The 56,525-nt window shown below is 73.9% G+C and carries 49 protein-coding genes and 1 pseudogene (1 of these 50 running past the window's edge); 19 read left to right on the forward strand and 31 right to left on the reverse strand.

Annotated features, from left to right (window positions below):
• Positions 1-91 precede the first annotated feature (91 nt).
• The 4 genes from AB0F68_RS30020 to AB0F68_RS30035 all read right to left on the reverse strand — a co-directional run bounded on the left by AB0F68_RS30020 (position 92) and on the right by AB0F68_RS30035 (position 5,854).
• On the reverse strand, positions 92-2,539 hold the full coding sequence (locus AB0F68_RS30020; RefSeq protein WP_357344303.1) for a glycoside hydrolase family 2 protein: 2,448 nt from the start codon (positions 2,537-2,539) through the stop codon (positions 92-94).
• Positions 2,536-3,378: a carbohydrate ABC transporter permease gene (locus AB0F68_RS30025; protein WP_357344418.1), complete on the reverse strand. Its 843-nt coding sequence runs from the start codon at positions 3,376-3,378 to the stop codon at positions 2,536-2,538. Before AB0F68_RS30025 ends, AB0F68_RS30020 begins: the two co-directional genes overlap by 4 nt.
• 97 nt (positions 3,379-3,475) lie before the next feature.
• Complete coding sequence (locus tag AB0F68_RS30030) at positions 3,476-4,489, reverse strand: sugar ABC transporter permease (protein WP_357344305.1); 1,014 nt, start codon at positions 4,487-4,489, stop codon at positions 3,476-3,478.
• 81 nt (positions 4,490-4,570) lie between these two features.
• Positions 4,571-5,854: an extracellular solute-binding protein gene (locus AB0F68_RS30035; protein WP_357344307.1), complete on the reverse strand. Its 1,284-nt coding sequence runs from the start codon at positions 5,852-5,854 to the stop codon at positions 4,571-4,573.
• 358 nt (positions 5,855-6,212) lie between these two features.
• On the opposite strand from AB0F68_RS30035, the gene AB0F68_RS30040 reads away from it, so the two are divergent.
• On the forward strand, positions 6,213-7,232 hold the full coding sequence (locus tag AB0F68_RS30040; protein WP_357344309.1) for a LacI family DNA-binding transcriptional regulator: 1,020 nt from the start codon (positions 6,213-6,215) through the stop codon (positions 7,230-7,232).
• Between the two features lie 31 nt (positions 7,233-7,263).
• Here AB0F68_RS30040 and AB0F68_RS30045 read toward each other — a convergent pair whose 3' ends face one another.
• Positions 7,264-9,687, reverse strand: coding sequence for an EAL domain-containing protein (locus AB0F68_RS30045; protein WP_357344311.1), 2,424 nt, complete (start codon positions 9,685-9,687; stop codon positions 7,264-7,266).
• A gap of 242 nt (positions 9,688-9,929) precedes the next feature.
• Here AB0F68_RS30045 and AB0F68_RS30050 point away from each other — a divergent pair, with 242 nt between their 5' ends.
• Positions 9,930-10,307, forward strand: coding sequence for a PH domain-containing protein (locus AB0F68_RS30050; RefSeq protein ID WP_357344313.1), 378 nt, complete (start codon positions 9,930-9,932; stop codon positions 10,305-10,307).
• Between the two features lie 4 nt (positions 10,308-10,311).
• Here AB0F68_RS30050 and AB0F68_RS30055 read toward each other — a convergent pair whose 3' ends face one another.
• Positions 10,312-11,238 (reverse strand): 2-hydroxyacid dehydrogenase, encoded by a 927-nt coding sequence (locus AB0F68_RS30055; protein ID WP_357344315.1) that lies wholly within the window; start codon positions 11,236-11,238, stop codon positions 10,312-10,314.
• A gap of 142 nt (positions 11,239-11,380) precedes the next feature.
• Between AB0F68_RS30055 and AB0F68_RS30060 the strand changes: the two genes are divergently transcribed.
• The 3 genes from AB0F68_RS30060 to AB0F68_RS30070 are packed head-to-tail and all read left to right on the forward strand — an operon-like array spanning position 11,381 to position 16,085.
• Positions 11,381-13,186: a SpoIIE family protein phosphatase gene (locus AB0F68_RS30060; RefSeq protein ID WP_357344317.1), complete on the forward strand. Its 1,806-nt coding sequence runs from the start codon at positions 11,381-11,383 to the stop codon at positions 13,184-13,186.
• Positions 13,187-13,243: 57 nt separating this feature from the next.
• Complete coding sequence (locus tag AB0F68_RS30065; RefSeq protein WP_357344318.1) at positions 13,244-14,419, forward strand: PQQ-dependent sugar dehydrogenase; 1,176 nt, start codon at positions 13,244-13,246, stop codon at positions 14,417-14,419.
• 55 nt (positions 14,420-14,474) lie between these two features.
• Complete coding sequence (locus AB0F68_RS30070) at positions 14,475-16,085, forward strand: metallophosphoesterase (protein ID WP_357344321.1); 1,611 nt, start codon at positions 14,475-14,477, stop codon at positions 16,083-16,085.
• A gap of 3 nt (positions 16,086-16,088) precedes the next feature.
• Here the strand turns inward: AB0F68_RS30070 and AB0F68_RS30075 are convergent, their stop codons facing one another.
• The 6 genes from AB0F68_RS30075 to ligA form a co-directional block, all read right to left on the reverse strand.
• Positions 16,089-18,446 carry a pyruvate dehydrogenase gene (locus AB0F68_RS30075; RefSeq protein ID WP_357344323.1) on the reverse strand — a complete coding sequence of 786 codons (2,358 nt, stop codon included), beginning with the start codon at positions 18,444-18,446 and terminating at the stop codon, positions 16,089-16,091.
• Positions 18,447-18,568: 122 nt separating this feature from the next.
• Positions 18,569-20,068, reverse strand: a complete 1,500-nt coding sequence (gene gatB, locus AB0F68_RS30080; protein WP_357344325.1) for an Asp-tRNA(Asn)/Glu-tRNA(Gln) amidotransferase subunit GatB — start codon at positions 20,066-20,068, stop codon at positions 18,569-18,571.
• A 13-nt stretch (positions 20,069-20,081) separates the two neighbouring features.
• Positions 20,082-21,557, reverse strand: coding sequence for an Asp-tRNA(Asn)/Glu-tRNA(Gln) amidotransferase subunit GatA (gene gatA, locus AB0F68_RS30085; RefSeq protein ID WP_357344327.1), 1,476 nt, complete (start codon positions 21,555-21,557; stop codon positions 20,082-20,084).
• Positions 21,554-21,859, reverse strand: coding sequence for an Asp-tRNA(Asn)/Glu-tRNA(Gln) amidotransferase subunit GatC (gatC, locus tag AB0F68_RS30090; RefSeq protein ID WP_091268917.1), 306 nt, complete (start codon positions 21,857-21,859; stop codon positions 21,554-21,556). Before gatC ends, gatA begins: the two co-directional genes overlap by 4 nt.
• A 152-nt stretch (positions 21,860-22,011) precedes the next feature.
• Positions 22,012-24,717, reverse strand: a complete 2,706-nt coding sequence (locus AB0F68_RS30095; protein WP_357344329.1) for a bifunctional diguanylate cyclase/phosphodiesterase — start codon at positions 24,715-24,717, stop codon at positions 22,012-22,014.
• A 150-nt stretch (positions 24,718-24,867) separates the two neighbouring features.
• On the reverse strand, positions 24,868-27,003 hold the full coding sequence (gene ligA / locus AB0F68_RS30100) for an NAD-dependent DNA ligase LigA (protein ID WP_357344331.1): 2,136 nt from the start codon (positions 27,001-27,003) through the stop codon (positions 24,868-24,870).
• A 275-nt stretch (positions 27,004-27,278) separates the two neighbouring features.
• On the opposite strand from ligA, the gene AB0F68_RS30105 reads away from it, so the two are divergent.
• Positions 27,279-27,911, forward strand: coding sequence for a type II toxin-antitoxin system PemK/MazF family toxin (locus AB0F68_RS30105; RefSeq protein ID WP_357344333.1), 633 nt, complete (start codon positions 27,279-27,281; stop codon positions 27,909-27,911).
• A 20-nt stretch (positions 27,912-27,931) separates the two neighbouring features.
• Here the strand turns inward: AB0F68_RS30105 and AB0F68_RS30110 are convergent, their stop codons facing one another.
• From AB0F68_RS30110 to AB0F68_RS30155, 10 genes are all read right to left on the reverse strand, one after another.
• Positions 27,932-28,945, reverse strand: coding sequence for an ADP-ribosylglycohydrolase family protein (locus AB0F68_RS30110; RefSeq protein ID WP_357344335.1), 1,014 nt, complete (start codon positions 28,943-28,945; stop codon positions 27,932-27,934).
• A 30-nt stretch (positions 28,946-28,975) separates the two neighbouring features.
• The gene (locus AB0F68_RS30115) at positions 28,976-29,344 is read right to left on the reverse strand and encodes a VOC family protein (protein WP_357344337.1); all 369 of its coding nucleotides are present in this window, start codon (positions 29,342-29,344) and stop codon (positions 28,976-28,978) included.
• Between the two features lie 5 nt (positions 29,345-29,349).
• On the reverse strand, positions 29,350-30,810 hold the full coding sequence (locus tag AB0F68_RS30120; RefSeq protein ID WP_357344339.1) for a transposase: 1,461 nt from the start codon (positions 30,808-30,810) through the stop codon (positions 29,350-29,352).
• Between the two features lie 208 nt (positions 30,811-31,018).
• Positions 31,019-32,026: a methionine synthase gene (locus AB0F68_RS30125; RefSeq protein ID WP_357344341.1), complete on the reverse strand. Its 1,008-nt coding sequence runs from the start codon at positions 32,024-32,026 to the stop codon at positions 31,019-31,021.
• Positions 32,027-32,078: 52 nt separating this feature from the next.
• Complete coding sequence (mnmA, locus tag AB0F68_RS30130; RefSeq protein ID WP_357344343.1) at positions 32,079-33,152, reverse strand: tRNA 2-thiouridine(34) synthase MnmA; 1,074 nt, start codon at positions 33,150-33,152, stop codon at positions 32,079-32,081.
• A gap of 37 nt (positions 33,153-33,189) precedes the next feature.
• Entirely contained in the window at positions 33,190-34,365 is a 1,176-nt protein-coding gene (locus tag AB0F68_RS30135; RefSeq protein WP_357344345.1) for a cysteine desulfurase family protein, read from the reverse strand.
• Between the two features lie 429 nt (positions 34,366-34,794).
• Positions 34,795-35,754 carry an electron transfer flavoprotein subunit alpha/FixB family protein gene (locus AB0F68_RS30140; protein WP_357344347.1) on the reverse strand — a complete coding sequence of 320 codons (960 nt, stop codon included), beginning with the start codon at positions 35,752-35,754 and terminating at the stop codon, positions 34,795-34,797.
• Between the two features lie 11 nt (positions 35,755-35,765).
• Positions 35,766-36,545: an electron transfer flavoprotein subunit beta/FixA family protein gene (locus AB0F68_RS30145; RefSeq protein WP_357344349.1), complete on the reverse strand. Its 780-nt coding sequence runs from the start codon at positions 36,543-36,545 to the stop codon at positions 35,766-35,768.
• A gap of 389 nt (positions 36,546-36,934) precedes the next feature.
• Positions 36,935-37,339, reverse strand: coding sequence for a hypothetical protein (locus AB0F68_RS30150; protein ID WP_357344351.1), 405 nt, complete (start codon positions 37,337-37,339; stop codon positions 36,935-36,937).
• 2 nt (positions 37,340-37,341) lie between these two features.
• A complete protein-coding gene (locus tag AB0F68_RS30155) occupies positions 37,342-38,139 on the reverse strand; it encodes a GNAT family N-acetyltransferase (protein WP_357344353.1) in 798 nt (265 codons plus the stop codon).
• A gap of 151 nt (positions 38,140-38,290) precedes the next feature.
• On the opposite strand from AB0F68_RS30155, the gene AB0F68_RS30160 reads away from it, so the two are divergent.
• From AB0F68_RS30160 to AB0F68_RS30175, 4 genes are read left to right on the forward strand one after another with little or no spacing between them, the layout of a single operon-like run.
• Positions 38,291-39,661: a transposase gene (locus tag AB0F68_RS30160; protein WP_357344354.1), complete on the forward strand. Its 1,371-nt coding sequence runs from the start codon at positions 38,291-38,293 to the stop codon at positions 39,659-39,661.
• An 8-nt stretch (positions 39,662-39,669) separates the two neighbouring features.
• Positions 39,670-40,056 (forward strand): DUF202 domain-containing protein, encoded by a 387-nt coding sequence (locus AB0F68_RS30165; protein WP_357344356.1) that lies wholly within the window; start codon positions 39,670-39,672, stop codon positions 40,054-40,056.
• Positions 40,053-40,352: a DUF202 domain-containing protein gene (locus AB0F68_RS30170; RefSeq protein ID WP_357344359.1), complete on the forward strand. Its 300-nt coding sequence runs from the start codon at positions 40,053-40,055 to the stop codon at positions 40,350-40,352. Before AB0F68_RS30165 ends, AB0F68_RS30170 begins: the two co-directional genes overlap by 4 nt.
• Before the next feature lie 28 nt (positions 40,353-40,380).
• Positions 40,381-40,788, forward strand: coding sequence for a PLDc N-terminal domain-containing protein (locus tag AB0F68_RS30175; protein WP_357344361.1), 408 nt, complete (start codon positions 40,381-40,383; stop codon positions 40,786-40,788).
• A gap of 25 nt (positions 40,789-40,813) precedes the next feature.
• On the opposite strand, the pseudogene AB0F68_RS30180 reads toward AB0F68_RS30175, so the two are convergent.
• The 3 genes and pseudogenes from AB0F68_RS30180 to AB0F68_RS30190 all read right to left on the reverse strand — a co-directional run.
• Positions 40,814-41,080 (reverse strand): annotated as a pseudogene (locus tag AB0F68_RS30180) (ABC transporter permease); the annotation flags it as partial.
• Positions 41,081-41,133: 53 nt separating this feature from the next.
• Positions 41,134-42,756 carry an acetolactate synthase gene (locus AB0F68_RS30185; RefSeq protein WP_357344363.1) on the reverse strand — a complete coding sequence of 541 codons (1,623 nt, stop codon included), beginning with the start codon at positions 42,754-42,756 and terminating at the stop codon, positions 41,134-41,136.
• A 106-nt stretch (positions 42,757-42,862) separates the two neighbouring features.
• Positions 42,863-43,636, reverse strand: coding sequence for an enoyl-CoA hydratase-related protein (locus tag AB0F68_RS30190; RefSeq protein WP_357344365.1), 774 nt, complete (start codon positions 43,634-43,636; stop codon positions 42,863-42,865).
• A 148-nt stretch (positions 43,637-43,784) separates the two neighbouring features.
• Between AB0F68_RS30190 and AB0F68_RS30195 the strand changes: the two genes are divergently transcribed.
• Positions 43,785-44,309 carry a DUF6232 family protein gene (locus AB0F68_RS30195; RefSeq protein ID WP_357344367.1) on the forward strand — a complete coding sequence of 175 codons (525 nt, stop codon included), beginning with the start codon at positions 43,785-43,787 and terminating at the stop codon, positions 44,307-44,309.
• Here AB0F68_RS30195 and AB0F68_RS30200 read toward each other — a convergent pair.
• Both AB0F68_RS30200 and AB0F68_RS30205 read right to left on the reverse strand, forming a co-directional pair.
• Positions 44,255-44,671, reverse strand: coding sequence for a nuclear transport factor 2 family protein (locus AB0F68_RS30200; protein WP_357344369.1), 417 nt, complete (start codon positions 44,669-44,671; stop codon positions 44,255-44,257). The two genes, AB0F68_RS30195 and AB0F68_RS30200, sit on opposite strands and share 55 nt — an antisense overlap.
• Before the next feature lie 24 nt (positions 44,672-44,695).
• Positions 44,696-45,865, reverse strand: coding sequence for a transposase (locus tag AB0F68_RS30205; protein WP_357344371.1), 1,170 nt, complete (start codon positions 45,863-45,865; stop codon positions 44,696-44,698).
• Between the two features lie 23 nt (positions 45,866-45,888).
• Between AB0F68_RS30205 and tnpA the strand changes: the two genes are divergently transcribed.
• The 3 genes from tnpA to AB0F68_RS30220 all read left to right on the forward strand — a co-directional run bounded on the left by tnpA (position 45,889) and on the right by AB0F68_RS30220 (position 47,812).
• On the forward strand, positions 45,889-46,305 hold the full coding sequence (gene tnpA / locus AB0F68_RS30210; protein ID WP_357344373.1) for an IS200/IS605 family transposase: 417 nt from the start codon (positions 45,889-45,891) through the stop codon (positions 46,303-46,305).
• A gap of 251 nt (positions 46,306-46,556) precedes the next feature.
• The gene (locus tag AB0F68_RS30215) at positions 46,557-47,039 is read left to right on the forward strand and encodes a DUF6232 family protein (protein WP_357344375.1); all 483 of its coding nucleotides are present in this window, start codon (positions 46,557-46,559) and stop codon (positions 47,037-47,039) included.
• A gap of 44 nt (positions 47,040-47,083) precedes the next feature.
• Entirely contained in the window at positions 47,084-47,812 is a 729-nt protein-coding gene (locus AB0F68_RS30220) for a hypothetical protein (protein ID WP_357344377.1), read from the forward strand.
• Positions 47,813-47,817: 5 nt separating this feature from the next.
• On the opposite strand, the gene AB0F68_RS30225 is transcribed toward AB0F68_RS30220, so the two are convergent.
• Complete coding sequence (locus AB0F68_RS30225) at positions 47,818-48,270, reverse strand: rhodanese-like domain-containing protein (protein ID WP_357344379.1); 453 nt, start codon at positions 48,268-48,270, stop codon at positions 47,818-47,820.
• Positions 48,271-48,341: 71 nt separating this feature from the next.
• Between AB0F68_RS30225 and AB0F68_RS30230 the strand changes: the two genes are divergently transcribed.
• The gene (locus AB0F68_RS30230) at positions 48,342-49,328 is read left to right on the forward strand and encodes a helix-turn-helix domain-containing protein (RefSeq protein ID WP_357344381.1); all 987 of its coding nucleotides are present in this window, start codon (positions 48,342-48,344) and stop codon (positions 49,326-49,328) included.
• Here the strand turns inward: AB0F68_RS30230 and AB0F68_RS30235 are convergent.
• Together AB0F68_RS30235 and AB0F68_RS30240 are read right to left on the reverse strand one after the other, a co-directional pair.
• Complete coding sequence (locus tag AB0F68_RS30235; protein ID WP_357344383.1) at positions 49,312-50,211, reverse strand: ribokinase; 900 nt, start codon at positions 50,209-50,211, stop codon at positions 49,312-49,314. The two genes, AB0F68_RS30230 and AB0F68_RS30235, sit on opposite strands and share 17 nt — an antisense overlap.
• 20 nt (positions 50,212-50,231) lie before the next feature.
• Positions 50,232-51,128 (reverse strand): ABC transporter ATP-binding protein, encoded by an 897-nt coding sequence (locus tag AB0F68_RS30240; RefSeq protein ID WP_357344420.1) that lies wholly within the window; start codon positions 51,126-51,128, stop codon positions 50,232-50,234.
• Between the two features lie 75 nt (positions 51,129-51,203).
• Here AB0F68_RS30240 and AB0F68_RS30245 point away from each other — a divergent pair, with 75 nt between their 5' ends.
• Both AB0F68_RS30245 and AB0F68_RS30250 read left to right on the forward strand, forming a co-directional pair.
• Positions 51,204-52,208, forward strand: a complete 1,005-nt coding sequence (locus AB0F68_RS30245) for an ATP-binding cassette domain-containing protein (protein WP_357344385.1) — start codon at positions 51,204-51,206, stop codon at positions 52,206-52,208.
• The gene (locus tag AB0F68_RS30250; RefSeq protein WP_357344387.1) at positions 52,205-53,215 is read left to right on the forward strand and encodes an ABC transporter permease subunit; all 1,011 of its coding nucleotides are present in this window, start codon (positions 52,205-52,207) and stop codon (positions 53,213-53,215) included. The genes AB0F68_RS30245 and AB0F68_RS30250 overlap by 4 nt, the downstream gene beginning before the upstream one ends.
• Positions 53,216-53,328: 113 nt before the next feature.
• On the opposite strand, the gene AB0F68_RS30255 is transcribed toward AB0F68_RS30250, so the two are convergent.
• Entirely contained in the window at positions 53,329-54,504 is a 1,176-nt protein-coding gene (locus AB0F68_RS30255) for an ROK family transcriptional regulator (RefSeq protein WP_357344389.1), read from the reverse strand.
• A gap of 119 nt (positions 54,505-54,623) precedes the next feature.
• Between AB0F68_RS30255 and AB0F68_RS30260 the strand changes: the two genes are divergently transcribed.
• Entirely contained in the window at positions 54,624-56,075 is a 1,452-nt protein-coding gene (locus AB0F68_RS30260; RefSeq protein ID WP_357344391.1) for a glycoside hydrolase family 3 N-terminal domain-containing protein, read from the forward strand.
• Positions 56,076-56,111: 36 nt separating this feature from the next.
• A protein-coding gene (locus AB0F68_RS30265) for a PP2C family protein-serine/threonine phosphatase (protein WP_357344393.1) crosses the window boundary here: on the forward strand, positions 56,112-56,525 show its 5' portion. The gene runs 783 nt beyond the window's last position; 414 of the gene's 1,197 nt are visible here — the first part of the coding sequence; its start codon is at positions 56,112-56,114; its stop codon lies off the right edge, out of view.

The following is a 56,525-nucleotide window of genomic DNA, read 5'->3' on the forward strand; positions in this document are numbered from 1 at the left end:
GACCGCCACGATCTGGCACAACTGGACCACCAGCCAACCCGTCATGCGCTCGCTCACCGCGTACGACCACTGACCCCTTGGAATAGATCGTCTAGGTCACGAGGTCGTTGACGCAGCGGAGGACCGGGCGAGCCGTCAGCGCCGCCGGGTCGAGCGGGGCGTCCGCCGTGACGGTGAACGTGGTCGACTCGCCCGGCAACAGGGTGATCAGGGCCTGGTCGACCTGCGCTGACGGGTGCAGCCGGTCCGGGAAGAGGGTCAGGTCGCGCAGCACCGTCCGCGCGGTCACGCGGACCCGCTGGGCGTCGCCCACCGGCTCGACCGTCGCATCCAGCTCCGCCGCCGGCCACTCGACCTCCCGGTCGGTGGCGAAGAACCACAGCGCCCGCTCCGCGGTCTCCCCGGCCTCCGCGACCAGCAGCTCCCGCCGGGCCTCGTCCGGCCGCGCCAGCTCCGCCGGCAGCGCCAGCACCACCGAGGAGTACGCGGGAACGTCGACGTCCACCGAGGTCTTCGCCCTCGGCTCCCCGCCGAGCGTGAGCCGGGTGACCGTGGCCGCCGCCTGCCACGCCTCGCCGGTCTCGTTGACCACCACCAGCGCGAGCCCGCCGTCCCGCGGCTGCACGGTGAGCAGCCGGTCGGGGTACGCCCGGCGCAGCGCGTACCAGAGGGGCTTGCGCCGGCCGTCGCCGTCGACGGCCGCCCAGGAGGTGACCGGCCAGCAGTCGTTGAGCTGCCAGACGATGATGCCCATGCAGACCGGCCGGTGCGAGCGGAAGTGCTCGACGCCGAGCTGGATGGCCCGGGCCTGGTTGAGCTGGGTGAGGTAGTGCCAGTCGTCGAAGTCGGCGGGCGGCGGCAGGTGGGCGTCCAGCCCGCGCTGGAGCTTCCGGTCCCCGTCGATCGCCTTCTGGTGGTGCGCCATTCCGGGCGAGTCGTGGGCGAGCGGCTCGTCGGAGAGGGCCCGGCGCAGCGTCGCGTACGCCGGGGGCGCCTGGTAGCCGAACTCGGCGACGAAGCGGGGCACGTACTCCCGGTACTTCGTGTAGTCGTCGGTGTTCCACACGTCCCAGATGTGCATGGTGCCGTGCGCCGGGTCGTTCGGGTGCACGTCCTCGCTGCCGGACCAGGGGCTGCCCGGCCAGTACGGTCGGGTCGGGTCCAGCTCGGCGACGATCGCGGGCAGCAGCTCCAGGTAGTAGCCGCGCCCCCAGGTGCGGCCCGCGAGGGCCTCCTGCCAGTCCCAGTCGTGCCAGCCCCAGATGTTCTCGTTGTTGCCGGTCCAGAGCACCAGCGAGGGGTGAGCGGCGAGCCGGGTGACCTGCTCCCGCGCCTCCGCCTCGACCTCGGTGCGGAACGGCTCCTCCTCCGGGTATGCGGCGCAGGCGAAGAGGAAGTCCTGCTGCACGAGCAGCCCGAGTTCGTCGGCCAGCTCGTAGAAGTCCGCCGACTCGTAGCGGCCGCCGCCCCAGACCCGCAGCAGGTTGACGTTCGCCCCGACCGCCTGCCCGAAGCGCTCGGCGAGGCGGGCCCGGGTGACCCGGTTCGGGAAGGCGTCGTCGGGGATCCAGTTGACCCCCTTGACGAAAATCGGCACCCCGTTGACGTGCAGGGTGAACGCGGAGCCGTGCGCGTCGGGGGCGGTGTCCAGGTGGACCGAGCGGAAGCCGATCCGGCGGGACCAGTCGTCCAGCACCCGGCCGTCCGGGGCGCGGAGGGTCACGTCGAGATCGTGCAGGGGCCGGTCGCCGTACCCGACGGGCCACCAGAGCGCCGGGTCGCGCACGGTGAGGGTCGCCACGGCGTGGCGCTCCCCGGCCGGAACGGTGACCTCGACGGCGGCGCCGGCCACGGTGGCGTGCACGGTGAGCGCCTCGTCGCCCGCCCGCTCGACCTCGACGTGCAGCTCCACCCGGCCGGTGTCGCCCTCGACCGTGACCAGCGGCCGGACGGTCGCCAGCCGGGCGGTGGACCAGGCGTGCAGCCCGATCTCCTGCCAGATGCCGGCGGTGACCACGGTCGGCCCCCAGTCCCAGCCGAAGTTGCAGGCGGTCTTGCGGATGAAGTGGAACGGCTCCGGGTAGGCGTTCGGCCGGTCGACGAGCCGGTCCCGCTGCGCCTCCGCGTAGCGGTAGGGCGAGTCGAAGCGCACGGTGAGCGTGTTGGCACCCGGCCGGAGCAGCGGGCCGGCGGCGAACCGGTAGCCGCGGTGCTGGTTCTCGGTGCGGCCGACCTCGGTGCCGTTGAGGGTGACCGTGGCGACCGTGTCCAGGCCGGCGCAGACCAGGTCGACGCGCTCGTCGTCGCCGGGCCGCCAGTCGAAGGTGGTCTCGTAGACCCAGTCGGTCCGGCCGATCCAGCCCAGCCGGTACTCGTTGTCGTCGAGGTACGGATCGGGGATGAGGCCGGCCGCCAGCAGGTCGGTGTGCACGCAGCCGGGCACGGTCGCCGGCACCGCCTGCCCGGCGACCTCCGGCGGCACCTGCGGACCGGGCACCGCCCGCAGCGTCCAACCCTCGTGCAGCGTCTGACGGCTCACGACTTCACCGCGCCTTCCATGATTCCGCGGACGATCTGACGTCCACCGATGAACAGCATGACGAGCAGGGGCACGGTGGCGATGAACGCCCCGGCCAGCACCCGCCGGTAGATTACGTAGTTGCCGCTGGCCAGGTCGGAGACCGCGACCATCGAGGTCGGGAAGTCGGTGCCGCTCAGCGTGATGAGCGGCCACTGGAAATCGTTCCAGGTGGCCACGAAGGTGAGCAACCCGAGCACGGCCAGGGCCGGGCGGATCGCCGGCAGCACGATGTTGGCGTACACCCGCATGGTGGTGGCGCCGTCCATCCGGGCCGACTCGACCAGCTCGTCGGGGACGGTGTTGACGATGAACTGCCGCATGTAGAACACGCCGAACGCGGTGACCAGCCCGGGGGCGATCACCGCCAGCAGGGTGCCGTTCCAGCCGAGCTTGCCCATCACGATGTAGAGCGCCACGATGCCGAGCTGGTTGGGCACGGTCAGGGTGAGCACCACGAAGAGCATCAGCGCCTTGCTGCCCTTGAAGCGCAGCTTGGCGAAGGCGAAGCCGGCCAGCGAGCAGAAGAACAGCACCGAGGCGGTCACCACGGTGGCGACGATGACGCTGTTGACGAGCGAGGCGGCGAAGTAGACGTCCTGGAGCGAGAAGACCTCGTCGACGTTGGTCATGAACATCCCGCCCGGGACGATCGCCGGCGGCAGCTTCGCGAGGGCCTCGTCGCCGCTGGTCGCGATGACGAACATCCAGTAGAGCGGGAACGCGGCGAACAGCATGGTCAGCGCGAGGAACAGGTACGTCCAGAGCCCCGCCTGGGTCTCCTGCGGGGCCCGCGCCATCAGCCGCGGCTTGCGGCGCGCGGGTCGTGCCACGGCGGTCACTGTGGTCTCCTTCCGTTCGCGGCTGCGGTACTCCGCTTCGCTGCGTTCCCCGCGCTCACCGACGCCCTCCGGACAGTCGGTTCGTCACCACGTAGTTGACGCCGGCGACGATCAGGATGATCAGGAAGAGGGCCCAGGACATGGCCGCGGCGTAGCCGAGGTTGAGGTCCTTCCAGCCGACCTTGTAGATGAGCTGGGCGATGGTCTGCCACTCGCCGTTCGGCCCGCCGGTGGCGGCCTGGGCGTTCGGGTCGAAGAGCATCGGCTCGGTGAAGAGCTGGAGACCACCGATGGTGGAGAGGATGACGGTGAAGAGCACCACCGGCTGGATCATCGGCACCGTGATCCGCCAGAGCTGCTTCCACGGTCCGGCGCCGTCGATCGCCGCCGCCTCGTAGACGTCGCGCGGGATGGACTGCATCGCGGCCAGGTAGAGCAGTGCGTTGTAGCCGATCCACTTCCAGTTGACCATCGTGGCGATGGCGATCCAGGAGTGCAGCTTGTCGGCCCGCCAGTCGATCGGATCGTCCGGGCCGCCGAGCCCGAACAGGCCGAGCACCCAGTTGGCCATGCCGAAGTCGCGGGAGAAGAAGACGCTGAACACCATGGTCGAGGCGACGATCGGGGTGACGTACGGCAGCAGCACGCCCACCCGCCACCAGGTCTGTCCCCGCAGCTTCCGGTTGAGCAGCGCGGCGACCACCAGCGCGAGCAGCAACTGGGGCACCGAGGAGAGCAGGAAGATGCCGAAGGTGTTGTAGAGGGCGTTCCAGAAGTCCTCGTCGCCGAAGAGCCGGCTGAAGTTCTCGAAGCCCGCCCAGTAGGGCAGCGTCGGGTCGTCGAGCCGGTAGTTGCGCAGCGAGACCACGGCGTTGAACAGCAGCGGGAAGAGCCCGAACACGACGAAGAGCAGGAAGAACGGCGCGATCATGAGGTATGGCATGTAGCGCATGTCGAAGCGGTACAGGCGGTTGCGCCAGGTCAGCCGCCGGTCGTCGCCCCCGGAGCGGCCACGCTCCGGCGCGGCTCGGCGGCTCGACCGTGCGGGGGCGGCACGGGTGGTGGACATCGGATCACTCCAGGGCCGAGGTGGGTGAGGAGGTCAGGCGGTGACGGGGCGGCTGCGGCCCGCCCCGCCACCGGTGTCCGGTCAGGACTTGGCGGCCTTGTCGGCCTCCTTGACCGCCTCGCTCCAGGCGGCGTCCGGCTTCAGGCTCTTGTTCTCGACCCGCCGGATCACGTTCTCCACGGCGACCCGGGTGGGGCCGTTCTTCTTGCCCAGGTACTGCGGGGTGAGGCCCTGCGCCATCTTCGGGAAGATCTGCCCGACCGGGGCATTGTTGAAGAACGGGTTCTCGAAGTCGGCGATCGCCGGGTCGGCGTAGAGCGCCGGCTGCGAGGGCAGGTTGCCGACCTTCTTGAAGATCTCGATCTGCTGCTCCGGCGCGACCAGCCACTCCAGCAGCTTGTACGCCTCGTCGACGTGCTTGCCCTGCTTGGGGATGGTCAGGAACGAGCCGCCCCAGTTGCCGCCGCCACCGGGCACCGCGGCGATGTCCCACTTGCCCTGGGTGCCGGGGGCGGTGTCCTTGATGTGGCCGAGCATCCACGCCGGGCAGGCGAGCACGGCGAAGGCGCCGCTGGTGAAGCCCTTGTCCCAGTCGGCCTGGAAGCTGACCAGGTTGGCCGACAGCCCGGCCTGGACGGCCTTGACGGTGTAGTCGAAGGCGACCTTCGGGCCGCCGTCCATCTGGAGCTGCTCCTGATCGGTGTAGAAACCGACCTGCTGCTGGCCGAGGATCGGGTTGAACAGGTTGGTGCCTGCGTCGATGAACTTCTTGTTGGTCTTGGCGGTGTACTGCTGGCCGACCTCGATGAACTTGTCCCAGTTGGGCCAGAGGGCGGAGACCTGGTCGCGCTCGGTGGGCAGGCCGGCGGCCTTGAACAGGTCGGTCCGGTAGCACATGGCCAGGCCGCCGACGTCGGTGCCGAGGCCGATCTGGGTCTTGCCGTCGGCGGAGAGCGACTGCTTCCACTTCCAGGGCAGGTACTTGCTCTCGTACGAGCCGGCGCCCTTGTCCAGCAGGTTGACGAACTTGTCGGACTGGCTGCGGAACTGGACCATGAAGCCCTCGTCGATCGCCGCGATGTCCGGCGCGCCGTTGCCGGCGACGAGCTTCTTCTGCAGGTCCTCGTGCTGGGCGTTGTACTCGCCGGAGTTCAGCTGGATCTTGATGTTCGGGTGCTCGGCCTCGTACTTCGCCTTGAGGTCCTGGAGGCCGAAGTCGCCCCAGAAGTTGATCTTCAGTGTGACCTGCCCGTCGGCCGCGTCGGAACCGCCGGTGGTGCTCTTGCCGCTGCAGGCGGCGACCATGACCAGGCTGACGGCACCCACGGTCGCCGCCCGGGCCCAGTGCGTCCAGGACCGTTTCATGCCATCCTCCGCGCCAAAATGGGAACGCTCCCGATATCGAGAGACGTTGACTGAACCGGATAAGTGAGCACCACCGTACGGTGACCCCTCTGGAGTGTCAACGGCCGATTAACAGCGAGCCCGCCTCGCCAGCAACACGTCACTCTGGGAGCGCGTTCATGCGTGGTGGAGCGCTCTCCGGCGCACAAAAGTAAGGCCAGGGCTGTCGGGGACGGGCGAGTTCGAGCCGTACGCTTAACCGCGCAAGCGAAGGCTGCGTCGATCGCGCCGCGGCCCGGTTGCAGTAGCGTGACAGCCGCCGGTCACCCCCGGCGGTCGAACAGGCCCGCGAGGGCCGGACGAGTGGAGGAGCGCGCCGGTGAAGCGGCCGACCATCGCCGATGTCGCCCGACGGGCCGGGGTCTCCAAGGGCGCGGTGTCGTACGCGCTGAACGGGCAGCCCGGGGTGTCCGAGGCGACCCGCCGGCGGATCCTGGCGATCGCCGCCGAGATCGGGTTCAGCCCGAGCAGCGCCGCCCGGGCGCTCTCCGGCGCCACGGCCAAGGCGGTCGGCCTGGCCCTGTGCCGGCCCGCCCGGATACTGGGCATCGAGCCCTTCTTCATGGAGCTGATCAGCGGCGTGGAGGCGGAACTGTCCGCCCGCTCGTACGCGCTGACCCTCCAGGTGGTGGCCGACCAGGAGGCGGAGATCGCGGTCTACCGCCGCTGGTGGGCCGAGCGCCGGGTCGACGGGGTGTTCGTCTGCGACCTGCGCACCGACGACCGCCGGGTGCCGGCGCTGGAGGAGTTGCAACTGCCGGCCGTGGTGATCGGCGGTCCCGGCCACACCGGCAGCCTGACCAGCGTCTGGTCCGACGACGCGGCGGCCCTGGTCGAGACGGTGGAGTACCTGGTGGCGCTCGGACACCGGCGGATCGCCCGGGTCGGCGGGCTCCCCTCGCTGCTGCACACCGAGATCCGCACCGACGCGTTCACCGAGGTGTGCGGCCGGCTCGGGCTGGACGAGGCCACCACGGTCTGGTCCGACTACACCGGCGAGGAGGGGGCGCGGGCCACCCGCCGGCTGCTCAGCTCGGCCGGCCGGCCCACCGCGGTGATCTACGACAACGACGTGATGGCGATCGCCGGGCTCTCCGTGGCCCAGGAGATGGGGCTGGCCGTGCCCGGCGACCTGTCGATCGTGGCCTGGGACGACTCCGCGCTCTGCCAGCTCGTGCACCCGCCGCTGACCGCCCTGGGCCGGGACATCCCCGCGTACGGGGCGCACGCCGCGCGGCAGCTCCTGGCCGTGATCGCGGGCGAGCCGGTGACCGGCCTCCAGGACGAGACCGCCCGGCTCACCCCACGCGGCAGCACGGCCCCGCCGCGGAGCCGGTGAACCGGTTCAGCTATTCCACTGAACGACCAGGTCAGCGGGGTGTCGAGGGAAACTCCTCGAACCACGCCTCCACCCGCTCGGCGGGGGCCGGGCGGGCCAGCGCGAAGCCCTGCCCGTAGCGGCAGCCGGCCCGGCGCGCCCCGGCCACCTGGGCGTCGGACTCCAGCCCCTCGACCACCACCTCCAGGCCGAGCCGGTCGCCCAGGTTGGCCACCACGTCGATCAGCGGGCGCTGCCCGTCAGGGCCCGGCCCGACCAGGTGCGGGCCCACCTTGAGCAGGTCGATCGGGAGCCGGCGGAGCTGGGCGAGCGAGGCGTGCTCGGCGCGGAAGTCGTCCAGCGCGGTGCGGACGCCGAGCGAGCGGAGGCCGGCGAGCCGGGCCACCACGGTGGACAGCTCGGCGGCCACCGCCGGCTCGGCCACCTCCACCACCAGGCGCTCCGGCGGCACGTCGTACGCGGCCAGGGCGGTGGCCGTGCGGGTCACGAAGTCGGGCGCGGCCAGCTCCCGGGGCGTGACGTTGACCGCCATCCACAGCTCCCGGCCCCCCTCCGACCAGTCGGCGAGCTGCCGGCAGGCCCGGTCCAGCACCCACCGCCCGACCTCGCCGAGCAGGTCGAGGTCGGCCGCCACGGGCAGCAGTTCGTCGGGCAGCACGGTGCCCAGCACGGGGCTGCGCCAGCGCAACAGCGCCTCGGTGCCGACCGGCACGCGGTCGGCCAGCGCCAGCACCGGCTGGTAGACCAGGTCCAGCTCGCCCCGGGAGAGCGCGCCCGGCAGCTCCCGCTCCAGGTCCAACCGGCGGACCAGCTGTTCCTCCAGGTAGGCGTCGTACCACTCGACCCGGTCCCGGCCCAGCTGCACCGCGCGCCGCCGGGCCAGGTCGGCCTGGCGCAGCACGTCCTCCGGCACGCCGCCGGTGGTCTCGGCCAGCCCGACACTGGTCCGGATCCTCGTCGCCCCGCCGGCCCGCGGGTACGGCGGCTCGGCGAGCGCCGCCAGCAGCCGGGTGCCCAGCGCGTACGCGAGCACCGGCCCCAGATCGGTGAGCACGGCGAACTCGCTGTCGGTGAGCCGGGCGACCAGATCGTGCGGACCAGAGCCGGACCGGAGCCGGTGGACGACCTCGGCCAGCACCGGCCCGTCCAGCACCGCCGTCTCGTCGGCCCCGTGCAGGTCGACGACGAGCAGCGCCCCGCCGGTGCGCCGGGCGAGGGCGTCGACCAGTTCGGCCCGGTCGGCCGGCGGGCCGTCGGCGGGCGGGCGGCCGTCGCCGGCCAGGTGCCGCGACCGCGCCTCGCCGGCGGCCAGTCGCTCGGCCCGGCGCCGCTGGTCGGCGGCGGCGAGCACCTCCCGGACCACGATCGGCGGGATGACGGACAGCCCCAGGGCGATCGCCGGGGCGGTGAACTGCCCCACCGTCCACAGGTGGTGACCGGCAGCCAGCGCCGCGATGCCGGCCGGCGCGGTGAGCCCGGGCCAGGCGGCGGGCGCCGCGGCGGTGCCGGGGTTCTCCCGGGCCGCGGTACGCCGGGCGCCGGCCGCGGTGACCAGCGCGCCGACCAGCAGCGGCAGCGCGACGGCCAGCACGGCCCGGTCCGGCGCGGCGTAGGCGAGCAGCACCACGAGCAGGGCCAGCCCGCCCAGCGTGGCGGCCGCGCCGGCGTGGCAGCGGGCCGCGCCCGGCCGGCGGCTCCGCTCGGCGAGCGCGGCCACCGACAGGACGGCCAGCGCCAGGGCGCCGCCGACGCTGGCGGCGAGCGCGGCCGACGGCACCGGGCCGGTCGGCAGCAGCACCCAGCCGGCGAAGACCAGGCTGACGCCGAGGCCGACCATGTCGACGCCGCGGCGCAGCCGTTCCCGGCCGGTGAGCCGGGAGCGGCCGGGCAGCCGGAGCAGCGCGACGGCGTACAGCGGGGCGGTGATCGCCAGGCCGGCCAGCGCGACCGGCAGTCGGTGCCCGGCGTCACTCAGCGGCAGCACCGCGACGGTGAGACCGGCGGCCAGCACTGCGGCGTCGAGGATCCCGGCGACCCGGCGGGACAGTGCCACCCGTCGGGCGCGCCGCCCGGTCGGCAGGGCGACGGCCGGCTCGAACGGGCCGGCCCGCTCCGGCGGCGGGGTTCCGCGGGACCGCTGCCCGGCCGGCGTGGCGGCGACGGGCGCGGGCCCGGCAGTGGCCGGCGCGGGCGCAGCGGGCTGGGCAGCGGCCGGCGCGGGCAGGGCGGGCGGGGCAGCGGCCGGGGCGGGCGCGGCGGGCGGGGCACCGGCCAGCCGGGCGAGTCGGACGCAGGCCAGGGCGGAGCCACCGGCCACGGCGAGCGACACGGCGGCCGGGCCGGGGATCAGGCCGGCGGCGCCGGCGAGGACGAACAGCGCGCCGGCGAGCGACACGACGAGGTCGGGGAGCGGCGGCCGGCGGCGGGGACCGGCGGAGGGCTGGGTGACGGGCACGGCGGTCGCCTTCGTGAGGGGGCACGGGGCGGTGCGGTTGCGTTACGACGTGCGGGGTCAGCGGTGCGGGTCGGGGTGTCGGGCGCGACCGGCGCCGGACGGGGACCGGCGCGACCACGCCCATAAACGATCCCGGACAGCCAGGGTTACGCGACACAGCACGTGACGCCGATCACACCTGCTGGATCCGCAGCGGGCCGCCCGCCGGGATCCCGGCCGGCCCCGGGTGGGATCATCGGGGGGTGAGCCGCGCCGACACCGTCCGTTTCCGCTACAGCCAGGCGATCCTGGTCGCCGCGATCGTCGCGTTCATCGGCGCGCTGCCGCTGGCCACCGCGCGCTGGTGGCTGCTCTGGGTGCTGCTGATCCCGCTCGCGCTCGGCGTCTGGGCGTGGCGGGCCGGCACCGACGCGGACGCCCGCGAGCTGCGGCTGCGGGCCCTCGTCGGGCAGCGGCGGGTGCCCTGGACGCGGGTCGCCGAACTTGCCACCGACGCGCGCGGCCGGGCGGTCGCCCGGCTCGACGACGGCGAGACGCTGGTGCTTCCCGCGGTCCGCGCCGCCGACCTGCCCCGGCTGGTCTCCGCCACCGGGCAGGAGCTGCCCGAGTCCGCCGGCTAAACCGTCAGTAGCCGTCGACCACCCGGTTCGTCAGCGGCTCCCCGGCCGTGAACCGGCGCAACTGCTCCCCCACCAGCCGGTACGCCCGCGGCAGCAGGCCGCGGACCGAGCCGGCGACGTGCGGGGTGAGCAGCACGTTCGGCAGCTCCCACAGGGGATGGTCGGCGGGCAGCGGCTCCGGGTCGGTCACGTCCAGCGCGGCCCGCAGCCGCCCCGACGCCAGCTCGGCGACCAGCGCCGAGGTCCGGGCCACCGGGCCCCGGGCGGCGTTGACCAGCAGCGCGCCGTCCGGCATCGCGGCGAGGAACTTCTCGTCGACCAACCCCCGGGTCTGCTCGGTCAACGGCACCAGCAGCACCACCACGTCCGCCTCGGGCAGCAGGGCGGGCAGCTCGTCCACCCCGTGCACCTCCTCGGCCGGGCGCGGCGTCCGGGCGACCAGGGTGAAGCTCACCTCGAACGGGGCCAGCCGGGCCCGGACGGCCGCGCCGATCGAGCCGGCGCCGACGATCAACACCCGCTTGCCGGCCAGCTCGTCGGTCGGAGCCACCTCGTCGTACGCCCACTCGCGGCGGCCCTGGGCGCGGGCCAGCGGGCCGAAGCCGCGCAGCGCGGAGAGGATGGCGGCGACCACCCACTCGGCGGTGGCCGAGTCGTGCACTCCCCGGGCGTCGCAGAGCGTCACGCCGTCGGGGATCCGCCCCACCCAGGCGTCCGCCCCGGCGGAGAGGAGCTGCACCACCTGAAGGTCGGGCAGCTCGGCCAGGAGCGCGCCGGCGTCCGGGCCGGCCAGGAAGGGCGGCACCCAGAACCGCACGCCGGACGGGGACGAGGGCAGCTCGGCCGGGTCCGCCAGCAGCTCCACGGTGACGCCCGCGGGCAGCTCGCCGAGGAGGCGCCGGCCGGCCGGGTGCGGAATCCATACCTTCACGACCGCCGACATTAGTCGCCCCGGACGGCGCCGGCGGGCGGGGCCGTGACGACCACCGCTGCCGGGATTGACGAGCGGCCCGGGGAGGTATAACCGAGGGCGGAACGTCGGCCGGCGTTCCCGACTCCCGAGACAGGTGGCGATGAGCGAGGACACTCCCGGGCGCCCGGCCGTGCCGATTCCGGCGCTGGTCGACCCCGAGCGGCTGCGGTCCCTCGCGGAGACCCGGCTCGGCGCGGCGCCGGACGAGGCGTTCGACCGGTTCGCGCGGCTGGTCAGCGACCTGCTCGACGTGCCGGTCGCGCTGGTCTCGCTGGTCACCGCCGAGCGCCAGTTCTTCCCCGGCGCGGCCGGGCTGCCCGAGCCCTGGGCCGGCCGGCGGGAGACCCCGCTGAGCCACTCGTTCTGCCAGCACGTGGTCGACGTCGAGGTGCCGATGGTGCTGCCCGACGCCCGGCTCTACCCCCGGGTGCGGCGGAACCTGGCCATCGAGGACCTCGGGGTGGTCGCGTACGCCGGGATGCCGCTGACCGATCTGGACGGCCGGGTGCTCGGCTCGCTCTGCGCCATCGACAGCAAGCCCCGGGCCTGGACGGCCGAGCAGCTGCGTACCCTCGCCGACCTGGCCGCCGCCTGCTCCTCCGAGCTGCGGCTGCGGATCGCGGTGCAGAGCGCCGAGCAGGCCCGCCGCCGCGCCGAGGAGGCGCACGACCGGCTCGCCATGCTGGCCGGGATGAGCGAGACGCTGGGCGGCACGCTCGACGTGGCCACGGCGATCGACCGGCTCGGGCAGGCCATGGTCCCGCTGCTGGCCGACTGGTGCCTGATCACCCTGGTCGACCCGGCGGGCCGGCCGCGGACGGTCGCCGGGACGCACCGGGACCCGGAGCGAAAGTCCGACGTCGCCCGGTTCGCCGAGGTGCTGGCCACCGGGCTCGGCCCGGACTCGGTCATCCGCTCGGTGCTGCGCAGCGGCCGGCCGGTCATGCGCGGCGCGGCGAGCCTGGACGACGTGGCGCGCGGCACCACCAGCCCGGAGCTCGTGCCACTGGCCGCCTTGCTGGGCTTCGGCTCGCACCTCAGCGTGCCGATCACCGCCGCCGGGGACCGGATCATCGGCACCGTCACGCTGGTCAACGGCCCCGTCCGGCGTGGATTCGACGAGAGCGACCTGCGGACGCTGCGGGACCTCGGCCGCCGCGCCGGCCAGGCGGTCGGCAACAGCCGGCTCTACAGCGAGCAGCGGCACGTCGCCGAGGTGCTCCAGCAGAGCATGCTGCCCAGCCTGCCGGAGGTGCCCGGGGTGGAACTGGCCGCCCGCTACCTGCCGGCGGCCGACCGGGTGGAGGTCGGCGGCGACTGGTACGACGCCTTCGTTCAGCCCGACGGCGACCTGGTCGCCGCGATCGGCGACGTCGCCGGGCACGACATCGAGGCGGCGGCGACCATGGGCCAGCTGCGCAACCTCGTCCGCGGCGACGCGTACGGGCGGGACGACCCGGTCGACGAGCTGATGACCCACCTCGACCGGGCGATCCAGGGGCTTCCCGTCCCGACCGTCGCCTCCGCCGTGCTGGCCCGGGTCCGCCCGGCCGCACCCGGGCTCCGGCTCTCCTGGTGCAACGCGGGGCACCCGCCGCCGCTGCTGATCCCCGCCGAGGGGCCGGTGCAGGTGCTGGACGGGACCCGGGGCGCCCTCCTCGGCCTGGCCCGCACGCCCCGCCGCACGCGCCGGGAGCTGACCCTCGCCGCGGGCGACACCCTGCTGCTGCACACCGACGGGCTGATCGAGCGCCGCGACCGGCCGATCGACGAGGGGCAGGCCGAGCTGATCGAGCAGCTCGCCGGCACCGCTCCGCTCCCCCTCGCGGCCCTCTGCGACCGGCTGCTCGCCGCGGCCCCCCGGCGGGAGGACGACATCGCCCTGCTCGCCCTGCGCGCCCGGTGAGCCGGGAGGCGGTTCGTCGGGCCCGGTTCGCCACCCCGCCCGGCTAGGCTGGGCCAGGTGAGGCCGCATCCCCCGTACCCCCGCGCCGGCCGCCTCCGGGCGGCGCTGGCGGCGTCCTGCGCGACGCTGCTGCTGGGCACCGCCGGCTGCGCCTTCGGCGACCCGGATCCCGACCCGGCCGGCGAGCCGCCCAACCTCCCGTCGCCGTCCACCTCGGCCAGCCCGGGGGGCGCCGGCCAGCAGGTGGTCGCCACGGTGCTGGCCAAGGGGCTGGCGGTGCCGTGGGGCATCGCCTTCCTGCCCGACGGCGGCGCGCTGGTCACCGAACGGGACAGCGGGCGGATCCTCCAGGTCGGCCCGGAGTCCGGACCGGAGGGGATGACCGTCCGGGTGGTACAGACCGTGCCGGACGTGGCGGCCTCCGGCGAGGGCGGCCTGCTCGGCATCGCGGTCTCCCCGGCGTACGCCCGGGACCGCACGGTCTTCGTCTACTACACGAGCGCCGAGGACAACCGGATCGCGCGGGTGGAGCTGGGCCGGCCGCCGACCCCGATCCTCACCGGCATCCCCAAGGCCGGCAACCACAACGGCGGCGGGCTGGCCTTCGGCCCGGACGGCTTCCTCTACGCCAGCACCGGCGACGCCGGGCGCACCGCCAACGCGCAGGACCCGAAGAGCCTCGGCGGCAAGGTCCTGCGGATCACCCGGGACGGCCGGCCCGCGCCGGGCAACCCCACCGCCGGCTCCCCGGTCTGGTCGACCGGGCACCGCAACGTGCAGGGCTTCGCCTGGACGCCGAACAAGCGGATGTACGCCGTGGAGTTCGGCCAGAACACCTGGGACGAGATCAACCAGATCAACAAGGGCGGCAACTACGGCTGGCCGCAGGTGGAGGGGCGCGGCGACGACAAGCGCTACGTCAACCCGATCGTGCAGTGGCGCACCGGCGACGCCTCCTGCTCCGGCCTGGCCGCGGTGGAGCGGCTGCTGGTCACCGCCTGCCTGCGCGGGCAGCGGCTCTGGCTGGTCGAACTGGCCGGCAACGGCACCGTCCTCGGTCAGCCCCGCGAGCTGCTCACCGGCCGGTACGGCCGGCTGCGGGCCGCCGCGGTGGCGCCGGACGGGTCGGTCTGGGTGAGCACCTCCAACCGGGACGGGCGGGGCAAACCGGCCGGCGACGACGACCGCATCCTGCGGCTGGTCTTCGCCGACGGCGGCGCCGGACGCAGCTGATTCCGCTTCCGCCGGGTTTGCCAAGATCCTTCTACGGGCAGGTCAGAATCTCAGCATGGACGGCCAGGAGAACGAGCAGCACAGCACCGGGGACGTGACGGCTCCGGAGGACGGGCGTGCCCGCCGCCGGTGGCGCCCCGGCACGGCGCTGCGCCGGCTCGGCGTGGTGCTGGCCCTGCTCGTGGTCACCCTCGCCGGCATGGTGGCCGGCACGTACGCGGGCGGGCACGTGGGCACCGACATCGGGCCGTTCCGCGCGCAGCTCAACCTCAGCCCGTCGCTGAGCGGCGGCACCACCGTCGACATCCCGCCGCTGGGCGCGCTGCTGCTGGACAGCCACGACGGGCCGGCGTACCTGACCGTCGAGCTCGGCGCGCTGGACCAGCGGCGTACCGAGGCGCTGATCGACGACCCGGCGAGCATCAGCCGGGCAAGCCAGTCGGCGGTTGAGGACGTGCGGGCCGGCGTGATGCGGCTCGGCCTGAAGACCCTCGCCTCGTCGGTGCTGGCCACCCTGCTCCTGGCCGGGCTGGTCTTCCGCGACATGCGCCGCACCGCGTGGGCCGGCGGGCTGGCGCTGGTGGTCACCGCCGGCAGCCTCGGCCTGGCCGCCGCCACCATCCGCCCGCAGGCCATCGAGGAGCCGCGCTACGAGGGGCTGCTGGTCAACGCCCCGGCGATCGTCGGCGACGCGCGGCGGATCGCCAACGACTACACCAAGTACGCCGAGCAGCTGCAACGGCTGGTCGGCAACGTCAGCAAGCTCTACACCACGGTCTCCGCGCTGCCGGTGGTCCAGCCGTCGCCCGGCACCACCCGGGTGCTGCACGTCTCCGACATGCACCTCAACCCGACCGGCTGGCAGCTGATCCGCACCGTGGTGGAGCAGTTCAACATCGACGTGGTGATCGACACCGGCGACATCACCGACTGGGGCAGCGAGCCGGAGGCGTCCTTCGTCGGCTCGATCGGCCTGCTCAAGAAGCCGTACGTCTACATCCGCGGCAACCACGACTCGGCGAAGACGGCCGCCGCGGTGGCCGCGCAGCCCAACGCCATCGTGCTGAACAACTCCACCACGACGGTCTCCGGGCTGACCATCGCCGGCATCGGCGACCCCCGGTTCACCCCGGACAAGGAGACCTCGCCGGCCGGCAGCGGGCTCACCAGGGTCGTCGCCGACCAGGTGATCGGCGCCGGTGAGCAGCTCGCCGCCACGGTCAAGAGCTCGCCGAAGCCGGTGAACATCGCGCTGGTGCACGACCCGGCCTCGGCCGGCTCGCTCTCCGGCACCTGCCCGCTGGTGCTGGCCGGGCACACCCACGCCCGGCAGGTGTCGAAGCTGCCGCAGGTGCCGGACAAGCAGCCGACCCAGCTCATGGTGGAGGGCTCCACGGGCGGCGCCGGGCTGCGCGGCCTGGAGGGCGAGAAGCCCACCCCGCTGTCGATGTCGGTGCTCTACTTCGACCAGCAGAAGCTGCTCCAGGCCTACGACGACATCACCGTGGGCGGGACCGGGCAGTCGCAGGTCAACCTGGAACGGCACGTGATCCAGGACCCGAAGAAGGGCGACCAGGTGCCGGTCACCCCGACCCCGACCCGGGGCGGGCCCGTGTCGCCCGCCCCGACCGGCAGCCCGACCGCGACGCCGAGCCCCACCGGCTGACGCTCAGCGCAGCGAGAGCGCGGCCAGCGCGGCGTTGACGATGCTGCCGGGCAGCAGGTCGTGCAGCTCGTACAGCTCCCCGACGCTGCCGGACTGGCCGAACTCGTCCACCCCGAGCGGCACGGCCGGGGCGCCGAGCGCCGAGCCGAGCCAGGCCATCGCGTGCGAGGCGGCGTCGTGCACGGTGACCACCGGCACCCGGTCGGCGAAGGCCGACCGCAGCGCCCCGGGCACGCTCGGCACGGTCGCCGTCCGCACACCCTGGCGCAGGGTCCGCTGCCAGGCCCGGTAGAGCCGGTCCAGGCTCGTCACATCGACCACGTGCGCCGCGACGCCCTCCTCGGCCAGCTCGGCGGCGGCCGCGAGGACCTCCGGCAGCACCGCGCCGGAGGCGGCGAGCTGCACGACCGGGGCGTCCGCGAGATGGGGGTACGCCTCGTGCGCGTCGACCAGCCGGTACGCCCCGGCCACCACCTGCCGGCGCAGCACCGCGTCGCCGATCCGGGCCCGGGCCGCCTCGAACGGCGCCTGGTCGATCGGCCGCGTGCTGAGCCGGAAGTAGTACGCCCCGTCCTCGGCCGGCGCGGCGGTGGCGGCCGGCGCCGCTCCCCCGGCGATCTGGCCGAGCGCGTCGCAGAGCAGCCAGTCGAGGCTGCCGGCGTACGCGGGTTCGCAGAAGGTGACCCCGGGCAGCTCCAGGCCGACCGAGGCGGTGATCGTCGACTGGTGGGCGCCACCCTCGGGGGCGAGGGTGATGCCGGACGGGGTGCCGGCGACCACGAACCGGGAGCCCGAGTAGGTGCCGTAGAGGAAGGCGTCCAGGCCGCGCAGCACGAACGGGTCGTAGACCGTGCCGACGGGCAGCAGCGGCTGCCCGGACAGGTCCCACGACAGGCCGAGCTGGCCGAGCAGCAGGAACAGGTTCATCTCGGAGATGCCCAGCTCGATGTGCTGCCCGGCGGGGGTCTCCGTCCAGCGCAGCATCCGGTCCTCGGTCCAGGAGCGCTGCTCGGTCGGGGCGAACACGCCGGTCTTGTTGATGAACCCGGCCAGGTTGGTGGAGGTGGCCACGTCCGGCGCGGTGGTGACCAGGTAGGGCGCGATGTTCGGGTCGCGGGCCAGGTCGACCAGCACCCGGCCGAAGACCTCCTGGGTGGAGACGGGCTTGTTCACCCGTACCTTGGTGGTCTCCGGGACGGTGACCCCCAGCGCCCGCTCGCGCGGCGCGCGGGACAGCGCCTCCCGGCGCTCGCCGGCCCGGATGCCGGCCGGGGAGGCCGGGTCGAGGCGGTCCCACTCGGTGTCGCGGGTCAGGCCGTGCGCGGCGCGCAGCGCGTCGACCTGCTCGGTGGTGAGCAGCGCCGAGTGGTTGCGCGGGTTGCCGGCGATCGGCAGCCCCCACCCCTTGACGGTGTAGGCGAAGACCACGCTGGGCCGGTCGGTGACCGCGTCGCACTGGGCGTACGCGTCGAGCATCGCCTGCAGGTCGTGCCCGCCCAGGTCGGTGACGAGCGGGCCCAGCTCGTCGTCGGGGATGTCGGCCACGAAGGCGGCCACCTCGGCCGGGGCGCCGTCCAGGAACTGCTTGCGCAGCGCCGGCCCGGCCAGCCCGAACAGCGACTGGTACTGCTCGTTCGGCATCAGGTCGATCCAGTCGCGCAGCGCCGCCCCGCCCGGCCGCTCGTACGCCTCGGCGAGCCTGCGGCCGTACTTGACCTCGACCACGTGCCAGCCGGCGGCCTCGAACTGCCCCCGCCACTGGTTGATCCGCACCCCGGGGACGACCCGGTCCAGCGACTGGCGGTTGAAGTCGACCAGCCACATGACGTTGCCCAGCCCGGTGGTGGCCGGGTCGGCGACGGCCTCCCAGATGTTTCCCTCGTCCAGTTCGGCGTCGCCGATGAGGGCGATGAACCGGGAGTGCGGCCGCTCGCCGAAGTGCGCGTCGACGTAGCGGCGGGTGACCGCGGCGAACAGCGGCGCGGCGGCGCCCAGGCCCACCGAGCCGGTGGAGAAGTCCACCCCGTCCGGGTCCTTGGTCCGGGACGGGTACGACTGCAACCCGCCGCGCGCCCGCAGCTTCGGCAGGTAGGACCGGTCCAGGTTGCCGAGCAGGTACTGGACGGCGTGGAAGACCGGCGAGGCGTGCGGCTTGACCGCGACCCGGTCCTCGGCGTCCAGGTGGGCGAACCAGAGCGCGGTCATCGCGGTGACCAGCGAGGCGCTGGACGCCTGGTGGCCGCCGACCTTCACGCCGTCGCCGGTGTCCCGGTCGTGGTTGGCCGCGTCCACGATGCGGGTGGCGAGCCAGAGCACCCGCCGCTGGATCTCGTCGAGGACGTCGAGGTCGTGCTGGTTCACGGTGACTCCATCCGGGCGTCGCCGTTGACGCCCACGCGCGGGGGGGGGGTGCGGGGTAGCCGCGTACTCGGAAGAGACCGGGGGCCGCCGCCGGGTCACGACGGCGGCCCCCGGGACGGGACTCAGCCCTGGACGCCGAGGCGCGCCAGGATCAGTTCGCGGACGGTCTTGGCGTCCGCCTGGCCGCGGGTGGTCTTCATGACCGCGCCGACCAGCGCGCCGGCCGCCGCGACCTTGCCGCTGCGGATCTTGTCGGCGACGTCCGCGTTGGCGGCGATCGCCTCGTCCACGGCGGCGGTGAGCGCGCCGGTGTCGGAGACGACCTCCAGGTTGCGGTTGGTCATGATCTCGGTCGGCGAGCCCTCGCCGCCCACCACGCCCTCCAGCACGATGCGGGCCAGCTTGTCGTTGAGCCGGCCGGCGTCCACCAGGCCCTGCAGCTCGGCGACCTGCTCCGGGGTGGCCCCGACGTCGGAGAGCTCCACGCCGGTCTCGTTGGCCCGCCGGGACAGCTCGCCCAGCCACCACTTGCGGGCGGCGGCCGGGGTGGCGCCGGCGGCAACGGTCCGCTCGATCAGTTCCACCGCGCCGGCGTTGACCACCGACTGCATGTCCAGGTCGGACAGGCCCCAGTCCTGCTGGATGCGCTTGCGGCGCAGCCGCGGCAGCTCCGGCAGGGCGGCCTTCAGCTCGGCCACCCAGGCGGGGTCCGGCGCGAGCGGGACCAGGTCCGGCTCCGGGAAGTACCGGTAGTCGGTGGCGGTCTCCTTGGACCGGCCGGGGGTGGTGTCCCCGGTGTCCTCGTGGAAGTGCCGGGTCTCCTGGGTGATGGTGCCGCCGGCGTCGAGCACCGACGCCTGCCGCAGCATCTCCGAGCGGACCGCCCGCTCGACCGAGCGCAGCGAGTTGACGTTCTTGGTCTCGGTGCGGGTGCCCCACTCCTCGCCCGGCTTGTTCAGCGAGGTGTTGACGTCGCAGCGCAGCGAGCCCTCCTCCATCCGGACGTCGGAGACGCCCAGCGAGCGGATCACGTCGCGCAGTTCGGTGACGTACGCCCGGGCCACCTCGGGAGCGAGCGCGCCGGTGCCGGGGACCGGCCTGGTGACGATCTCCACGAGGGGGATGCCGGCCCGGTTGTAGTCGACCAGCGACTCGGTGGCGCCGTGGATCCGACCGGTGGCGCCGCCGACGTGCAGCGTCTTGCCGGTGTCCTCCTCCAGGTGCACCCGCTCGATGCCGATCCGCACGATCTCGCCGTTGACCTCGACGTCCAGGTAGCCGTCGACGCAGAGCGGCTCGTCGTACTGGCTGATCTGGAAGTTCTTCGGCATGTCCGGGTAGAAGTAGTTCTTCCGGGCGAACCGGCACCACTCGGCGATGGAGCAGTTCAGCGCGAGACCGATCCGGATGGTCGCCTCGATGGCCGCCTTGTTGGCCACCGGCAGCGAGCCGGGCAGGCCCAGGCAGACCGGGCAGACCCGGGTGTTCGGCTCGCCGCCGAAGTCGGTCGGGCAGCCGCACCACATCTTGGTGTTCGTGCCCAGCTCGACGTGGGTCTCCAGGCCGATCACCGGTTCGTAGCGCGCCACGACCTCGTCGTACGCGGGCAGTGTCGTCGTCATCGGTGCTCCTGCCTCACAGTGCCGGTGGGGTGAACGTGCCGACCGTGGACTCCAACGCGGCGGCGACCCGGTACATCCGGTCGTCGGCCATGGTCGGGGCCATGATCTGGAAACCGACCGGCAGCCCCTCGGAGAGGCCGCACGGGACCGAGATGCCCGGCCCGCCGTAGAGGTTGGTCGGGATGGTGAACAGGTCGGCCAGGTACATCTGGTAGGGGTCGGCGGTGCGCGCCCCGATCGGGAAGGCCACGAACGGGGTGGTCGGCGAGATGAGCGCGTCCACCCGCTCGAAGGCGGCGGTGAAGTCCCGGGTGATCAGGGTGCGGACCTTCTGCGCCTGCCCGTAGTAGGCGTCGTAGTAGCCCGAGGAGAGCGCGTAGGTGCCGAGCATGATGCGCCGCTTCACCTCGGGGCCGAAGCCGGCCTCCCGGGTCAGCGACATGACCTCCTCCAGCGACCGGTTGCCGTCGTCGCCGACCCGCAGGCCGAACCGGACGCCGTCGAACCGGGCCAGGTTGGAGGAGCACTCGCTCGGCGCGATCAGGTAGTAGGCCGGCAGGGCGTACTTGAAGTGCGGGCAGGAGATCTCGACGATCTCGGCGCCCAGCTTCGCGAGGGCCTCCACCGACTCGCGGAACGCGGCCATCACGCCCGGCTCGGCGCCCTCGCCGGTGAACTCGGTGACCACGCCGAGCTTCACCCCGGTGAGGTCGCCGGTGGCGCCGAGCTTCGCCGCGCCCACCACGTCCGGCACCGGGGCCGGGATGGACGTGGAGTCGTTCGGGTCGTGGCCGGCGATCACCTGGTGCAGCAGCGCGGCGTCGAGCACCGTGCGCGCGCACGGGCCGGGGGTGTCCAGCGAGGAGGAGAACGCCACCAGGCCGTAGCGGGAGGTGCCGCCGTAGGTGGGCTTCGCCCCGACGGTGCCGGTGACCGCGCCCGGCTGGCGGATCGAGCCGCCGGTGTCCGAGCCGATCGACAGCGGCGCCTCGTACGCGGCGAGCGCCGCCGCGCTGCCGCCGCCCGAGCCGCCCGGGATGCGGTCCAGGTCCCACGGGTTGCGGGTCGGGCCGTACGCCGAGTATTCCGTGGAGGAGCCCATGGCGAACTCGTCCATGTTGGTCTTGCCGAGCATCACCGTGCCGGCGTCGCGCAGCCGCTGCACGACCGTCGAGTCGTACGGCGGGCGCCAGCCCTCCAGGATCTTCGAGCCGACGGTGGTCGGCACGCCCTTGGTGGTCAGCACGTCCTTCACGGCGACCGGCACGCCGGCCAGCGGGCCCAGCTCCTCGCCGGCGGCGCGGCGCTCGTCCACCCGGCGGGCGGCGGCCAGCGCGCCCTCGGTGTCGACGTGCAGGAAGGCGTGGACCCGCTCGTCGACGGCGGTGATCCGGTCCAGGTGGGCCTGCGTGACCTCCACGGCGGAGGTCCCGCCGGTCGCCACCAGGCCGGCGATCTCGGCGGCGGTGAGCCTGGTCAGGTCAGTCATGAAGCCACATCCTCGTCCAGGATCCGCGGGACGCGGAACCGCTGCTCCTCGGCGTCGGGCGCACCCGACAGCGCCTCCTGCGGGGTCAGGCACGGCGTCACCACGTCCTCGCGGAGGACGTTGGTCAGCGGCACCGAGTGGGACGTCGGCGGGATGTCCGCCGCGGCGACCTCGCCGACCTGGGCGACCGACTGGAGGATCACGTCCAGCTGGCCGGCGAAGGTGTCCAACTCCTCCTCGGTGACGGCGAGCCGCGACAGTCGCGCGAGATGCGCGACCTCCTCGCGGGAGATGGCGGCCATCGGGTGCCCCCTTCGTGGCTGTCCTGCTGCGTCTGCGGTGTGCCGGCCGCGCGCTCGCCGGGGACGATGACACGCGGTGACCGGAGCGAGTCTATTGCCCTCCGGTGGAGCCGACGCCTCCGACTCCCGGTGCCCGGCCGCCGGGACGCCGGTCAACGGGCCGGTCGGCGCGGCCCGTCACCCTCCGCCGCCACGGCCGGGTGGACCGGACGGTACCGGGACAGCCAGGTCACCAGCTCCTCGGCCGGCATGGGGCGGGCGTGGAACCAGCCCTGCGCCACGTCGCAGCCGGCCGCGTGCAGCAGCCGCCAGGTGCGCTCGTCCTCGACGCCCTCGGCCACCACTCGCAGCCCGAGGGCCCCGGCCAGCTCGATCATCGACCGGACGATCGCCGCGTCGTCGGGGTCGTCGGCCATCCCCAGCACGAACGACCGGTCCACCTTCACCTCGGACAGCGGCAACCGGCGCAGGTGCTGCAACGACGAGTAGCCGGTGCCGAAGTCGTCCAGCGCGATGCCGACCCCGATCCGGTGCAGCTGGGTGATGCTGGCCAGCACTCGCCGCGGGTCGGCCATCAGCGCGCCCTCGGTGATCTCCACCTGGAGCCGGTCCGGCGGGACGCCGTAGCGGGCCAGCCGGTCGGCGATCTGCTCGGCGATCTCGCCGGTGTGCAGGTCGCGGACGCTGACGTTGAGCGCGGCGCGCAGCGTGACGCCGGCCGCCGACCACTTGGCCACCTGCTCCACCACGTCGTCCACCACCCGGCGGGTGAGCAGCCGCATCACCGCGCTCTGCTCGGCGACCTGGATCAGCTCCCCGGGGTCGACCATGCCGCGGCGCGGGTGCCGCCAGCGCAGCAGCGCCTCGACCCCGACCACCTCGCCGGTCGCGATGGCGATCTGCGGCTGGTAGTACATGGTGATCTCGCCCGGGTCGTCCGCCCCGCCGGGGTGATCGGCCGGCCGGGCCCGGGCCGGGCCGCGCGGCTCCGTCGTCCGGCTCGGGACCGGTGCCGCGCCGGCCTCCGACCCGGAGCCGGACGGTCCGCTCGGGCCGCCCGGTCCGCCCGCTCGCTGACGAGCCGCGTCGTCGCCCTCCGGCTGGCCGACGGTCACGGTGTCGGGCTGGCCGCCGAGCACCGCCTCCGGCCGGCCGTCGGGCCCCACCTCGGGCTGGCCGCCGTGGGCCGGGGTGAGCCGGTCGCCGTCCCCGGGCGCCGGGACCTCCGCCGGGGCCGGGCGGGCCGCCCGGCGGCGGATCGGGTCGGCGCCGGTGACGATCCGGTTGATCAGCTCGTCGTCGTGCCGCACCTCGACCCGCTCGCGCCGCCGCAGCCGCCACCGCCCCGGCGGCTCCAGGTCGCGGCGCGGCCGCAGCCGCCCGGAGCCGGGGATGTCGGAGGACCCGTCGCCGGGTCGCGCCCGACCGCCGTTGCGGGGCAGACCGTCGGCCCGGGCCGGCCGCGCCGCCGGGGCGGGCAGGCCGGGCGCCGGGGCGAGGGCCGCGCCGTCGCCACCGCGTACGCCGGTCGGCTCCCCGGCCGGGGCGGGCGGCCCGGCCTCCAGCACGCGGCGCAGGTCGGCGAGGAGGCTCAGCCGCTCGGCGGAGTTGTGGTCGGACTCCGGCGCGTAGACGGCGACGGTGTCGTTGCGGTGCTTCGCGTCGTACATGGCCACGTCGGCGTGGCGCATCAGGGTGGCGAAGTCCTCGCCGTGCTCGGGGAAGAGGGCGACGCCGATCGAGCCGCCCACGTCCAGCGGCAGCCCGTCCAGCGGCACCGGCTCGGCGAGCGCGGCCACCACCCGGTCGGCCCGCTCGCGGGCCTGGTCGGTGCCGGTGAGCCCGGGTACGACGATGGCGAACTCGTCGCCGCCGAGCCGCGCCACCAGGTCCTCCTCGCCGACCACCTGGATCAGCCGGGCGCTCACCTCGACGAGCAGCCGGTCACCCACCGCGTGCCCGAGCGCGTCGTTGACGTGCTTGAACCGGTCGAGGTCGAGCAGCAGCAGGGCCAGGTGGGCGTCCGGCTCGCCCCGGGCGGCCCGCTCGGCGTGCAGGTGCACCTGCTCGGCCACCTCGGTGAGCAGGGCCTTGCGGTTGGGCAGCCCGGTCAGCGGGTCGAGGTCGGCGAGCTGCTCCCGTTCGGCGGAGAGCCGGGCCATCCGGTAGACCGCGAAGAGCGGCACCAGCACCAGCGGGATCAGCGCGGCGCTGGCCCGGGCCGCGGCCACCAGCACCGGGGCGAGCAGCAGCAGCGAGCCGGTGGAGAGCAGCTCGTAGGCCAGGCCCAGCCGGACGCTGGGCCACCAGCGGTCGCCGAACCGCAGCCGGATCGCGGAGCTGACCAGGCCGTAGTTGACCACGAACCAGGCCGCCGTGGCCCCGCCCACCGCCGCCACGTCGGTCCAGTGCAGCCGGCCGCCGTCGAAGAGCTCGCCCGAGCCGAGCCGGGTGACCGCGTACGCGGCCGCCAGCGCGCAGGCGTACTGGGCGCCGTTGAAGGCGGTGCGCCAGCCGGCGTAGCCGAGCCGCCAGCCGGAGACGGCCACCGCCACGGCCTGCACCGCGACGGCCGGGCCGAGCCCCCAGCCGAGCAGGATGGCGAAGGTGAAGCAGGTCGACGGGAAGACCGCCGAGGTCTGGCGTCGACCGGGCGGCACGAACGGGCGGGCGTCGCAGGCCACGGCGAGCGCCGCCATGGTCCAGAAGGCGGCCGGCAGGTGGGGCAGCTCGTCGGGGAGCGCGGCCAGCGGCCCGGCCGAGACGAGCAGGGCCAGGACGCCGACCACACTGACGAAGCCGAAGAACGGCCCGGTCCGCCCGGGCGGGACGGAGTTTCGCGGGTCGCCGGTCTCCATCGCACCTCCCGGGATCGGCCCCTGGCATGCGCCGTCACACGCCGTACGCCAATGAAACGCCCTCGGTGCCGAATTCCCCGACACGACAGTCACGAATCGGTCGTAGTCGTAATTAAGTTGGAATACGCGGCAGGCCGCGCCGCGCGGGGGTCAGCCCTCGATGCGGGCCACCTCCCGGGCCGCGTCCGGGCCGGACTCCAGCAGCACCCGGAAGCCGTCCTCGTCGAGGACGGGCACCTTGAGGCTGGCCGCCTTGTCGGCCTTGGAGCCGGGGTTGTCGCCGACCACCACGAAGCCGGTCTTCTTGGAGACCGAGCCGGTGACCTTGCCGCCGCGGCTCTGGATCGCCTCGGACGCCTGGTCGCGGCTGAACCCGGCCAGGGTGCCGGTGACCACCACGGTCACCCCTTCGAGCGGGCGCGGCCCCTCCTCGCCGGCCTCCTCGGCCATCCGCACGCCGGAGTCGGCCCACTTGCGCACCACCTCGCGGTGCCAGTCGACGGCGAACCACTCCTTGATGCTGGCCGCGATGGTCGGGCCGACGCCGTCCACCGAGGACAGCTCCTCCTCGCTCGCCGCGTCGATCGCCTCGACCGAGCGGAAGTGCCGGGCGAGGGCCTGGGCCGCGGTCGGGCCGACGTGCCGGATGGAGAGCGCGACCAGCACCCGCCACAGCTCCCGCTCCCGGGCCACGGCCAGGTTGTCGAGCAGCTTGGTCGCGTTGCTGCCCAGGGTGCCGTCCTTGTTGACGAAGAACGGCGCGCGGGAGAGCTGCTCGGCGTCGAGGGCGAACAGGTCACCCTCGTCGTGGATGATCCCGGCGTCGAGCAGCGCGGCGGCGCCCTTGTAGCCGAGCACCTCGATGTCGAAGGCTCCCCGGCCGGCCAGGTGGAAGACCCGCTCCCGCAGCTGCGCCGGGCAGCTGCGCGAGTTGGGGCAGCGGATGTCGACGTCGCCCTCCTTCGCCGGCGCCAGCGGGGTGCCGCAGGCCGGACAGGTGGTGGGCATGACGAACGGGCGGGCGTCGGCCGGGCGCAGGTCGACCACCGGGCCGAGCACCTCGGGGATGACGTCGCCAGCCTTGCGCAGCACCACCGTGTCGCCGATGAGCACGCCCTTGCGCTCGACCTCGCGGGCGTTGTGCAGGGTGGCCAGGGCGACCGTGGAGCCGGCCACCCGGACCGGTTCGAGGACGGCGAACGGGGTGACCCGGCCGGTGCGCCCGACGTTGACGTCGATGTCGAGCAGCTTGGTGGTCACCTCCTCCGGCGGGTACTTGAAAGCGATGGCCCAGCGCGGCGCGCGGCTGGTCGAGCCGAGCCGGCCCTGGATGGAGACCGGGTCGACCTTGACCACCACGCCGTCGATCTCGTGCTCGACGTCGTGCCGGTGCTCGGCGTAGTAGGCGATGTATTCGGCCACCCCGGCCAGGTCGGGCACCACCCGCCAGCGGTCGCTGGTCGGCAGCCCCCACGCCCGGAGCGCCGCGTAGGACTCGGACTGCGCGGCCGGCTGGAAGCCCCGACGGGCGCCGATGCCGTGCACCACCAGGCGCAACGGCCGGGAGGCGGTGATCCGCGGGTCCTTCTGGCGCAGGCTGCCGGCGGCCGCGTTGCGCGGGTTGGCGAACGGCGCCTTGCCCTGCTCGACCAGGCCGGCGTTGAGGTCGGCGAAGCCGGCCACCGGGAAGTAGATCTCGCCGCGCACCTCGAGGAACTCGGGCACGTCGGGGAAGTCGTCGGAGGGGGTCAGCCGGGCCGGCACGTCCCGGATGCTGCGGACGTTGGCGGTGACGTCCTCACCGGTGCGCCCGTCGCCCCGGGTGGCGGCCCGGACCAGCCGCCCCTTCTCGTAGGTCAGGTTGATCGCCAGGCCGTCGACCTTGAGCTCGCAGAGGTAGGGCACCGGGCCGCCGGCGTCGCGCTCGACCCGCTCGGCCCAGGCGGCCAGCTCCTCGTCGGCGAAGGCGTTGTCGAGCGAGAGCATCCGCTCGGCGTGGGTGACCGGGGTGAAGTCGGTGGAGAAGCTGCCGCCGACGCGCTGGGTCGGCGAGTCGGGGGTGCGCAGCGCCGGGTATTCCGCCTCCAGCGCCTCCAGCTCACGCAGCTGCTTGTCGAACTCGGCGTCGGAGACGATCGGCGCGTCCAGCACGTAGTAGCGGTACTGGTGCTCGGTGAGCTCCTGGCTCAGCGTGGCGTGCCGCTCCCGCGCCTCGGGGGTCGGCTCGGCGCCCGCCGCCGCCTCCTGCGCGGGGCTGACCGCCTGGGGAATCGCTTCTTCGGACACCCTGCCGCCTTCGGACACCGCTGTCGACCTCCCGTGATCGTGCTACCCCCGCACGGTAGCGGGCGGGGCCGACAACCGCCCCCACCCCACCGACTCGTTCGCCGTCGATCATGAGGTTGACGGCGCGGCAGCCGACATTCCACCCCGCCAACTTCATGATCGACGGGAGGGGTCCGGGGCCCGGGTCGGGTGGTTGGTGCCGGGTGGTGGGGTGGTTGACGTGCGACGATCGCCGGGCGGTGGTGGGGCGGCACGGGTGAGAGGCGGGGGTACGGATGCGTAACGGGCTGCTCTGGGCGGCGGTGATCGTGGTCTGCGTGGCGGCCGGCTGGCTGTGGGGCGAGTGGCGACGCCGGGCCGCGAACCGGTCCGCGGAGGCGGGTCGGCGCGCGGGACGCCGGTCGGGCGCGGGGGACCGCTCCGGGCGTGGTTCCCGCTCGGAAACGGACGTGCGCAGCGGCGCACGCCCCGGACGCGGCGGCACGCGTCCCGCCGGCAGACCGGACGGCGGCCGACCCGACGGGGAGCCGGTGCGAGGGCGTACCGGCGCGGCGCCGCGGCCGCGGGACGCCGGGCGGGGTCCGGCGACCGCGCCGCGCCCCGGGGAGATCTGGTGGGCCGACGTGCCCTACGCCGACGGGACCGGCTCGAAGGTGCGCCCGTGCCTGGTGCTGCGGGTCGACGGCCGGGACGCCGACGTCCTGAAGATCACCAGCCAGGACAAGTCGGACCGGGACGACCACCTGCCGATCCCGACCCGGAGCTGGGACCCGGACGCCGACCACGACAGCTTCCTGGACGTCAGCGAACCCATCCCGGTGCCCCTCACCGCCTTCGAGGACCGGGCCGGCACCTGCGCCCCCGACCTCTGGCGTGGCATCCGCCGCCTCCCCCACCTCACGGGCTGACCAGCGCCCGACCGGTCGGGTCAGTCGAGGGCGGTGCTGAGGGCGCGCAGGTGGTCGGCGTATTCGATGCGGGTGGACCAGTCGGCGGGCCACGCCGACATGCCGTGGGCGGCGCCGACGAAGGCGCCGGCCAGGGCGGCGATCGAGTCCGAGTCGCCGGCCGTGGTGGCGCCCCGGGCCAGCGCGCCGACCGGGTCGTCGGCGTGCCGCAGCGCGCAGAGCAGCGCGGTGGCCAGCGCCTCCTCGGCGATCCAGCCCTCGCCGGTGTGCCGGCACGGGTCGCCGCCGTCGTCGGGGCGGGCCAGCGCCGCGTCGAGCCGCCCGAGCACGCGCAGGCACTCGTCCCAGCCCCGGGCGATGAACTCCGCCGGCGTCCGCTCGCTCGAGCGCTGCCACAGGTCGCCCAGCCAGTCGGCCCGGTAGACCGTGCGCTGCGCCCGGGCCCGGTCGGTGAGCAGCCCGGGCAGCTCGGGCAGCGCGGCGCCGTCGCGCAGCAGCCGGACCGCGTACGCGGTCAGTTCGCTGGCCGCCAGGCCGGTCGGGTGGCCGTGGGTCAGGCCGGCCTGCAGCTGGGCCAGCCCGGCCAGGGTGTCGAGGTCGACGTCGAGCAGCCCGACCGGGGTGACCCGCATGTTGGCCCCGCAGCCCTTCGAGCCGGCGACCGTGGCGTCCTGCCAGCGGAGCCCCCGGCCCAGCTCGGCGCAGGCCCGCAGGCAGGTCACCCCGGGCGCGCGGTTGTTGTCCGGGCTGACCGCCCAGTCGAGGAACCGCCGCCGCAGCAACGGCTCCATCGCCTCCGCCGTGTAGGCCGGCGCGTCGCGCAGGGCGCAGGCCACCGCGAGCGCCATCTGGGTGTCGTCGGTGACCAGCGCCGGGTCGCCGGTCAGCTCCCGGGGGCCGGCCGGACCGTAGCGGCGGACGATCTCGTCGACGGTGAGGAACTCGGTGGGCTTGCCCAGGGCGTCGCCGTAGGCGAGACCGAAGAACGAGCCGGAGGCGCGGCGCGGGGCGGAGTCGATCACGGTGACGATCATGCCCCGCCCGCGCAAGCCCGGCCCGCGCGGTCAGTCCCAGCAGAGGCAGAACGGGTGCCCGGCCGGATCGGCGTAGACCCGCCAGCCCTCCCCCTCGCCGGGCAGCCGGCGGGCGCCGAGGGCCAGCGCCGCCTTCTCCGCGGCCTCGATGTCGTCGACCGTCACGTCGATGTGGAACTGCTGCGGCCGCTCCGGGTCGGGCCACTCGGGGGCACGCAGGTTGAGCGCCTTCTGGAAGGCGAGGCGCGGCTGGTGGCCCGGCCGGCCGCCGAGCACCACCCAGTCGTCACCTTCGGAGTTGTCCTCGATGAGCGGGAGGCCGAGCAGCTCCGCGTAGAAGCCGGCCAGCGCGCGCGGATCGGGGCAGTCGATCACCACGGAACGCAGCTGTCCAATCATGCCGGTCATCCTGCCCCCGGGGTACGACAGGAAACCTCACTGCTTCCGAACTGATTGCTCATCATGCCGTTCGGACGGTTCGCTCTCCGCTCGACGGTGGCCGGGCTGGAGTCCTGGACCGGCAGTCTGGTCCGGTGGCGATCGGTCCTCTCCTGCAGGGTCTGCCTCACCTTGTCATGTGGGGTGTGCAGGGCGATGTCGGGGTCGCCGGCTCGCTGCAGGATGTTGATCGCGGCGTTCACGTCGGCCTGCCACACCACCCCGCACGAGGTGCAGTGAAGCCGGTCCCCGCTGCGTCGGCCGAGGCGGCCGCAGCGGTGACAGGCTTGTGAGGTGTAGGCGGCATTGACGTGAACGAGCGCAGAACCTCTGCGCTCCGACACGTTTGCTAGCGCCTCCGCGGTGACTCCTTTGGTCCACCCGGCGAGGCGCCGATTCACGTTCTTGCCGAGCGTCTTGCGCCCGGCGAAGCGCTTGGTCAGGTCTTCGGCAACGACGACGCCGGCCTTGTCGACGACCCGATGCACGGCCTTAAAGATCTCCGTGCGTACCTGCGCGCGGTGACGGATTGCCTGCCGGTCTCGCTTGACGGTCCCGAGGTTGTGGGACCTGATTCGATGCGCTTTTGCATGGTTCCCACGCAGGGCGGCGGTGTTCGCTATCGAACGCAGCTTCGCCCGCCGCCGGTTACGCTCCTTCAACCAGTCCGACTCGCCGGACAGCAGCTCGCCGAGTCGGCGGCCGTGGCGCGCGCCTTCGGAGTCCGTTAGGGCTTCGGTGTAGCCCTTGTCGACGCCGATGGTCCGGTCACCGCACGGCCGCTGTGACGACGACCGCATCTGCGACGCGTCTATCTGGTAGTGCACCTCGACGCGACCACGACGCAGGATCAGCCGCAGCGTGCCGGTCGGGGCAACCGTCGTGGACAACGGAATTCTGACCATGCGGCGACGTTCCAGACCGGGAACCGCCAGCCACAACTGGCCGCGCCGGTCAACGACGGTGTTGTGTTGATCAGCGCGTACCACGATCTGATCATGCGTGCGATTCCTGCCACGCCTCCAGTGCTTCCGCATCTGCCGGGCCAGGAAAGGGTCGCCAGCCCACCGGTCGGCCTTGAGGGAGTTCAGCATCTGCATCCGCTCGGCCGGGTCGCTACCACGCCGGATGGCCGCTCGACGAACCTCGACCTTAGCCGCTTCCAGGTTCGCCGCGATGTCGGTCATGGCGTCGCGGAGGGTTTCCTTCCACGCGTTGGCCAACACACCGAACCGCGCATGTGTGTCATCAGCCAACCACCGATCCCGCACCGACCGATCCTTCAACCCGGATCCGACCCCAGAGATTGACCCGTAACGCTGCCACACCTCGCTGCGAACCTGACCCAGCCGGCGAGCCTGCTCATGCAGGGCGGCGTACTTGCTTCGATTGAGGCGGGTCGAGTACGCGATCCGGGTTACCTTCACCGGTCGACCTTGACGCTCAGATGCACCACCTGGAGCTCCTTCGCGTGGCGTCACACTCGGCACGGCTGGCGTGGCTCCTGCTTGCGGAACGATGATTTGTGGCCGCAGCCCGCTTCTACCCGCCGAGGAAGGCTGCGGCAGAAAGGGCCGGACATCCATCCGAAAGCATAGCGACGCCGCTCACAATAAAGAGGGATTCGACAACCGCTTAGTCCTCCTCGGCGAGCCGGCGGCCGGCGTCCCGGCACGCGGCGAGGACCGCCCGCACGTACGCCGGGGTGGCCCCGGCCAGGCCGCAGGCGGGGGTGACCACCACCTGCTCGGCGAGCTGGCGGCGGGGGAAGCCGAGCTGGTCCCAGAGCCGGCGTACCCGGTCGGCGACCTGGGCCGAGGTCGGCGCGCGACCGCCCGGCGGCGGCAGCGCGGGTGCGGCGCCGGCCAGCAGCCCGAGCCCGGCGTCGAGGACCTCGCCGAGCGGGTCCAGGTCGGTGATCAGTTCCAGGTCGAGGGCGACGCCGACGGCCCCGGCGGTGCGGATCAGCTCCAGCGGCACGTCGGGCGCGCAGCAGTGCACCACGGTGGGTACGCCGGCCGCCTCGATCACGCCTCGCAGCAGGGCCCGGGCCACCTCGGACTCGACCGGGCGGTGGGTGCCGAAGCCGCTCTCGGTGGGCACCCGGCCGGCCAGCACCGTGGGCAGCGACGGCTCGTCGAGCTGAAGCAGCACCGTGGCGTGCGGCAGCCGCCGGGCCACCGCCGCGACGTGCCCGCGCAGCCCCTCGGCGAGCGAGCCGGCGAGGTCCCGGACCGCGCCGGGGTCGCGCAGCAGCCGGCCGCCGATCGGCAGCTCCAGCGAGGCGGCCAGGGTGAACGGGCCGGCGGCCTGGACCTTGACGGGGCCGGCGTAGTCCTCGGCCTGCTCGGCGAGCTGGTCGAGGTCGCGTTCCATCAGGTCGCGGGCTCGGCGCAGGTCCTTGCCGGGGCGCGGGGCGATCCGCCAGCGGGCCGCGTACAGCTCGACCGGCAGCTCGACGAGGAGGCCGCCGGTGCGGCCGATCAGGTCCGCGCCGGGGCCCCGGGCGGGCAGTTCGGGCAGGTGCGGCAGGGCGGGCAGCTCACCGAGCACGATGCGCTGCGCCTCGGCCACGTCGGTGCCGGGCAACGACCCGATCCCCGTCGCCGCGCCCACTCCCCACGGCCAGGTCGTCTCAGTCACTGCCGCAGCCTATCCACCACCCCGCGCGCCGCACGGAGGGGTCCGGGTGGGCTCAGCCGGTGATGGTGGCGGAGCCGAGGACGACGTCGCCGGCCGGGTCGGGGCGGTACGCGACGATCGCCTGGCCGGCGGCCACGCCGCGGACCGGGCGGCGCAGGTCGGCGTGCAGTTCCTCGGCGTCCAGCGACACGGTCGCCGGCACCACGTCGCCGTGCGCCCGGAGCTGCACCTCGCACTCGATCGGTCCGGCGGGGCGGGCACCGCCGGTCCAGACCGGGCGGGTGGCCCGGACCTGGGAGACCTCCAGCGCCTCGGCCGGGCCGACGGTGACCGTGTTGGTCTTGGGGGTGATGGAGAGCACGTAGCGCGGGCGGCCGTCCGCGGCGGGGCGGTCCAGGTGCAGGCCCCGCCGCTGCCCGACGGTGTACTGGTAGGCGCCCGTGTGGCTGCCGACCACCGCGCCGCTGAGCGCGTCCACCACCGCGCCGGGGGCCTCGCCGAGCCGCTGGGACAGGAAGCCCCGGGTGTCGCCGTCGGCGATGAAGCAGATGTCGTGCGAGTCGGGCTTGTCGGCCACCGCGAGGCCGCGCCGGGCGGCCTCCGCGCGCACCTCGGCCTTGGTCGAGTCGCCGAGCGGGAAGATCGACCGGTCGAGCTGCGCCCGGGTGAGCACCGCGAGGACGTACGACTGGTCCTTGGCCGCGTCGACGCTGCGGCGCAGCAGGCCGTCCGGGCCGAGCCGGGCGTGGTGGCCGGTGACCACCGCGTCGAAGCCCAGGGCCACGGCCCGGTCCAGCACCGCAGCGAACTTGATCTTCTCGTTGCAGCGCAGGCACGGGTTCGGGGTACGGCCCGCCGCGTACTCCGCCACGAAGTCGTCCACCACGTCGGCGTGGAACCGGTCGGCCATGTCCCAGACGTAGAACGGGATGCCGAGCACGTCGGCGGCGCGGCGGGCGTCCCGGGAGTCCTCCAGGGTGCAGCAGCCCCGGGCGCCGGTGCGGTAGGTCTGCGGGTTGCGCGCGAGCGCCAGGTGCACGCCGGTCACGTCGTGCCCGGCCTCCACCGCGCGCGCCGCCGCCACGGCGGAGTCCACTCCGCCCGACATCGCCGCCAGAACCCTCACCGGCTCACTCCCCTCGTCATCACCGAGGGTATCCGGGTCAGCGGGGAGTGCGGAGGGCGGCCGCGCGGCGGGCCCGCTCCACGGCACCGGGCAGCGCGGCGATCAGGGCGTCGACCTCCGCTTTGGTGCTGGTGTGGCCGAGGGTGAAGCGCAGCGACGAGCGGGCCCGGTCGTCGTCGGCGCCCATGGCCAGGAGCACGTGCGAGGGCTGGGCCACGCCCGCGGAGCAGGCCGAGCCGGTCGAGCAGGCGATGCCCTGGGCGTCGAGGAGCAGCAGCAGGGCGTCCCCCTCACACCCGGGGAAGGAGAAGTGCGCGTTGCCGGGGAGCCGGCCGGTCGGGTCGCCGTTGAAGATCACCTCGGGGACCGCCTGCCGGACCCGCTCGACCAGGTCGTCGCGGAGCGCGGCGACCCGGGCCGCGTACTCCTGCTGGCCCTTCACGGCGGCCTCGACGGCGACCGCGAAGGCGACGATGCCGGCGGTGTCGAGGGTGCCGGAGCGGACGTCGCGCTCCTGGCCGCCGCCGTGCAGCAGCGGGGTGGCGGCGATGTCGCGGGCCAGCAGCAGCGCGCCGACCCCGGTCGGGCCGCCGAGCTTGTGGCCGGTGACGGTGAGCGCGGCGACGCCGCTGGCGGCGAAGTCGACCGGCACCTGCCCGACCGCCTGGATCGCGTCGGTGTGGAAGGGCACCCCGTGCTCGGCGGCGACCGCGGCCAGCTCGGCCACCGGCTGCACGGTGCCCACCTCGTTGTTGGCCCACATCGCGGTGACCAGGGCGACCCGGTCGCCGTGCGCGGCCAGTTCGGCGCGGAGCCGCTCCGGCTCGAGCCGGCCGGCGGCGTCGACCGGCAGCCAGCCGACCTCGGCGCCCTCGTGCCCGGCCAGCCAGTCCACCGCGTCCAGCACGGCGTGGTGCTCGACGGCGCTGGAGACCACCCGGAGCCGCTCGGCGCGGGCGGCGCGGCGGGCCCAGAAGATGCCCTTCACGGCCAGGTTGTCGCTCTCCGTGCCACCGCCGGTGAAGATCACCTCGGACGGGCGGGCGCCCAGCACCGCGGCCACCCGCTCACGGGACTCCTCCACCCGCCGCCGGGCGCGCCGGCCCGCCGCGTGCAGCGAGGACGCGTTGCCCACCTCGCGGGCCGTGGCGACGTACGCCTCGAGTGCCTCGTCGAGCATCGGGGTCGTCGCCGCGTGATCCAGGTATGCCATCACCGTTCAGCCTAACGGCCGACCGGTGTCCCACCGGATGCCGGACCGCCCCGTTCGTACGGGGACGGGGTGGGCGGTCCGGCCGGCACGCCGGTGACCAGGATGTCGTCCCGGTGGCGCGAGGGGGTGGGAGCCACTTCGGACGCACCGGCGGTTGCCCGCGCCCGTGGCGAATTCCCCGGGCGTTCCGGGGTACCCAGGGTCTGGCCGATCCCCGGACGCCATGGATGTTCTTCTTGGGTACGCTGAGCGGAGCACCAAGCCCGCCCACTCTGCGACAGCTCGCCGAGGGGCGCCCCTGACGGGCTGATCGGCGGGCCGGCTCAGCTCCCCGGCCCGCCGATCAGCTCCCTTCCGCCGCACGGAAGGGCCGCAACGAACGCGAGCCGCCGCCCGGATCACCGGACGGCGGCTCGTGTCGTGACGGGGTCACTTGCGCTTGCGGATCTCCTCGGCGGCCTGCGGGACGACCTTGAACAGGTCGCCGACCACACCGAAGTCGGCCAGCTCGAAGATCGGCGCCTCGCCGTCCTTGTTCACCGCGACGATCGTCTTCGAGGTCTGCATGCCGGCCCGGTGCTGGATCGCGCCGGAGATGCCCAGCGCGACGTAGAGCTGCGGGGAGACCGTCTTGCCGGTCTGGCCCACCTGGAACTGGTGCGGGTAGAAGCCGGAGTCGACGGCCGCGCGGGACGCGCCGACCGCGCCGCCGAGCAGGTCGGCCAGCTCCTCGACCAGCTTGAAGTTGTCGGCGTTGCCGACGCCCCGACCACCGGAGACGACCACCGACGCCTCGGTGAGCTCGGGGCGGGAGCCCTTCTGCTCGGCGACCCGCTCGACGACCTTGGCCAGCTTGTCCGCGTCGGAGACCGACACGGTGAGCTGCTCGACGGCCGGGGTGGCCGCGGCCGGGGTCGGGTTGAGCGAGTTGGGCCGGACGGTGACCAGCGGCAGGCCCTTGGTGACCTTGGACTTGACGATGGTGGAGCCGGCGAAGGCGACCTGGGTGGCGGTGCCGTCGGCGGCGAGGGACACCACGTCGGTCAGGATGCCGTTGTCCAGCTTCACCGCCAGGCGGGCGGCGATCTCCTTGCCCTCCTGGGAGGAGGCGAGCAGCACGGCGGCCGGCTGCACCCGCCGGACCAGCTCGGCCAGCACGGTGGCCTTCGGGGCCACCAGGTAGCCGTCGATCTCGTCACCCTCGGCGGCGTAGACCTTCGCCGCGCCGTACTCGCCCAGCTTGGCGCTCAGCGCCTCGGCGGCGCCGGCGCCACCGAGCACGACCGCGCTCGGGGTGCCCAGCTCGCGGGCGAGGGTGAGCATCTCCAGGGTGACCTTCTTGACGCCGAATTCCTTGGTGGCTTCGACGACGACGAGAACCTCAGACATGTCCAGACCTCTCACACGAACTTCTCGGTGGCGAGGAACTCGACCAGCTTCACGCCGCCCTCGCCCTCGTCGGTGACCTTGGTGCCGCCGGAGCGCGGCGGGCGCTTGGTGTGCTCGAGCACGGCGCTGGTGGCGCCGTCGAAGCCCACCTCGGCGGGGGCGACGCCGAGGTCACCCAGGGAGAGCGTCTGCACCGGCTTCTTCTTGGCGGCCATGATGCCCTTGAAGGACGGGTAGCGCGGCTCGTTGATGGTGTCCCAGACGGAGACGACGGCCGGGGTCGAGGCGGTGACCACCTCGTAGCCCTCCTCGGTCTGCCGCTCGACGGTCAGGGTGGCGCCGTCGACGGTGAGCTTGCGCGCGCCGGTCAGGGCGGCCACGCCCAGCCGCTCGGCGATCATGTGCGGCATGACCTGGACCCGGCCGTCGGTCGACTCGGCGCCGCAGATGACCAGGTCGGCACCCAGCTGGCCGAGGGCGGCGGCGAGCACCTTCGAGGTGGCCACGGCGCAGGACCCGTGCAGGGCGTCGTCGACCACGTGCACGGCCTTGTCCGGCCCCATGGAGAGCGCCTTGCGGATCGACTCGGTCGCCCGGTCCGGACCCATGGTCAGGATGGTGACCTCGCCGCCGTGGGCCTCCTTGATCTTCAAGGCCTCCTCGATGGCGTACTCGTCCATCTCGTTGATGACGTTGTTCGCCGAACCGCGGTCGACGGTGTTGTCGTCAGGACGCAGGTTGCGGTCCGCGCCCGAATCGGGCACCTGCTTGACGAGTACGACGATGTTCATCGCGCTTCGACGACCCTCCTGTTTGGTGTAGCGATCACTCGCCCGGTCACGGGCGCAGCCTCGCGCGTGGCTTAACGTTCGGTCAACCGCGCGGGGCTGTGCAGTTGCCCACGAAGCAATGTTACCCGCAAGTAGCTTCCGCTCTCCGGTGCCTCAGAGTGACACAGGTCACCGGGCTTCGTCGCGCCGGGTAAGCTCCCGAAACATGGGATTGACGGACATGTCGGAAAAGGGCGTTTCGGCGCAGGCCCCGGACGCGGCGGGTGGCCCCCGTACCAGCCGCCGGGCCTGCCGCCGGATGCTCCCGGACACCTACCGGTGTGCCTGCGGCCGGGTCCGTGACCGCTGCGTCCGGGCCAGCGTGCGGGCACTCTGGTCGGCCGGGACGGTCAGGCCGGCTCCGCCAGCGCATGCCTGATCTTGTCGATCACCGCCGCCTCGGCGGGCGCGACACCCCGGTGGGCCTGCGCCACCCGGTCGGCGGCGGCCAGCACCACCGACCGGTACGCGTCGACGTCCCCCGGTGACTTGGTCCGGAGGATCTCCACCGCCCGGCCCAGCGCCGGCAGCACGGTCGCCTCGATCTCCAGCGCCGAGTCCCGCGGCAGCTGCGGCAGCGGGCCGGTGGTGAGCGCCTCCTTGACCACCCCGCTGGCATCGCCCAGCGCCCCGGACGCGGCGATGCTCTCCCGCACCATGGCCAGCATCCCGGGCACCGCGTTGGAGACCAGGAAGACGGCCCCGAAGGCGCCGGTCTTGAGGGTGAGCTGCTCGTCCGCCGTCAACCGCTCCATGATCACGGAGTGTAGACGTACGGGGTGGTCGTGGTGACCGCAACGAGCCCGAGCCGCTCCAGGATGGGCCGGCTGTCCGGCGAGCAGTCCACCTGCAGCAGGGTCTTCCCGCGCTGGTCGGCCAACCGCGCCCGGTAGGCCACCAGCGCCCGGTAGATGCCCCTGCCCCGCCACTCCGGCAGCGTCGAGCCGCCCCAGAGCGTGGCGAAACCGGTGCCGGCCAGGTAGCGCACCCAACCGGCGCTGACCACGGTGTCGCCCGCCTCGGCCACCACGATCGTGATCGACTGCGGGTCGGCCTCGATCTCCCTGGCCAGCCCGGTCACCAGGTGGCTCCGGTCGTCGTTCCAGACCGCCTCCTCCATGGCGGCGATCCGTTCCAGGTCCTCCCGGGAGGTGACCTCGCGCAGGCGTACCCCCTCGGGCGGCATCGGGACGGCGGCGGCCAGGGCCGCGACCGGGCCGACCACGACGGTCTCCAGGTCCTCCGGCACGAAGCCGGCGGCGCGCAGCCGGCCGCCCAGGTCGGCCGGCTCGTCGTGCCCGTTCAGCTTCCACTCGACCGACTCGCCCCGGTCGCGGAAGAACTCGACCTGCCGGGCGATCAGCGCGTCCAGGTCGGCGCCGGCCAGCCCGCCCAGCGTCCGGTACGTGATGAAGCCGCGCTTGTCCAGGCCGAGGATCCGGACCAGCGGGCCGTCCCGGTCGACGGTCACCCCGGCCGGCAGCGGGTCCGGGATCTCCGGACGGATCTGGGTGTCATACGCGTCGCGCAGGTTCCGCGCGTCAAGATCGGTCATCCCTCCAGGCTATTGGCGCGTCTACCAATTTCCGGCAGCCGACCTTCGTGGGGAATTGTCGGACGGGTGGTGTTGGGTTCAGTTCGTGCCTCGTCGTCGAGATCCTGCCGCGCCCCGGGTTGTTCACCGCACCGCACGTGTGGCGTTGCGGGTGACGCCGGGGCAGCGACGGCGGTGCTTCGGATTGCTGCGCTCGGCCAGTGACCTGTGGGCGTGTGTGCTCGAGGTCAACGCCTGGCGACGTCGTCGCCACGACGCACCGCTGGCGGGCTATCAGGAGTTGTGCCGCGAACTGGCGGCGTCGGGGCCGGGCACGTTCGGCGACTTGGATACCGTAGGTGCCCGGTCGGTGTTGCGTCGATTCTCGGATGCCTGGTTCGCGGCGGCGAAACGCCGCCGCGACGGTGACCTGTCGGCGCGCTTCCCGCGCCGCCGACGTGCCCTGACGCCAGTGCGCTGGTATCACGGCACGTTCAACATTGACGGGCGCCGGGTGCGGATCCCGGCGGCCAAGGGCAACCCGCCGTTGTATTTGCGCCTGGCGCGGGAGGTGCCGTATCCGCCGGAGCAAGTCAGATCGGTCACCCTGCTGTATGAGGGCGGCCGGCTGTTCCTGGACGTGACCGCTGAAGTTCCGGTGGCGGTGTATTCGCCGGGTGAGGGGCCCGACCCTGGCCGGGCAGCCGGGGTGGATGTGGGGATCATCCACCCGTACGCGGTCGCCGGCCCGGACGGGGAGGGCCTGTTGGTGTCCGGGCGGGCGATCCGCGCCGAACACCGCATGCACCTCGCCGACACCAAAGCCCGCCGCCGTGCGGTTTCCCAGCGGGCGCCGAAGCCCGGGCAGAAGGGGTCACGGCGGTGGCGCAAGTACCGCCGCCGCGCCCGGCTGGTGGAAGGTCGGCACCGGCGTCGGGTCCGTCAAGCCCAGCACGAAGCCGCCGCCACGGTCGTCTCCTGGGCCGTACGCGAGCGGGTCGGGGTGCTGCACGTCGGTGACCCACGCGGGGTCCTCGACATCGAAGCAGGACGACGGCACAACCTGCGGCTACGCCAGTGGCAGATCGGCCGGCTCCTGCAAGTCCTCACCGACAAGGCCACCCGGGCCGGCATCACCGTCCACCTCGTGGATGAGCGCGGCACCTCCTCCACCTGCCCCACCTGCCAGCGACGCATCCCGAAACCGCGCGGGCGGAGCCTGTCCTGCCCGCGCTGCCACCTCACCGGGCACCGCGACCTCGTCGCGGCCGCCATCATCGCCACCCGCACCCCGGGCGGCGGACCCAACACCCCGACAGCCATCGTGCTGCCGGAGGTGGTCACGCACCGTCGAGTCGGCCGGCACCTGCCCGGTGTCGGCCAGTCTCGGCGTGATCCCCGGCGCCCCCGGGCGGCGAGAGGATCAGTTGGCCCGCGGAGGCCCGCCCCATCGACCAACAATGGGGAGTCGCTCGCACAAACGGCGAGGATCCACACCCGCCACCGGACAACCGGTGAAAGTTCGTGGAAACCGCACGGATAATCGACGACGTGTGGGAGGCGATCAGGCGCTGGTTCGACCCGCGCGAGCTGCGGTCGGTCGGCAGCACGCCGGACTACCGCTTCTCGCTGGCCAACGAGCGGACCTTCCTGGCCTGGCTGCGCACCGGGCTGGCGCTGATCGCCGGCGGGCTGGCCGCCGCGCAGTTCCTCCCGCGGTTTCCGCTGGCCCACCTGCGCGAGGTGATCGCCGTCGCCCTGCTGCTGCTGGGCGCCGCGGTGGCGGTTCGGGCGGTGGACCACTGGTCCCGCACCGAGCGGGCCATCCGGCTGGGCGAGGAACTGCCCGCGTCCCGCTTCCCGGCCGTGCTGGCCCTGGTGGTCGCGGTCGGCGCGCTGCTGCTGGTGGTCGCCGTGCTGGTCCGGGGCCTGGGGTGAGCCGGGATCCGGGGCTGCAACCGGAACGCACCCGGCTGGCCTGGCGGCGGACGCTGCTCGCGGTCACCGCCGTCCTGGTGCTGGAACTCCGGCTGGCGTTCACCGGGCGCGTCTTCGACGCGCTGCTGGCCGGGCTGGCGGTGGCCGTCTGGCTGGGCGTGCTGACGGTCGACTGGCGCCGGGCCACTGGTGTCGGGCTGCGGGGCGCGGGGCGCTGGTCGATCCCGCTCACCGCGCTGGCCACGGCCGGGCTGGCGCTGCTGGGCGTCCTGCACGTGCTGAGCGGGCTGCGCTGACCGTCCCCGGTGCGCCATGATGTCCGGCATGGTTCGCCTCTACGGGCTGCTCTTCCTGGCCCAGATCGTGCTCGCCGTCTGCGCGCTGATCAGCTGCCTCTCCGCCGAGGAGGGCGAGATCCGGGCGCTGCCCCGGGTCGCCTGGGTGCTGATCATCCTGTTCTTCCCGCTTGTCGGCTCGATCGCCTGGTTCGTCGCCGGTCGGGAGGCCGGCGCCCGGCGGCCCCGGACCGCCTGGCCGATGGGGAACGGCTTCTCCGAGCAGCACCGCCCCCGGCAGGTCGCGCCCGATGACGACCCCGAGTTCCTCTCCTCGCTTCGCGAGCGCGCCCGCCGGGACGACCAGGAGCTGCTCCGGCGCTGGGAGGACGACCTGCGCCGGCGCGAGGAGGACCTGCGCCGCCGCGAGGACGGGCGGGACCGGCCGGAGGTCTGAGCGCCGCCGCCCGAGGCGGTGGCCGTCACACTCGATGCCTGAGCGCCCGCACCGCCAGCGGGGCGAAGACGGCGAGCAGCACGGCGGCCCAGATCAGCGACCGGGCCACCGGGCCGGCAACCGGGCCGGAGACCAGCAGTCCGCGCAGCGCGTCGGCCAGGATGGTGGCCCGGTTGATCTCCACCCAGTGCTGGAGCCAGGACGGCATCTTGTCGGTCGGCACGAACGCGTTGCTGGTGAAGGTGAGCGGGAAGATCACCATGAAGCCGAAGATCTGCACCTGTCCGGCTCGCTGAGCGACCGCCGTCGCCGGTCACCCCGGCGACGGCGGTCGCGGCGTTTGGGTCAGGCCAGGTTCGACGACCGGGGGTACGCGTCGGCCGGGTCGGTCAGCACGTTGACCAGGTACGGAACGCCGGCGTCGAACGCGCGGGCCAGGGCCGGGCCGAGGTCGGCGGCCTTCTCCACCGTCTCGCCGGCGCCGCCGAGCGCCTCGACCACCTTGTCGTAGCGCAGCCCGGGCTGGAGGTCGGCGGCCACGTCGTAGCCGTACATGGCCCGCATCGGGTGCTTCTCCAGGCCCCAGATGCCGTTGTTGCCGACCACCATCACCACCGGGAGCCGCTGGCGGACCAGGGATTCCACGTCCATCAGCGAGAAGCCGGCCGCGCCGTCGCCCATCAGCACGCAGATCTGCCGGTCGGGGTGGCTGACCCGGGCGCCCATGGCGTAGCCCATCCCGGTGCCCAGGCAGCCGTACGGGCCGGGGTCGAGCCAGGTGCCGGGCTGGGCCGGCTCCAGGTACTTCCCGGCGTACGACACGAAGTCGCCGCCGTCGCCGATGGTGATCGCGTCCCGGGCGAGCACCTTGCGCAGCTCGCCGTAGACCCGGGCCGGGCGGATCGGGTCGGTCTCGGCCGCCATCTCCTCCGCGTCGCGCGCCTTCCCGGCGTCCTCTGCCGTGCGCAGCTGGGCGATCCAGTCGGCGTGGTCGGCCCGGTCGCCGGGGTGCTCGGCGAACCCGGTGAGGATCAGCCGCAGGTCACCGGCGGGGGCGGCGGTCGGTTGGACGTGCCCGGCCCGCTGGGCGGGTGCGTCCACTACGTGCACCACCTGCGCGTCGCCGAAGTCGCCGAAGCCGAGCCGGAAGTCGAGCGGGGTGCCGACCACCACGACCACGTCGGCGTTCCTGAGCGCCACCCGGCGGGCCTTGGCGAAGGCGAGCGGGTGCTCCGGGGGCAGCGCGCCGCGGCCCATGCCGTTGGTGAAGACCGGCACCTGGAGGGACTCGGCGGCGGCCCGCAGCGCCTCGACGGCGTCGCCCGCGTACACGTCGGAGCCGGCGATGATCACCGGTCGGGACGCGCCGGCGATCAGGGCTGCGGCCTTGGCGACCTCGTCCGGGTCCGCCTCGATCGGGGCCGGCGGGGTGACCGCGGGCAGGTCGGCCTCGCCGACCGAGAAGACCGCCTCCAGGGGAAAGTCGAGGAAGGCCGGTCCGCGGTGCGGGGTGAGCGCGGCGGTGAGCGCCGCCGTGACCGCGCGCGGGATGTCGTCGGCGCTGAACACCGTCTCGGCGTGCTTGGTGACCGGGGAGACCAGCGGCAGGTGGTCCATCTCCTGCAGGCTGCCGGAGCCCCAGCGGAACTGCGGGGCCCGCCCGCCGAGCACCAGCACCGGCGAGGCGTTGAAGAACGCGCTGGTCAGGCCGGAGACGCCGTTGGTGACGCCGGGGCCGGCGGTGAGCACGGCCAGGCCGGGGCGACGCTGGAGCTTGGCCACCGCCTCGGCGGCGAAGACGGCGGACTGCTCGTGCCGGACGTCGTAGATCGGGAAGCCGGTCCGGTGCGCGGCGACGTAGAGCGGGAAGACGTGCCCGCCGGAGAGGGTGAACATCTCCCGTACGCCGTGCGCGCGCAGCGCCGCGAGGGCCAGCTCGCCGCCGTGCCCCTCGACCCGTTCCGTCATCGCCACTTCCCTTCGTCATGACCGGAGCCACACGCTACTGGCCGGTAGGCGGGATGTGAACCGTTCTCGGGTCGGCGGCGGAGCGCCGCCGACCCGGATCGGCGGCTCAGCGGCCGGTGAAGCCCGGCTTGCGCTTCTCCACGAACGCGGCCATGCCCTCGCGCCGGTCGTCGGTGGCGAACAGCGCCGCGAAGAGCTGGCTCTCCCAGGCCAGGCCGGAGTTGAGGTCCATGTCCAGGCCGCCGTCGACGGCCAGCTTGGCCGCCCGCAGCGCCTGCACCGGGCCGGTCAGGTACGGCTTCACGTAGGCGACGGCCGCCTCGTAGACCTCGGCGGCCGGGACCACCTGGTCGGCCAGGCCGATCCGCAGCGCCTCCGCGGCGTCGACCATCCGGCCCGTCATGATCAGGTCCTTGGCGCGGGCCGGGCCGACCAGGCGGGCCAGCCGCTGGGTGCCGCCGGCGCCCGGGATGATGCCGAGCTTGATCTCCGGCTGGCCGAGCTTGGCGTCCTCGGCCACGATCCGCCAGTCGCAGGCCAGGGCCAGCTCGCAACCGCCACCGAGGGCGTACCCGGTGATCGCCGCGACCACCGGCTTGGGGATCCGGGCGATCGCGCCCAGGGCACTGGACAGGTCGGCGGCCCGGTCGGCCATGTCCACGTAGGACATGTCCGCCATCTCCTTGATGTCCGCGCCGGCGGCGAAGACCTTCTCCCCGCCGTACACGATGACCGCGCGGACCTCGGCGTCGGCGGTGGCCGCCGCGGCGGCGGCGCGCAACTCCTCCTGCACCTGAGTGTTGAGCGCGTTCATCGGCGGCCGCTCCAGCCGGATGGTGCCGATGCCGTCCTTCACTTCCAGCCTGACGAACTCGCCCACGCTGCCCTCACTTCCTCGTCGAAGTCGCGTGCCAACCTTACGACCAGGGTCGTTGGGGTAAACAGTGGTGTCGACGGCTCCAGGTCGCTGCGCGGCGTCAGACGCGCCGAGCTGGAGTTGTCGCAGCCCCTTCCCCGGGAGTGAGGCCATGATCACCTACTACGACGACCGTTCGGTCCAGGTCACCTCCACCGCCATCCGGGTGGACGGGCGCAGCTATCCCCTGGCCGAGCTGGGCATGGTGTGGCACCGGCGGGGCAACCGCTCCTGGCGGGTGCTCGCCGGCCGGGGCGCGATCGGGGCGGCCCTCGCCGGCCCGCTGGTAGCCGCCGTGCTCGGCATCGGGCTGGCGGTCTGGCTGCACCGCTCCGCCGTGGTGACGATCGCCATCGTCGGGGCGTCCGTGCTGGTCGGCCTCGGCGTCGGGCCGCTCGCCGACGTGCTCTTCGAGCACCTCGACCGGTCGTACGCCCGGGGCAGCCGGGAGCTGGAGATGTGGGCGCGCTGGCGGGGCCGGCCGGTGCGGCTGCTGCACACCGGCGACGCGCTGCGCTTCGGCCAGATCTACCGGGCGGTGCAGCGGGCCATGGAGAGCGGGGCCCCCGGTCAGCGGGCCGGTCAGAAGGCGATCGGGCGGTCGGGCAGCAGCCCGAGGCCGCGCAGCAGGCCGTAGGTGTCCTGCTCGCCCCAGAACTGGACGATCCGTCCGCCGGCCAGCCGGTACATCTTGCAGGCGCTCTGCACCGTGGTGGCGCCCGTGGCGTCCCGCCGATACGTCTGCGCCATCGAGACCACCACCCGGTCCCCGGCCGCGAAGATCTCCAGGATCTCCTGGTCGAGCACGGTCAACCCGGGCGAGGAGACGGCCGCCTCGGGATACCGCCGGCCGCGTACCGCCGTGCCCGAGCCGTAGATCTCCACGTCCTCGGCGACCACCTCGGCCAGCTCGGCCAGGTCCTTGGTGACGAAGGTCCGCAGTTGACGTTCTCTCCGCCCTAGAGGGCGAAGATTCCCTGCACGCTGCGCGTCGGACACGCGGCGTCTGGGCGGATTCCTGTTTCACGGCGCGGTGCCGGCACGGGGTGCCGGTCTTACCTGCGCTCCACAGGCGTTTAGGCTCTCGGCGCGTCCCGCCGCGAGGATGTTCTTGGCCGCGTTGACGTCCCGGTCGTGGACCGACCCGCACGGGCAGGTCCACGACCGGACGGACAGCGGCTTGGGTCCGTCGAGCCGGCCGCAGGCCGAGCACGTCTGCGACGTCGGCGCGAACCGGTCGATCTTGGCGAAGGCCCGCCCGGCCCGGGCGGCCTTGTACTCCAGCATCGCTGTGAACGACGCCCAGCCGGCGTCGTGCACCGACTTCGCCAGCCGAGTGCGGCCGAGACCAACCACGCACAGGTCCTCGACGAACACCGCTTGGTTGTCGCGGATGATCGTCGTGGAGAGCTTGTGCTGCCAGTCCCGCCGGGTGTCGGCCACCCGGGCGTGTGCCTTCGCGACCTTGACGACGGCCTTGGTGCGGTTCGCGCTGCCCCGCCGCTTGCGGGACAGGTTCTGCTGCAGTCCGCGCAGCTTGCGGGCGGCGCGGCGCAGGAATTTCGGCGCTGCGATCTTCGTGCCGTCCGAGAGCACCGCGAAGTGGGTCAGTCCCAGGTCGATGCCCACCTCGCTGCCGGCCCGGGGCAGCGGCTGGTCGGGGGCGGCCACCACGAACGAGGCGAAGTACCGCCCGGCCGCGTCCTTGATGATCGTGACCGAGGTGGGATCTGCCGGTAGTGGCCGTGACCACCGCACCGCCAGGTCGCCGATCTTCGGCAGCCGCAGCCGACCGCTGTCCAGCACCTTGAACCGGGCATTGGCGGTGAACCGGATGGCCTGCCGGTTGTCCTTACGCGAACGAAACCGGGGCGGGGCGACCTTGCGGCCTTTGCGCTTGCCGGCCAGCGAGGAGAAGAAGTTCCGGTAGGCGGTGTTCAGGTCAGCAATAGACTGCTGGAGCACCACCGCCGAGACCTCGCCCAGCCATTGACGCTCGGGCGTCTTCTTCGCCTCGGTGATCACCCGCTTGGACAGCTCGCCGTCAGACACGTACGGCAGCCCGTCCTCGCGCGCCGACTGGCGGATACGCAGCCCATCGTTGAACACAACCCGCGCACACCCGAACGCCCTAGCCAACGCCTCCTGCTGTGCGGGCGTCGGGTAGACGCGGTAGTTATACCGAAGCTGCACGTTGGACAGTCTGGCATCGGCCTATGACACAGATTGGGGACATTCGGAGCGGCAGGCACTGCGTTTTCGTCCTGCACGCTTACTTGGTCTTCGTGACCAAGTTTCGGCACAAGGTGTTCGGCGACCGGCACCTGACCCGCCTGGAGGAGATCATGCGGGCGGTGTGCGCCGACTTCGAATGCGAACTGATCGAGTTCAACGGCGACGGCGAGCACATGCACCTACTGGTCAACTTCCCGCCCAAGGTTGCCCTGTCGAAGCTGGTCAACAGCCTCAAGGGCGTGTCCTCGCGGCGGATGCGGCAGGAGTTCCCCGACCTGGGCCGCCACTACTACCAGGCCAACAGGCTCTGGTCGGCCTCGTACTTCGCTGGGTCCGTCAGCGGCGCACCCCTGACCATCCTGCACCAGTACATCGAACAGCAGAACCGGCCAGGCTAGAACCCAAGGCTTGCGTGGGAGGGCCGGTTAGGTCCGAGCCCACCCCCTGAAGGGCGGAGCACTGACCCGCATCTAGGTAGCGCCGGACCACCTCGACGTTGCGCTCCTGCTCAGTGCTGGCCGCCTCGGTCCGGTCCCGGTCCGCCATGCCGGGACGCTACCCCGGGCGACCCCCGTCCCCACTGCCCTGCCCCGCCGGGGCGCGCCGCCGCACACCGTCCCCTCTGGACTCTGGGCGGTTAGGCTGAGTGATGACCCTCTATTACCGGGACGACGCGGTACAGGTCACCTCCGAGGTCATCCACGCCGGCGGACACGTCGTCGCGCTCGCCGACGTCACGTACGTCTGGCACGCCCGCGGCGCGACCACCCTGGCGGTGCGGGGCCGGGTCCTGGGGCGCGGCGTGCTGGTCCTGCTGCTGTCGCTGCCGCCGCTCGTGGCGCTGGTCTGCGTGCTCTCGCTGGCCTGGGCCGCGCAGGACCGGGGCGACTGGAAGCTGGCGCTGGTCATCCTGGCCGCCTTCGTGGTGGTCGGGCTGGCCCTGACCCCGTTCCTGGAGGTGCCGCTGGGCTGGCTGGACCGCTCCTACGAGCGGGGCAACCGGGTGCACGAGCTCTGGGTGCAGCACCACGGGCGGGAGGTGCTGCTGCTGCGCACGCCCGACGCGCTGCGGTTCGGCCAGATCTACCGGGCCGTGCAGCGCGCCGTCGAGCAGCAGGGCGACCACCGCTGATCGCCGACGGGCGGTCCTGGCCGGCGGAACGCACACTGGGTGGCATGGCGATTCCCCTCCCCCGCCCCGGCGCCGTCGTCGGGCTCACCCGTTCCGCCCTGGACCAGGCGTTCGGCTCGGCCGCCGCGTTCGCCGCCGTGCCCGCCCGCGCCTTTGCGGTGCTCGACGAGGTGGAGGCGCTGCTGCGACGGATCAACGGGGTGGTCGACCGGATCGAGGGCACCCTGGACCGCACCGACCGGGTGCTCGACGACGCGGACGCCGCGGTCCGGGAGGTGGCCGTGATCAGCGCCGCGGCCACCGAGGCGATCGGGACCGCCACCGACGTCGCCACGGCCGCCGCCACCGTGGTGGGCGAGGCCGACCGGGTGGCCCGGGCGGCGGCGACCCTGGTCGCCGAGGCCGACGCGGTGGCCGCCCGGGCCGCCGGCACGGTGGTCGTCGCCGAGGAGGCGGCCGGCACCGCGGCCGAACTGCTGGGCGCGTACGAGCCGGCGCTGCGCCGGGGTGCGCCCATGGCGAGCCGGTTCATCGAGCAGCTCACCCCGGAGGAGGTGACCGCGGCGATCCGGCTGGTCGACGAGCTGCCGAAGCTGAAGGAGCACCTGACCTCGGACGTGCTGCCGATCCTGGCCACCCTGGACCGGGTCGGCCCGGACCTGCACGACCTGCTGGCCGTCACCCGCGACCTCAAGCTGGCGGTGGCCGGCATCCCCGGGCTCGGCATGCTGCGCCGGCGGGGCGAACGCCTCGCCGACGAGCCGGTCGACTGACCCGGTCAGCAGTCGCAGGAGATCGCCGACCGGGGCGCGGTCAGCTCGTCCACCCGGCGGCGCACCGTGCCGGTCGGGGTGACCACCGGCAGCCCCTCCCGCGCCCAGTACTCGAAGCCGCCGATCATCTCCTTCACCGGCCGGCCGAGCCGGGCGAACTCCAGCGCCGCCCGGGTCGCGCCGTTGCAGCCCGGCCCCCAGCAGTACGTCACGACCGTCGACCCGGCCGGCACCAGCTCGGCGCCCCGGGTGGCGATCTCGGCGGTGGGCAGGTGCAGGGCGCCCGGCAGGTGGCCCTGCCGCCAGGCGGCGTCGCCCCGGGAGTCGACCACCACCAGCCCGGGTGTGGCGGCCTCCAGCGCGGCGTGCACGTCGCTGACGTCGGTCTCGAAGCTCAGTCGGGCGTGGAAGTGGGCGGCGGCGGTCGCCGGGTCGGCCGGCGGCACGGAGAAGGTCATGCCCCGATCCTGCGGCCCCTCGGGACACCGGCGGGAGTGGCGTGATCGCCGTCCTTCGCTAACATCCCGCCATGACCTCCGTCGACCGGTCCGTGGCGGTGCTCGCGTACCCGGGGATGTCGGTCTTCGAGACCGGCATCGTGACCGAGGTGTTCGGGCTGCCCCGGCCCGAGCTGGAGGTCGACTGGTACCGGCTCACCGTCTGCGCGGAGCGTCCCGGGCCGGTGCCGGTCGTTGGCGGGGCCGCCCTGCACACCCCGTACGGCCTGGACACCCTCGCCGCGGCCGGCACGGTGATCCTGCCCGGGGTGCCGGACGTGACCGTCGACCCGTCGCCGGAGCTGGTGGCCGCGCTGCGCCGGGCGCACCGCCGGGGCGCCCGGCTCATGTCGATCTGCTCCGGCGCCTTCGCCCTGGCCGGCGCCGGCCTGCTCGACGGCCGGCGGGCCACCACCCACTGGCGGTACGCCGACCTGCTGGCCCGCCGCCACCCGACGGTCACCGTCGACCCCGACGTGCTCTACCTCGATGACGGCGACATCCTCACCAGCGCGGGCAGCGCCGCCGGGCTGGACCTCTGCGTGCACGTGGTCCGGCGCGACTTCGGCGCGGCGGTCGCCAACGCGGTGGCCCGCCGGCTGGTGATCCCGCCGCACCGCGACGGCGGGCAGGCCCAGTTCATCGAGGCGCCGGTGAGCGTCGACCCGGACGACGACCGGATCGCCGCGAGCCTGGCCTGGGCGGTCCGCCACCTGGCCGAGCCGCTGACGGTGGCGGCGCTGGCCCGGCAGGCGCACCTGTCGACCCGCAGCTACCTGCGGCACTTCGCCCGGGCCACCGGGACCAGCCCGATCCGGTGGCTGATCGACCAGCGGGTGCGGGCCAGCCTGGCGCTGCTGGAGACGACCGACGCCCCGGTGGCCGAGATCGCGGCGGCGGTGGGCTTCGACAGCCCGGTCACCTACCGGCACCACTTTGGCCGGGCCATGCGGACGTCGCCGTCGGCGTACCGGCGGGCGTTCCGGGCCGGCGCCGCCGAGGTCAGACCGGCCGGCTGAACAGCTCGTCGATCTCCACCCGGCGGGGCAGCGCCACCGAGGCGCCCAGCTTGCGGACGCAGGCCGCCCCGGCCGCCGCCGCCCAGTGCACCGCCTCGACCAGCTCGCGCCCCTCGCCCCAGGCCACCGCGAGGGCGGCCGTGAAGGCGTCGCCGGCGGCGGTGGAGTCGACCACGTCGACCTTCACGGCCGGGACGTGCACCGCCGGCCGGTCGCGCTCGACGTACCAGGCGCCGTGGCCGCCGAGGGTGAGCACCGCCCGGGGCACCAGTTCCAGCAGCGCCGCCGGCTCGTCGGGGCCCCGGCCGGTGAGCGCGTGCGCCTCGGTCTCGTTCACCACCAGCAGGTCGGTCGCGGCCAGCAGCTCCGCCGGCACCGGCCGGGCCGGCGCCGCGTTGAGCACCACCCGGGTGCCGGCCGACCGGGCCGCCAGAGCCGCCGCGGTCACCGTCTCGACTGGCACCTCGAGCTGCGCGACCAGCACGTCCGCCTCGCGTACGGCGGCCAGCTCGCCCTCGGTGAGGCCGGTGAACCCGTCGTTGGCGCCCGGGGTGACCAGGATGGCGTTCTCCCCGGCGCCGCCGACCATGACCAGGGCGACGCCGGACGAGCCGTACACCACCCGGAGGTGGCCGGTGTCGACGCCGGCCGCGGTGATCCGGGCCTTGAGGGTGACCCCGAAGGCGTCGGAGCCGATCGCGCCGAGGAAGACGCAGGAGGCGCCGGCCCGCACGGCCGCGACGGCCTGGTTGGCGCCCTTGCCGCCGGGCAGCATGACGAAGTCGCTGCCGAGCACCGTCTCCCCGGGCCGGGGCAGCGCGGCGGCGATGCCGACCAGGTCCATGTTCGCGCTGCCCACCACGGCGACCCGGGTCTGCTGCACGGCGTCGTCTCCCGTCGGGCTCAGGCGGCGCGCGCGGTCCAGCGCTCGCCGGCCCGCGCGACGACCAGCGGCAGGCCGAACGTCTTCGACAGGTTGTCGGCGGTGAGCGTCTCGGCGATCAGGCCCTGCGCCACGACGCCCCCCTCGCGCAGCAGCAGCGCGTGGGTGAAGCCCGGCGGGATCTCCTCGACGTGGTGGGTCACCAGCACCATGGCCGGGGCATCCGGGTCGTACGCCAGCTCGGCGAGCCGGGCGACCAGGTCCTCACGGCCACCCAGGTCGAGCCCGGCGGCCGGCTCGTCGAGCAGCAGCAGCTCCGGGTCGGTCATCAGGGCCCGGGCGATCTGCACCCGCTTGCGCTCGCCCTCGGAGAGCGTGCCGTAGGTCCGCTCGGCGAGGTGGGCGACGCCGAGCTGGCCGAGCAGCGCCCGAGCGCGCGCCTCGTCGGTGCGGTCGTAGCTCTCCCGCCAGCGGCCCACCACCGACCAGGCCGCGGTCACCACGACGTCGGTGACCCGCTCGTCGGTGGGGATCCGCTCGGCCAGGGTGGCGGTGGAGAGGCCGATCCGGGTGCGCAGCTCGTTGACGTCGGTGCGGCCGATGCGCTCGCCGAGCACGTGCGCCGCGCCGGTGGTCGGGTGCAGCCGGCCGGCGGCCAGGTTGAGCAGGGTGGTCTTGCCGGCGCCGTTCGGGCCGAGCACCACCCAGCGTTCGTCCAGCTCGACCCGCCAGTCGACGTCCTGGAGCAACGCGCTGCCGGAGCGCCTGACGCCGACCCCGTCGAGGCTGACCACCAGATCCGCGTCCACGGGTGAGGGGGCGGGGGCGCCGGCGGCGCCGGGGATCAGGTCACCAGTCACGCTGCCATCCAACCACGCAGCCGGCCCGGTGCCCCCCACGGGCGGCGTCGCGGCCATAGGGTGGGGCGCCGTGTCGTTGGTCACCATCTCGGGAGGACACCGAATGCCGGACCGCTGCCGGGAGGCATGCGGATGAGCGCGGTCATCGAGATCGCCGGTCTCCGCAAGACGTTCCACACCCTGCGTCAGGGACGCCGGGTCGCCGTCGACGGCTTCGACCTGCTGGTCGAGGCCGGGCAGGTCCACGGCTTCCTGGGGCCCAACGGCTCGGGGAAGACCACCACGCTGCGCGCCCTGCTCGGGCTGGTCCGGGCCGACGCGGGCCGGATGAGCGTGCTCGGGGCCACTTCCCCGGAGCGGCTGTCCGACGTGGCCGGGCGGGTCGGCGCGATCGTGGAGAGCCCACAGTTCTTCGGCAACTTCACCGCCCACCGGACGCTGCGGCTGCTGGCGCTGGCCAGCGGCGTGCCCACCACCCGGGTCGACGAGGTGCTGGAGCAGGTCGGCCTGCGGGAGCGGGGCGACGAGCGGGTGAAGGGCTACTCGCTGGGCATGAAGCAGCGGCTTGCGGTCGCCTCGGCGCTGTTGAAGGACCCGGAGCTGCTGATCCTGGACGAGCCGGCGAACGGCCTGGACCCGGCCGGCATCCGGGAGATGCGGGACCTGATGCGGTCGCTCGCCGCGGCCGGGGTGACCGTGCTGCTCTCCAGCCACATCCTGGCCGAGATCCAGCTCATCTGCGACCACGTGACGATCATCAGCCAGGGCCGGCGGGTCGGGTACGGGCCGGTGGACGAGGTGCTGGCCGGCTTCGACCAGCACCAGTGGCAGGTCCGGGTGGCCGAGCCCGAGCGGGCCGTGGAGCTGCTCGGCCGCTCCGGGCTGGCGGTGACCGCCCATCCCGACCACCTGGTGGTGACCGGGGTCGTCGACCCCGAGCTGATCAGCCGCACGCTGGGCGAGCAGGGCCTCTGGGTACGCGAGCTGATCCCGCTGCGGCCGGATCTGGAGAGCGTCTTCCTGGAGCTGACCGGCGACCATCCGCACCCGGCGCTGCCCCGCCAGGTGGACGGGGCCCCGCCGTTCGACGGAGTGATCGACCTGGACGTCCGGGAGAGCCGGGAGGTGGACGCGTGAACCTGGTCCGTGCCGAGCTGGAGCGGCTGGCCGCCCGCCGCTTCGTGCAGCTCATGGTGCTGCTGCTGGCGGTCGCCTTCGCGGTGACCGTGGCGACCACGCTGGCCGGCTCGCACCGGCCCACCCCGGTGGAGCTGAGCCGGGCCCAGGCGCAGGCCGCCGAGGAGGTGCGCAACCTGGAGCTGGCGCACGACCGCTGCCTGCGGATCAAGGCGGGCACCGTGATGCCGGACGAGAACGACTACCTGCCCCGGGACTGCGCGCAGATCGACCCGGCCCTGATGGAGCGGCTGCCCGCCCCCTCCGACTACCTCAGCGGGGTGTTCGTCTTCGCCAACGAGGCCGAGCCGCTGCTCTATTTCCTGATCGCGTTCCTGGCGATGTTCGGGTTCCTGGTCGGCGCCTCCTACATCGGCGCCGACCTGAACTCGGGCGGCGTGGTCAACCTGCTGCTCTGGCGACCGCGCCGGTTCGCGGTGCTCGGCGCGAAGCTGGGCACGCTGCTCGGCGGGCTGCTCGGGCTCTCCGCGGTGGCGTCGGTGGCGTACCTCGGGGTGTTCTGGCTGATCGGCCAGGCGTCCGGGCTCGCCGGCCGGCTCGGTGGCGACTTCTGGTCGTCGCTCGGTGCCGTCTGGGTGCGGGGCCTGGTGCTGGTGCTGCTCGCCGGGGCGCTCGGTTTCGCCATGGCCACGCTGGGCCGGCACACCTCGGCGGCGCTCGGCACGGTGGCCGCCTACCTGGTGGTGTGGGAGCTGGGCGCCCGGCTGGTGTTCCAGATCCTGTCGGTGGCCCGGCCGGAGCGGTTCATGCTCTCCAGCTACCTGGCGGCCTGGCTCGGCGGCGAGGTCCAGTTCTGGGACGGTACCGCCTGCGACGGTGGCGTCACGGGCTTCTGCGACGGCTCCTACACGCTGGGCTGGGCGCCGGGGCTGGTGGTCCTGCTCGCCCTGACCGCTGCCCTGGTCGTGGCGGCCTTCGCGGTGTTCCGCCGCCGAGACCTGGTCTGAGCCGCGACGGTGCGGCCCCCGGCCCGGGGGCCGCACCGTCAACTCCTTGCAGAGGCTGGCCGCCTCGTGAAGAATTCCTTCACATGGCGGCGTGGGGGACGACGGGCCGGCGGTCAGCCGACCGTCGAGCCGAACACCTCGTCGCGCACGGCGTCCAGGGCGGTGCGCAGCGCGCCGCGCAGGATCGGCTCCTCGGTCAGCCCGGTGCTCACCACCCGCGGCCGGACCAGGGTGATCGCAGCGACCTCGTGCTGCACCCGCTCGGCCAGCGCCGCACCGCCGGCCCGCCCCACCTCGCCCGCCAGCACCACCAACGGCGGGTCGAGCACCACGCAGGTGCTCGCCACCCCGAGCGCCAGCCGGCGGGCCAGTTCGTCCAGCATCGCTCCGCCCGCGGTGCCCGCGGCGATGGCCGCGCGCACCGCGTCGGCCGCGCCGGCCTCGGCGAAGCCGTGCTCGGCGGCCACCGCGCGGACCGCATCGGCCCCCGCGAGCTGCTGGAACGCCGGCTTGGCCCGCTTCGACACATCGCGCGGGATGGGTACGCCGGGCACCGGCAGGTAGCCGATCTCGCCGGCCGCGCCGCTGCTGCCGTGGTGCAGCCGCCCGCCCAGCATGATCGCCAGGCCGACACCGGCGTCCAGCCAGACCAGCACGAAGTCCGCCGTGCCCTGAGCCGCGCCGGACTGGGCCTCGGCCACGGCGGCCAGGTTCACGTCGTTCTCGAAGACCACCGGGGTGTGCAGGTCCTCGCGGAGCGCGGCGAGCAGGCCGCGGTGCCAGCGCGGCAGGTTGAACGCGAAGGTGATGTCGCCGGTGCCCGGGTCGACCAGGCCGGGGGTGCCCAGCACGATCCGCCGCACGCTGGACAGCTCCGCCCCGGCGCTGCTGGCCGCCCGGACCACCGCGTTGTGCACCACGCCGACCGGGTCGTCGGTGTCCCTCGTGGACTGCTCGACCCGGCCCAGCACCGCACCGGTGATGTCGGCGCAGGCGGCCACCACGCGCTCGGCGCCGACATCCACCCCGACCACGTACGCGCTGCCCGGGCGGACCGCGTAGAGCTGGGCGTTCGGGCCCCGCCCGCCGGCCTGCTCGCCGACCCGGGTGACCAGGCCGCGTTCCTCCAGCCGTTCGACGAGCTGGGACGCGGTGACCTTGGAGAGCCCGGTCAGCTCGCCGATCCGCGCCCGGGTCAGTGGCCCCTGCTCGAGCAGCAGCTCCAGCGCCGCGCGATCGTTGAGCGCCCGCAACAGTCGGGGGGTGCCGGGCAGCCGGGTCGCACTCATGCCACGTCCTCAATTTTCAGTAAGGTCTCTAACCACAAAACGCCTGCCGAGGTGTCCGTAGCGTATCGGCCGCCCCCATCCGGGGCCGTCGGACGACCCGGCAGGGAAAGGGGATACTCGTGGGGTTGGATCCAGGACTCCGGCAGCTCGCGCTGGGCACGCTGCTGGCGGCGTACCCCGGCCCGGTCCCGCCCGACTGGGCGGTCGACCTGCTCGCCGACGGGCTCGCCGGGCACACCCTGTTCGGCACCAACATCCACGATCCCGCCCAGGTGGCGGCGACCACCGCGGCGCTGCGCGCCGGCCGGCCAGACGTGCTCATCGCGATCGACGAGGAGGGCGGGGACGTCACCCGGCTGGCGCACGCCACCGGCAGCCCGTACCCGGGCAACGCCGCCCTCGGCGCGATCGACGACCCGACCCTGACCCGCCAGGTCTACGCGGCGATCGGCGCGGAGCTGGCCGCCCTCGGCATCAACCTGGACCTCGCGCCCACCGTCGACGTGAACACCGCCGACGAGAACCCGGTGATCGGCACCCGCTCCTTCGGCGCCGACCCGCACCGGGTGGCCACCCACTCGGCCGCCGCGGTCGCCGGCCTCCAGTCCGCCGGGGTGGCCGCCTGCGCCAAGCACTTCCCCGGGCACGGCGCGACGGTCGCCGACTCCCACTACGAGCTGCCCACCGTCGACGTGCCGCCGGCCGTGCTGCGCGAGCGCGACCTGCCGCCGTTCGCCGCGGTGGTCGACGCCGGGGTACGCGCCGTCATGACCGCGCACATCCGGGTGCCCGCGCTGACCGGCGACGGTCCGGCCACCTTCAGCCGGGCGGTCCTGGTCGACCTGCTGCGCGGCGAGTACGGCTTCACCGGCGCGGTGATCACCGACGCCCTGGAGATGAAGGGTGCCGCGCTGGCCGCCGGCGGGGTGGGACCGGCCGCGGTCCGCGCCCTGGCCGCCGGGGCGGACCTGCTCTGCATCGGCGCCAAGGTCGACGCCGGCCTGGTGGAGCACGTGGTCGAGGAGATCGTCGCCGCGCTCGCCGACGGCCGGCTGGACCGGGCCCGGGTCGAGGAGGCCGCCGGCCGGGCCGCCGAGCTGGCCGCCTGGACCGCCGCGGGCGGCGCCGCGGCCACCACCCCGGACGGCCTCGGCTACGCCGCCGCCCTGCGCGCGGTGCGCGTCGAGGGCGACGTCACCGGCCTGGCCGCCCCGCTGGTGGTGCAGGTGCACGCCACCTCCACCATCGCCGAGGGGCGGGTGCCGTGGGGGTTGGGTCCGCACCTGGCCGGGGCCGAGGAGGTCCGCGCGGTCGCCGGCGAGACCGACCCGGACGAGCTGCGCGAGCTGGCCGGAGATCGGCCCATCGTGCTGGTCGGCCGCCACCTGCACCGGCTGCCCGGGGCGCGGGAACTGGTCGACGCGCTGGCCGCCACGCACCCGGTGACCGTGGTGGAGATGGGCTGGCCGAGCGGCTGGCGGCCGACCGGCGCCCGGGCCTTCGTCACCACCTACGGCGCCAGCCATGCCAACGGGCACGCGGCCGCACAGGTGCTCGGCCTGGCCGGCTGAGGTCTGCCCGGCCACGTTCCGGGGTAAACGGTCCGGATGACCGCCACCGACCCCTGGCACCGGGCCCTGGCCGACCTGGCCTCCCGGTCGCACCGCGTGCCGCCGGACGCGCTGCCCGCGGCGGTGGCCGCGGCGGTGCGCGACCTCGGCGTGGCCATGACCATCTACGTGGTGGACGTCGAGCAGGAGCTGCTGCGGCCACTGCCCGAGCCGGGACGACCGCTGCCCGAGCCGCTGCCGATCGACGCCAGCCTGCCCGGCCGCGCCTACACCGAGGTGCGGGTGCGGGCGGGGCAGGACGGCCGGCTCTGGGTGCCGATCGTCAACGGCACCGACCGGTTGGGCATGCTGGAGGTCGCGCTGCCGGCCGGGGCGGACCCGGACGACCCCGCCCTCCGGGACGGCTGCCGGACGATCGCCGGCCTCGTCGGGCACCTGCTGACCAGCAAG

This window comes from Micromonospora sp. NPDC023966 (assembly GCF_040639095.1).
Lineage (GTDB): Bacteria > Actinomycetota > Actinomycetes > Mycobacteriales > Micromonosporaceae > Micromonospora.

What these genes read in the sequence shown, in the direction of transcription:
- AB0F68_RS30025 (WP_357344418.1), bottom strand. Translation starts at nt 3,378, where the DNA reads ATGGCGCGGGCCCCGCAGGAGACCCAGGCGGGGCTCTGGACGTACCTG.
- AB0F68_RS30030 (WP_357344305.1), bottom strand. Translation starts at nt 4,489, where the DNA reads ATGTCCACCACCCGTGCCGCCCCCGCACGGTCGAGCCGCCGAGCCGCG.
- AB0F68_RS30035 (WP_357344307.1), bottom strand. Translation starts at nt 5,854, where the DNA reads ATGAAACGGTCCTGGACGCACTGGGCCCGGGCGGCGACCGTGGGTGCC.
- AB0F68_RS30060 (WP_357344317.1), top strand. Translation starts at nt 11,381, where the DNA reads ATGAGCGAGGACACTCCCGGGCGCCCGGCCGTGCCGATTCCGGCGCTG.
- AB0F68_RS30070 (WP_357344321.1), top strand. Translation starts at nt 14,475, where the DNA reads ATGGACGGCCAGGAGAACGAGCAGCACAGCACCGGGGACGTGACGGCT.
- gatB (WP_357344325.1), bottom strand. Translation starts at nt 20,068, where the DNA reads ATGACGACGACACTGCCCGCGTACGACGAGGTCGTGGCGCGCTACGAA.
- gatA (WP_357344327.1), bottom strand. Translation starts at nt 21,557, where the DNA reads ATGACTGACCTGACCAGGCTCACCGCCGCCGAGATCGCCGGCCTGGTG.
- gatC (WP_091268917.1), bottom strand. Translation starts at nt 21,859, where the DNA reads ATGGCCGCCATCTCCCGCGAGGAGGTCGCGCATCTCGCGCGACTGTCG.
- AB0F68_RS30095 (WP_357344329.1), bottom strand. Translation starts at nt 24,717, where the DNA reads ATGGAGACCGGCGACCCGCGAAACTCCGTCCCGCCCGGGCGGACCGGG.
- AB0F68_RS30105 (WP_357344333.1), top strand. Translation starts at nt 27,279, where the DNA reads ATGCGTAACGGGCTGCTCTGGGCGGCGGTGATCGTGGTCTGCGTGGCG.
- AB0F68_RS30110 (WP_357344335.1), bottom strand. Translation starts at nt 28,945, where the DNA reads ATGATCGTCACCGTGATCGACTCCGCCCCGCGCCGCGCCTCCGGCTCG.
- AB0F68_RS30115 (WP_357344337.1), bottom strand. Translation starts at nt 29,344, where the DNA reads ATGATTGGACAGCTGCGTTCCGTGGTGATCGACTGCCCCGATCCGCGC.
- AB0F68_RS30135 (WP_357344345.1), bottom strand. Translation starts at nt 34,365, where the DNA reads ATGGCATACCTGGATCACGCGGCGACGACCCCGATGCTCGACGAGGCA.
- AB0F68_RS30140 (WP_357344347.1), bottom strand. Translation starts at nt 35,754, where the DNA reads ATGTCTGAGGTTCTCGTCGTCGTCGAAGCCACCAAGGAATTCGGCGTC.
- AB0F68_RS30145 (WP_357344349.1), bottom strand. Translation starts at nt 36,545, where the DNA reads ATGAACATCGTCGTACTCGTCAAGCAGGTGCCCGATTCGGGCGCGGAC.
- AB0F68_RS30150 (WP_357344351.1), bottom strand. Translation starts at nt 37,339, where the DNA reads ATGGAGCGGTTGACGGCGGACGAGCAGCTCACCCTCAAGACCGGCGCC.
- AB0F68_RS30155 (WP_357344353.1), bottom strand. Translation starts at nt 38,139, where the DNA reads ATGACCGATCTTGACGCGCGGAACCTGCGCGACGCGTATGACACCCAG.
- AB0F68_RS30175 (WP_357344361.1), top strand. Translation starts at nt 40,381, where the DNA reads ATGGTTCGCCTCTACGGGCTGCTCTTCCTGGCCCAGATCGTGCTCGCC.
- AB0F68_RS30185 (WP_357344363.1), bottom strand. Translation starts at nt 42,756, where the DNA reads ATGACGGAACGGGTCGAGGGGCACGGCGGCGAGCTGGCCCTCGCGGCG.
- AB0F68_RS30195 (WP_357344367.1), top strand. Translation starts at nt 43,785, where the DNA reads ATGATCACCTACTACGACGACCGTTCGGTCCAGGTCACCTCCACCGCC.
- tnpA (WP_357344373.1), top strand. Translation starts at nt 45,889, where the DNA reads ATGACACAGATTGGGGACATTCGGAGCGGCAGGCACTGCGTTTTCGTC.
- AB0F68_RS30215 (WP_357344375.1), top strand. Translation starts at nt 46,557, where the DNA reads ATGACCCTCTATTACCGGGACGACGCGGTACAGGTCACCTCCGAGGTC.
- AB0F68_RS30220 (WP_357344377.1), top strand. Translation starts at nt 47,084, where the DNA reads ATGGCGATTCCCCTCCCCCGCCCCGGCGCCGTCGTCGGGCTCACCCGT.
- AB0F68_RS30225 (WP_357344379.1), bottom strand. Translation starts at nt 48,270, where the DNA reads ATGACCTTCTCCGTGCCGCCGGCCGACCCGGCGACCGCCGCCGCCCAC.
- AB0F68_RS30230 (WP_357344381.1), top strand. Translation starts at nt 48,342, where the DNA reads ATGACCTCCGTCGACCGGTCCGTGGCGGTGCTCGCGTACCCGGGGATG.
- AB0F68_RS30240 (WP_357344420.1), bottom strand. Translation starts at nt 51,128, where the DNA reads ATGGCCGCGACGCCGCCCGTGGGGGGCACCGGGCCGGCTGCGTGGTTG.
- AB0F68_RS30245 (WP_357344385.1), top strand. Translation starts at nt 51,204, where the DNA reads ATGAGCGCGGTCATCGAGATCGCCGGTCTCCGCAAGACGTTCCACACC.
- AB0F68_RS30255 (WP_357344389.1), bottom strand. Translation starts at nt 54,504, where the DNA reads ATGAGTGCGACCCGGCTGCCCGGCACCCCCCGACTGTTGCGGGCGCTC.